Source organism: Mycolicibacter heraklionensis, assembly GCF_001021505.1.
In the GTDB taxonomy this organism is placed as follows: Bacteria; Actinomycetota; Actinomycetes; order Mycobacteriales; family Mycobacteriaceae; genus Mycobacterium; species Mycobacterium heraklionense.
Window position 1 is genome coordinate 56,856 of sequence record NZ_LDPO01000010.1, and the last position, 57,671, is coordinate 114,526.

The 57,671-nt window shown below is 68.7% G+C and carries 45 protein-coding genes (2 of these 45 cut by a window edge); 25 read left to right on the top strand and 20 right to left on the bottom strand.

The genetic code is table 11. The annotated features are described in order from the left end of the window. The 4 genes from ABW16_RS13235 to ABW16_RS13250 all read left to right on the top strand — a co-directional run. Nucleotides 1–4,164: the 3' portion of a type I polyketide synthase gene (locus tag ABW16_RS13235; protein WP_047319644.1), read on the top strand. The gene continues 2,961 nt to the left of window position 1, outside the view; only the last 4,164 of its 7,125 coding nucleotides appear in the window; its start codon lies beyond the left edge, outside the window; it ends in the stop codon at nucleotides 4,162–4,164. Beyond that, a complete protein-coding gene (locus ABW16_RS13240; RefSeq protein WP_047319645.1) occupies nucleotides 4,161–9,566 on the top strand; it encodes a non-ribosomal peptide synthetase in 5,406 nt (1,801 codons plus the stop codon). Before ABW16_RS13235 ends, ABW16_RS13240 begins: the two co-directional genes overlap by 4 nt. A 5-nt stretch (nucleotides 9,567–9,571) precedes the next feature. After that, nucleotides 9,572–10,561, top strand: coding sequence for an NAD-dependent epimerase/dehydratase family protein (locus tag ABW16_RS13245; RefSeq protein ID WP_047319646.1), 990 nt, complete (start codon nucleotides 9,572–9,574; stop codon nucleotides 10,559–10,561). 288 nt (nucleotides 10,562–10,849) lie between these two features. Beyond that, a complete protein-coding gene (locus tag ABW16_RS13250; protein WP_047319725.1) occupies nucleotides 10,850–11,233 on the top strand; it encodes a DUF2834 domain-containing protein in 384 nt (127 codons plus the stop codon). A 44-nt stretch (nucleotides 11,234–11,277) separates the two neighbouring features. Here the strand turns inward: ABW16_RS13250 and ABW16_RS13255 are convergent, their stop codons facing one another. The 5 genes from ABW16_RS13255 to ABW16_RS13275 all read right to left on the bottom strand — a co-directional run bounded on the left by ABW16_RS13255 (nucleotide 11,278) and on the right by ABW16_RS13275 (nucleotide 18,582). Beyond that, nucleotides 11,278–12,723, bottom strand: a complete 1,446-nt coding sequence (locus tag ABW16_RS13255) for an amidase family protein (RefSeq protein ID WP_047319647.1) — start codon at nucleotides 12,721–12,723, stop codon at nucleotides 11,278–11,280. Nucleotides 12,724–12,816: 93 nt separating this feature from the next. Continuing rightward, on the bottom strand, nucleotides 12,817–14,184 hold the full coding sequence (locus ABW16_RS13260) for an FAD-binding oxidoreductase (protein ID WP_047319648.1): 1,368 nt from the start codon (nucleotides 14,182–14,184) through the stop codon (nucleotides 12,817–12,819). 29 nt (nucleotides 14,185–14,213) lie between these two features. Further along, the gene (locus ABW16_RS13265; RefSeq protein WP_233424767.1) at nucleotides 14,214–16,745 is read right to left on the bottom strand and encodes an FtsX-like permease family protein; all 2,532 of its coding nucleotides are present in this window, start codon (nucleotides 16,743–16,745) and stop codon (nucleotides 14,214–14,216) included. Continuing rightward, a complete protein-coding gene (locus tag ABW16_RS13270) occupies nucleotides 16,727–17,494 on the bottom strand; it encodes an ABC transporter ATP-binding protein (RefSeq protein ID WP_047319727.1) in 768 nt (255 codons plus the stop codon). The genes ABW16_RS13265 and ABW16_RS13270 overlap by 19 nt, the downstream gene beginning before the upstream one ends. 293 nt (nucleotides 17,495–17,787) lie before the next feature. Continuing rightward, nucleotides 17,788–18,582, bottom strand: a complete 795-nt coding sequence (locus tag ABW16_RS13275; protein WP_047319649.1) for a hypothetical protein — start codon at nucleotides 18,580–18,582, stop codon at nucleotides 17,788–17,790. Between the two features lie 71 nt (nucleotides 18,583–18,653). Between ABW16_RS13275 and ABW16_RS13280 the strand changes: the two genes are divergently transcribed. The 9 genes from ABW16_RS13280 (at nucleotide 18,654) to ABW16_RS13315 (ending at nucleotide 26,187) form a co-directional block, all read left to right on the top strand. Then, a complete protein-coding gene (locus ABW16_RS13280; RefSeq protein WP_047319650.1) occupies nucleotides 18,654–19,649 on the top strand; it encodes a Ppx/GppA family phosphatase in 996 nt (331 codons plus the stop codon). Further along, complete coding sequence (locus ABW16_RS13285) at nucleotides 19,646–20,647, top strand: transmembrane protein (protein ID WP_047319651.1); 1,002 nt, start codon at nucleotides 19,646–19,648, stop codon at nucleotides 20,645–20,647. Before ABW16_RS13280 ends, ABW16_RS13285 begins: the two co-directional genes overlap by 4 nt. Nucleotides 20,648–20,664: 17 nt before the next feature. After that, nucleotides 20,665–21,507, top strand: a complete 843-nt coding sequence (locus ABW16_RS13290) for a sugar phosphate isomerase/epimerase family protein (protein ID WP_047319652.1) — start codon at nucleotides 20,665–20,667, stop codon at nucleotides 21,505–21,507. Nucleotides 21,508–21,532: 25 nt separating this feature from the next. Beyond that, entirely contained in the window at nucleotides 21,533–22,354 is an 822-nt protein-coding gene (locus ABW16_RS13295) for a thioesterase family protein (RefSeq protein WP_047319653.1), read from the top strand. Nucleotides 22,355–22,426: 72 nt separating this feature from the next. Continuing rightward, nucleotides 22,427–23,287, top strand: coding sequence for a pyrroline-5-carboxylate reductase (proC, locus tag ABW16_RS13300; protein WP_047319654.1), 861 nt, complete (start codon nucleotides 22,427–22,429; stop codon nucleotides 23,285–23,287). 139 nt (nucleotides 23,288–23,426) lie between these two features. After that, the gene (locus ABW16_RS13305; RefSeq protein ID WP_024442553.1) at nucleotides 23,427–23,636 is read left to right on the top strand and encodes a helix-turn-helix domain-containing protein; all 210 of its coding nucleotides are present in this window, start codon (nucleotides 23,427–23,429) and stop codon (nucleotides 23,634–23,636) included. Nucleotides 23,637–23,821: 185 nt separating this feature from the next. Next, entirely contained in the window at nucleotides 23,822–23,923 is a 102-nt protein-coding gene (locus tag ABW16_RS24375) for a 30S ribosomal protein bS22 (RefSeq protein ID WP_003402602.1), read from the top strand. 115 nt (nucleotides 23,924–24,038) lie between these two features. Beyond that, a complete protein-coding gene (locus ABW16_RS13310) occupies nucleotides 24,039–25,154 on the top strand; it encodes an SDR family oxidoreductase (protein ID WP_047319655.1) in 1,116 nt (371 codons plus the stop codon). Nucleotides 25,155–25,158: 4 nt separating this feature from the next. Further along, nucleotides 25,159–26,187, top strand: a complete 1,029-nt coding sequence (locus ABW16_RS13315; protein ID WP_047319656.1) for a lysophospholipid acyltransferase family protein — start codon at nucleotides 25,159–25,161, stop codon at nucleotides 26,185–26,187. Between the two features lie 115 nt (nucleotides 26,188–26,302). Here ABW16_RS13315 and ABW16_RS13320 read toward each other — a convergent pair whose 3' ends face one another. From ABW16_RS13320 to ABW16_RS13330, 3 genes are all read right to left on the bottom strand, one after another. Next, complete coding sequence (locus tag ABW16_RS13320) at nucleotides 26,303–26,830, bottom strand: FAS1-like dehydratase domain-containing protein (RefSeq protein WP_047319657.1); 528 nt, start codon at nucleotides 26,828–26,830, stop codon at nucleotides 26,303–26,305. A 128-nt stretch (nucleotides 26,831–26,958) separates the two neighbouring features. Further along, nucleotides 26,959–27,849: an HAD family hydrolase gene (locus ABW16_RS13325; protein WP_047319658.1), complete on the bottom strand. Its 891-nt coding sequence runs from the start codon at nucleotides 27,847–27,849 to the stop codon at nucleotides 26,959–26,961. Between the two features lie 56 nt (nucleotides 27,850–27,905). Further along, a complete protein-coding gene (locus ABW16_RS13330; RefSeq protein ID WP_047319728.1) occupies nucleotides 27,906–28,364 on the bottom strand; it encodes a nuclear transport factor 2 family protein in 459 nt (152 codons plus the stop codon). A gap of 36 nt (nucleotides 28,365–28,400) precedes the next feature. Between ABW16_RS13330 and ABW16_RS24380 the strand changes: the two genes are divergently transcribed. The 6 genes from ABW16_RS24380 (at nucleotide 28,401) to ABW16_RS13355 (ending at nucleotide 34,483) form a co-directional block, all read left to right on the top strand. Further along, nucleotides 28,401–28,661: a glutaredoxin family protein gene (locus ABW16_RS24380; RefSeq protein WP_082134101.1), complete on the top strand. Its 261-nt coding sequence runs from the start codon at nucleotides 28,401–28,403 to the stop codon at nucleotides 28,659–28,661. A 248-nt stretch (nucleotides 28,662–28,909) separates the two neighbouring features. Further along, the gene (locus tag ABW16_RS13335) at nucleotides 28,910–30,301 is read left to right on the top strand and encodes a glutamyl-tRNA reductase (protein WP_047319659.1); all 1,392 of its coding nucleotides are present in this window, start codon (nucleotides 28,910–28,912) and stop codon (nucleotides 30,299–30,301) included. A 5-nt stretch (nucleotides 30,302–30,306) separates the two neighbouring features. Next, nucleotides 30,307–31,242 (top strand): hydroxymethylbilane synthase, encoded by a 936-nt coding sequence (gene hemC / locus ABW16_RS13340; RefSeq protein WP_047319660.1) that lies wholly within the window; start codon nucleotides 30,307–30,309, stop codon nucleotides 31,240–31,242. A gap of 43 nt (nucleotides 31,243–31,285) precedes the next feature. Next, complete coding sequence (locus tag ABW16_RS13345; protein WP_047319661.1) at nucleotides 31,286–33,001, top strand: bifunctional uroporphyrinogen-III C-methyltransferase/uroporphyrinogen-III synthase; 1,716 nt, start codon at nucleotides 31,286–31,288, stop codon at nucleotides 32,999–33,001. A 73-nt stretch (nucleotides 33,002–33,074) separates the two neighbouring features. Then, a complete protein-coding gene (hemB, locus tag ABW16_RS13350; RefSeq protein ID WP_047319662.1) occupies nucleotides 33,075–34,046 on the top strand; it encodes a porphobilinogen synthase in 972 nt (323 codons plus the stop codon). Then, the gene (locus ABW16_RS13355; protein WP_047319663.1) at nucleotides 34,043–34,483 is read left to right on the top strand and encodes a hypothetical protein; all 441 of its coding nucleotides are present in this window, start codon (nucleotides 34,043–34,045) and stop codon (nucleotides 34,481–34,483) included. The genes hemB and ABW16_RS13355 overlap by 4 nt, the downstream gene beginning before the upstream one ends. On the opposite strand, the gene ABW16_RS27765 is transcribed toward ABW16_RS13355, so the two are convergent. The 5 genes from ABW16_RS27765 to ABW16_RS13380 form a co-directional block, all read right to left on the bottom strand. After that, nucleotides 34,480–36,837, bottom strand: a complete 2,358-nt coding sequence (locus ABW16_RS27765) for a cellulase family glycosylhydrolase (RefSeq protein WP_082134107.1) — start codon at nucleotides 36,835–36,837, stop codon at nucleotides 34,480–34,482. The two genes, ABW16_RS13355 and ABW16_RS27765, sit on opposite strands and share 4 nt — an antisense overlap. 15 nt (nucleotides 36,838–36,852) lie before the next feature. Continuing rightward, nucleotides 36,853–39,108, bottom strand: a complete 2,256-nt coding sequence (locus ABW16_RS13365) for a cellulase family glycosylhydrolase (RefSeq protein ID WP_047319664.1) — start codon at nucleotides 39,106–39,108, stop codon at nucleotides 36,853–36,855. A 166-nt stretch (nucleotides 39,109–39,274) separates the two neighbouring features. Further along, nucleotides 39,275–40,219 (bottom strand): LysR family transcriptional regulator, encoded by a 945-nt coding sequence (locus ABW16_RS13370; RefSeq protein WP_047319730.1) that lies wholly within the window; start codon nucleotides 40,217–40,219, stop codon nucleotides 39,275–39,277. 70 nt (nucleotides 40,220–40,289) lie between these two features. Then, complete coding sequence (locus tag ABW16_RS13375) at nucleotides 40,290–42,446, bottom strand: cellulase family glycosylhydrolase (protein ID WP_268768036.1); 2,157 nt, start codon at nucleotides 42,444–42,446, stop codon at nucleotides 40,290–40,292. A gap of 15 nt (nucleotides 42,447–42,461) precedes the next feature. Next, nucleotides 42,462–44,627, bottom strand: a complete 2,166-nt coding sequence (locus ABW16_RS13380; protein ID WP_047319665.1) for a cellulase family glycosylhydrolase — start codon at nucleotides 44,625–44,627, stop codon at nucleotides 42,462–42,464. A 195-nt stretch (nucleotides 44,628–44,822) separates the two neighbouring features. Here ABW16_RS13380 and ABW16_RS13385 point away from each other — a divergent pair, with 195 nt between their 5' ends. Genes ABW16_RS13385 through ABW16_RS13395 form a run of 3 tightly spaced genes read left to right on the top strand, consistent with a single transcriptional unit; the run spans nucleotide 44,823 to nucleotide 47,757 of the window. Continuing rightward, nucleotides 44,823–45,362 (top strand): hypothetical protein, encoded by a 540-nt coding sequence (locus ABW16_RS13385; protein WP_047319666.1) that lies wholly within the window; start codon nucleotides 44,823–44,825, stop codon nucleotides 45,360–45,362. After that, complete coding sequence (locus ABW16_RS13390; protein ID WP_047319667.1) at nucleotides 45,359–45,649, top strand: hypothetical protein; 291 nt, start codon at nucleotides 45,359–45,361, stop codon at nucleotides 45,647–45,649. The genes ABW16_RS13385 and ABW16_RS13390 overlap by 4 nt, the downstream gene beginning before the upstream one ends. 26 nt (nucleotides 45,650–45,675) lie before the next feature. After that, a complete protein-coding gene (locus ABW16_RS13395; RefSeq protein WP_047319732.1) occupies nucleotides 45,676–47,757 on the top strand; it encodes a heavy metal translocating P-type ATPase in 2,082 nt (693 codons plus the stop codon). Between the two features lie 104 nt (nucleotides 47,758–47,861). On the opposite strand, the gene ABW16_RS13400 is transcribed toward ABW16_RS13395, so the two are convergent. Genes ABW16_RS13400 through ABW16_RS13410 form a run of 3 tightly spaced genes read right to left on the bottom strand, consistent with a single transcriptional unit; the run spans nucleotide 47,862 to nucleotide 50,776 of the window. Further along, nucleotides 47,862–48,695: an alpha/beta hydrolase gene (locus ABW16_RS13400; RefSeq protein WP_109519596.1), complete on the bottom strand. Its 834-nt coding sequence runs from the start codon at nucleotides 48,693–48,695 to the stop codon at nucleotides 47,862–47,864. Nucleotides 48,696–48,739: 44 nt separating this feature from the next. Beyond that, complete coding sequence (locus tag ABW16_RS13405; RefSeq protein WP_047319669.1) at nucleotides 48,740–49,729, bottom strand: ABC transporter ATP-binding protein; 990 nt, start codon at nucleotides 49,727–49,729, stop codon at nucleotides 48,740–48,742. A 3-nt stretch (nucleotides 49,730–49,732) separates the two neighbouring features. Further along, nucleotides 49,733–50,776, bottom strand: a complete 1,044-nt coding sequence (locus tag ABW16_RS13410) for an ABC transporter permease (RefSeq protein WP_047319670.1) — start codon at nucleotides 50,774–50,776, stop codon at nucleotides 49,733–49,735. A gap of 159 nt (nucleotides 50,777–50,935) precedes the next feature. Here ABW16_RS13410 and ABW16_RS28000 point away from each other — a divergent pair, with 159 nt between their 5' ends. Next, entirely contained in the window at nucleotides 50,936–52,312 is a 1,377-nt protein-coding gene (locus tag ABW16_RS28000; RefSeq protein ID WP_047319671.1) for a PPE family protein, SVP subgroup, read from the top strand. A gap of 122 nt (nucleotides 52,313–52,434) precedes the next feature. After that, nucleotides 52,435–53,997, top strand: coding sequence for a PGRS repeat-containing protein (locus ABW16_RS27770; RefSeq protein WP_157864242.1), 1,563 nt, complete (start codon nucleotides 52,435–52,437; stop codon nucleotides 53,995–53,997). 29 nt (nucleotides 53,998–54,026) lie between these two features. Here ABW16_RS27770 and ABW16_RS13425 read toward each other — a convergent pair whose 3' ends face one another. The 4 genes from ABW16_RS13425 to ABW16_RS13440 form a co-directional block, all read right to left on the bottom strand. Further along, nucleotides 54,027–55,478, bottom strand: coding sequence for a PPE family protein (locus tag ABW16_RS13425; protein ID WP_047319672.1), 1,452 nt, complete (start codon nucleotides 55,476–55,478; stop codon nucleotides 54,027–54,029). 133 nt (nucleotides 55,479–55,611) lie between these two features. Further along, nucleotides 55,612–56,805, bottom strand: a complete 1,194-nt coding sequence (locus ABW16_RS13430; RefSeq protein ID WP_233424768.1) for a cupin domain-containing protein — start codon at nucleotides 56,803–56,805, stop codon at nucleotides 55,612–55,614. A gap of 5 nt (nucleotides 56,806–56,810) precedes the next feature. Beyond that, on the bottom strand, nucleotides 56,811–57,191 hold the full coding sequence (locus ABW16_RS13435; protein ID WP_047319673.1) for a nitroreductase family deazaflavin-dependent oxidoreductase: 381 nt from the start codon (nucleotides 57,189–57,191) through the stop codon (nucleotides 56,811–56,813). Between the two features lie 3 nt (nucleotides 57,192–57,194). Continuing rightward, the gene (locus ABW16_RS13440; RefSeq protein ID WP_047319735.1) at nucleotides 57,195–57,578 is read right to left on the bottom strand and encodes a nitroreductase family deazaflavin-dependent oxidoreductase; all 384 of its coding nucleotides are present in this window, start codon (nucleotides 57,576–57,578) and stop codon (nucleotides 57,195–57,197) included. A 92-nt stretch (nucleotides 57,579–57,670) separates the two neighbouring features. On the opposite strand from ABW16_RS13440, the gene hemL reads away from it, so the two are divergent. Beyond that, a protein-coding gene (gene hemL, locus ABW16_RS13445) for a glutamate-1-semialdehyde 2,1-aminomutase (RefSeq protein ID WP_047319674.1) crosses the window boundary here: on the top strand, nucleotide 57,671 shows a 1-nt sliver of it. The gene runs 1,319 nt beyond the window's last position; only 1 of the gene's 1,320 nt is visible here; its start codon straddles the right edge of the window (only 1 of its three bases is visible, at nucleotide 57,671); its stop codon lies off the right edge, out of view.

The window sequence follows — 57,671 nt, forward strand, 5'->3', positions numbered from 1 at the left end:
AGCGGGCGAGCCCAGGAACGCGTCGTCTCCGAGGCGTTCCGCCGGGCGGGTCTGCCGGCCGGCGCGGTCCAGTACGTGGAGGCGCACGGCACCGGCACCTCGATCGGCGACGCCATCGAGGCCAACGCTTTGGGCACCGTGCTGGCCGAAGGCCGTCCGGAGGGCAGTCGCTGCCTGGTCGGCTCGGTCAAGACCAACATCGGCCACCTGGAGGCGGCGGCCGGTATCGCCGGCTTGATCAAGGTGGCGCTGTCGTTGCAGCACCGGGAGATCCCGGCCAGCCTGAACTATCACGAGCCCAACCCGCACATCCTGTTCGACAGCCTGCCGCTGGAGGTGGTCCAGAAGCTGACCCCGTGGCCGGCGAGCAGCCGGGCGGTCGCCGGGGTCAGCTCGTTCGGGTTCGGTGGCACCAACGCCCACGTCGTGCTCACCGAGGCTCCGCAGGCCCGCAGCAGCTACCACGACGACACCGCGGCACCGCGCGCCGAGTTGCTGGCGCTGTCCGCACGATCGCCGGAGGCGCTGACCGCGCTGGTCGGCGAGTACGAGATGGCTTTATTTTCTGGCGGGCTGATGGGCGGCAGCGCGTTGACCGACCTCTGCTACACCGCCGGTGCCCGCCGTGGCCACCACGACTACCGGCTCTCGGTGGTCGGCGACACCCCGGCGGCGATGTTCGAGTCGCTGTCGGCCTACCGTCTGGGCGAGTCGCGGCCGGGATTGTCGGTCGGGCACTGTTCGCCGAGCCGACCCGGCCCGGGCGTGACGTTCGTGTTCTCCGGCCAGGGCTCGCAGTGGCACGGCATGGCGCAGCGACTGCAGGCCGACGAGCCGGTGTTCGCCGATGCCCTGGCCGCCTGCGACAACGCGCTGTTCCCGCATCTGGGGCACTCGATCCTCAAGGTACTGGCCGCCCAGGACGGACCCGAGGACAAATCCAAGCTCAAAGACATCGGCATCCTGCAGCCGACGATCTTCGCGATTCAGGTGGCGCTGGCGGCGCTGTGGCGCTCCTGGGGTGTCGAGCCCGCCGCGGTGGTCGGGCACAGCCTCGGCGAGGCCGCCGCCGCCCACGTCGCGGGCGCGCTGAGCCTCGACGACGCCGCGCGGGTGATCTGCGCCCGTGCCCGGATGCTGCGCGGCGTGCGTGGCCGCGGGGCGATGATGGTCACCGAGACCACCATGGCCGAGGCGCAGGAGCTCATCGCCGGCCACGAACGCGAGGTGGCCGTCGCCGCGAGCAACAGCTACCGGTCGACGGTGCTCGCCGGTGAGCGCAAGGTGCTCGAGCAGCTGATGGAAAAACTGCAGCAGCGGGACCGGTTCTGCCGCTGGATCGGCGTCGACGTCGCCTCGCACAGCCCGCAGATGGAGGCGCTCGGCGCCGGCCTGCGCGGCAGCCTGGTGAAGCTGAAGCCGACCGTGCCGACGGTGCCGATGTACTCGACCGTCACCGGGGAACTGGTGGGCGAGCGGCTGCTGGACGCCGACTACTGGGTGGCGAACCTGTGCTCGCCGGTGCGGTTCTCGCCGGCGCTGCGGCGGCTGCTCGAGACCGGACACGACACGTTCGTCGAACTCAGCCCGCACCCCATCCTGCTGACGGCGGCTCGCGAGGACGCCGAGCATCTGCATCGCAGCGCCACCCTGCTGCCGTCGATGCGCCGCGACGACGGGGTTTTCAGTGGCCGCTCCACCATGCTCGGCTCGCTGGGCACCCTCTACACCCTGGGGCATCGGGTGGCCTGGGAGCAGATCTACCCCGAAGGCAGCCGCTGCGTCCCCGCCCCCACCTATCCCTGGCAGCGGGTGCACTCCTGGCTCAACGCCGGCTCCATCGCCGCGCCGCGGCACTCCGGCGCGGGCGCACCCGGCGGCTGGCGCGGACCGATCCGCTCGGCCGCCCAGCCTGAAACGGTGCTGGCTGAAATCGATGTGACCACCGCGACGCTGTCGGCCGAGCAGCTGGCCGAGTTGGCCCTGGCCGCGGCCGAGGTCGCGTTCGGTCCCGGCACGCGGTCGGTCGCCGAGCTGAGCCTGCGTGACGGTCTGGACCAGGCGCGCACCGTGCAGTTCGCCCTCACCGGAGATGCCTTCGAGTGCTATGGCAGCGCCGGTGCGGACTGGTCGCTGCTGGCCACCGGCACGCTGTCCGCCGAGCAGACTCACGCGCCGACCGTCATCACCGCCCCGGTGGACCCGCGGGACCGTAGCTACCGGATGCGTTGGCAGCCGGCGTCTTTGGCGGCCGAGGGTGAGGGCCGGCCCGCCGAGCCCGGCAGCTGGCTGATCCTGTCCGACGGCCCGGTCGCCGACACCCTGCGGGACCACCTCGAGGCGCAGTCTCAGTCCTGTGTGCTGGTGGAACCGGTCGTCGGGCTCGCCGAGATCGAACGGGTGAGCGCCGACAGTTACCGGATCGACCCGGCCCGGCCGGAACACTTCGCCGAGCTGCTGCGCGCGGCGTTCGGCGGCGACCGGCCGCACTGCCGGGGAGTGGTGCACCTGTGGAACCTGCTGGCCGCGCCGCCGGCTGACACGACCGAAGAGTCGCTGGCGACGGCCACCGACGTCGGATCGCTGAGTGTGGTCCACCTGATCCAGGCGCTGACGCTGGCCGGTTGGCCGGAATCGCCACGGCTGTGGCTGGTGACGCGCGGGGCGCAGCCGGCCGGCCAGGAAGATGGAGCAGACTCGGGCGCGGTGGCGATCGGCCAGGCGCCGGTCTGGGGCCTGGGCCGCTCCATCGACCACGAGTACCCCGAGCTGCACGCCACCGGCGTCGACCTGTCCGCCGACGGAGGCCCCGAAGAACTGCGGGGCCTGTTCAGCGAGATCTGGTCGGACAACCCCGAGACGGACGTGGCCCTGCGCGGCCACCGCCGCTACGTCGCCCGGCTGGAGCCCTATACGGCACCGTCGGCGCCGGCGGGCGAGTTCACGCTGCGTGATGACGCGACCTACCTGGTCGCCGGCGGGCTCGGCGCTGTCGGCGGCAAGGTGGCCGGCTGGCTGGTCGAGCGTGGTGCCCGCCACCTGGTCCTGATGGGCCGCAGCGCGCCCTCGGCGGCGGTGCAGGCGACCCTGGACGGCCTGCGCGCCGCCGGCGCCGAGGTGACCGTCGCCCAAGGCGATGTCACCAAGTCCTCCGACGTGGCCGCGGCACTTGCCACCATCGGTGCGTCGATGCCGCCGCTGCGCGGTGTGGTGCACGCGGCCGGCACCGTCGACGACGCGATCCTGGCCCGCCTGGACGCGGCCAAGCTGCGTTCGGTGATGGCGCCCAAGGTTCAGGGCGCCTGGAACCTGCACACCCTGACCGCCGACGCGGAGCTGGACTTCTTCGTGCTGTTCTCCTCGGCGGCCTCGGTGCTGGGTTCGCCCGGCGCCGCCAACTACGGGGCCGCGAACGCCTTCCTGGACGCGCTGGCCTGGCATCGGCGGGCGGCGGGCCGGCCGGCGTTGAGCGTCAACTTCGGCCCCTGGGCCGGGCTGGGCATGTTCACCAACTCCGAGCTGCACCGGCACTTCTCCCACTACGGCGTGGAAGGGCTGTCGGCGGAGAACTACTTAGCAGCGCTGGCGGCGCTGCTGGCCGACGGCGCAACCGAAGCGATGGTGCTCGACATCGACTGGTCGAGGTGGCGTCCGAGCGCCCAGTCGCCACTGCTGCGTGACCTGCAGGCCACCGTCACCGACGGCCTTGGCGCGTCCGGCAGCGGTCTGTTCGAGGCGGTGCAGGCCGCCGAGCCGCAGGAGCGTCAGCAGCTGTTGGCGACCTACCTGCGTGATCTGGTCGCCGGCAAGCTGGGCCTGGCTCCGGCCAGCCTGGACGTGCATGCACCGCTGAACAGCCTCGGGGTGGACTCGCTGATCACCCTGGAACTTCGCATCCAGGTCGAGCGGGAGCTGGGTATCGTGGTTCCCGTTGCCCGGCTGTTGGACGGGCCGAGCGTCGTCAGTCTGTCCAGCTGGCTCGGCGAGCAGTTGGCTGCCGCGCCGGACCGGGCCGTGGCGGAAGAAGGGGCCGCAGCTCCAGACGTCGCCGAGGCGGCCCCCGCACCGGAGATGGAGCTGCTGGCGCAGGTCACCGAGCTCTCCGACGACGCGGTGGACGCCCTGCTCGCGAAAATGATGGCCGAAGATGGGGGTAGCGCGTGACGGATCGTCCGGACGTGCCCACCGACATCTCCAGCCTGTCGCCGGAGAAAAAGCGTGAGCTGCTCGCCCAGTTGCTGATGGCCAAGGCGCAGGACGCGGCATCCGAACACGAGCTGTCCTACGGGCAGCGCTCGATGTGGTTCATGCACCGGCTCGCACCCGACAGCGCGGCGTACACCGTCGCCTACGCGGGACGCATCGACGGTGGCCTGGATGTGCCGGCCCTGGAGCGGGCCGCGCAGGCGCTGGTGGACCGGCACCCGATGCTGCGGACCACCTACACCGAACGGGACGGCCAGCCGGTCGCCCTGGTCCACGCGCACTGGCCGGTGCGTATCGCCACGCAGCGCATCGGTGCGGACGCGGCGGAACTCGACCAGCGGGTCCAGGCCGAGATCGACCGACCCTTCGACCTGCGGACCGGCCCGGTGCTGCGGCTGACATTACTGGCGCGCCCGGACGACCACGTACTGCTGCTGACGGTGCACCACATCGCGGTCGACTTCTGGTCCATCGACATCATCCTCGACGAGCTGCGTGCGCTCTACGCCGCCGAACACGGCGGGACCCCGCCGGAAGCGACCGCAGACCGCTACGTCGACTACGCCGCGCAGCAGGCCCGGATGCTGGCCGGGCCCGAGGGCGAGCGGCTTTGGGAGTACTGGCACCAGACGCTCGGCGGCGAACTGCCGACCCTGGCGCTGCCCACCGATCGGCCGCGGCCCGCGATCCAGACCTACGACGGTGCGCTGCACCGGTTCAGCATCGACGCCCAGGTCACGGCCGGGCTCAAGCAGGTGGCGCGGACCGTCGGAGCGACGCCCTACATGACGCTGCTGGCGGCCTATGCGGTGCTGCTGCACCGCTACAGCGGCCAGGACGACCTGGTCATCGGTTCGCCGTTCGCCTGCCGCGACCGCGCCGGGCTGATGGGCATGGTCGGCTACGTCACCAACCCGCTGCCGCTGCGCGTCGACGTCGGTGATGACCCGAGCTTCGCTGCGCTGCTGGGTCAGGTCAAAGACACCGTGCTGGGTGCGATCGGCCACCAGGAGTACCCGCTGCCGCTGCTCGTCGAGCGGCTGCGGCCGGTGCGGGACGCCGGGCGCACCCCGCTGTTCCAGGTGTCGTTCGCCTGGCAGCAGGTCCGGTTGTTCGAAGACGGTGCGGAATCGGGCTCGGGCCTGCTGCCGCTGGAGACCCTCTACATCGGTCAGGGCGGCTCGCCGTTCGACATCACCATGCAGGTCGGCGAGCAGGGCCCCGAGCTTCAGGTCGCGCTGCAGTACAACACCGACCTGTTCGACGCCACGACCATCGAGGCCCTTGGGCAGCACTTCACGTTGCTGCTGACCCAGCTGGCCCAGCCCGGGGCGGCCGAGGCCCCGGTCTCGCAGCTGACGCTGCTCACCGACGCCGAGCGCGCCGCGCTGGAGGCCTGGAACGACACTGCGGTCGACTACTCGGCGGCCCCTGCGTCTCTGCACGACATGGTCGCCGCCAGCGCCGCGCGCACGCCGGACGCCGTCGCGGTCAGCTACGACGGCCGGGACATCAGCTACGGCGAACTGGACCGGCGGGCCAACGGCTTGGCACACCGGTTGCGCCAGTTCGGTGTCGGCGCCGGCCCGGGTCCCGCCGTGGTTCCGGTGCTGCTGGAACGCTCCGAGGATCTGGTGATCGCGCTGCTGGGCGTGCTCAAGGCCGGCGGCGTGTTCCTGCCGCTGGATCCCGCCCAGCCCACCGGCCGGATGGAGGCGATGCTCGCCGACGTTCCCGACGCGCCGGTCTGTGTCACGCACCGTGAGCATTTGTCGCACGTGCCAACGGGTTTCACCGGGGCCCGACTGTGTCTGGACCAGCCGTCGACGGCGCCCAGTGAGGAGGACTCGGCTCCCGAGGCTCCCGAGACCGGCACCACTGGGTCTTCCGGGGCCGGCCTGGCCTACCTGATGTACACCTCGGGTTCCACCGGAGCACCGAAGGGCGCGCTGAACAGCCACGCCGGTATCCGCAACCGGCTGTTGTGGATGCAGGACGCCTACCAGCTGACCGCCGAAGACCGGGTGCTGCACAAGACCCCGATCAACTTCGACCCGTTCGTCTGGGAGATCTTCTGGCCGTTGACGGTCGGCGCCCGGGTGGTGATCGCCAAACCCGAGGGCCACAAAGACGCCGCCTACCTGGCGCGCACCATCGTTGAACAGCGCATCACCACAATGCATTTCGTTCCGTCGATGCTGCGCCGATTCCTTGCGGAGCCGGAATCGGTCTCCTGTACCGGCCTGCGCAAGGTGTTCTGCAGCGGTGAAGCGCTCACCGCGGACCTGCGCGACGCCTTCTTCGCTGCGCTGCCCGCCGAGCTGTACAACCTCTATGGCCCGACCGAAGCCGCCATCGACGTCACCCACTTCCATTGTGCGCGCGGGAATTCCGATCCGATCATTCCGATCGGCAAGCCGATCGCCAACATTGCGATTCACCTACTGGACGCCGCGGGCAACCCGGTTCCGGTCGGGGTCCCCGGGGAACTGCACATCGGCGGTGTGGGCGTGGCCCGCGGCTACCTGAACCGGCCCGAGGCCACCGCTGCCGCATTCCTGCCCGACCCGTTCAGTTCCGTTCCGCGTGCACTGCTGTACCGCACCGGCGACCTGGCCCGCTACCGGGCCGACGGCAACATCGAGTACCTGGGCCGTCGCGACGACCAGGTGAAGATCAACGGCTTCCGGATCGAGCTCGGCGAGGTGGAGGCCGCGTTGGCCAAGCATCCTGGCATCGCCGAGAACGCCGTGGTGGCACGCAAGGACGCCGCCGGCAATACGCAGCTGATCGCGCATATCGTGCCGGTCGCGGCGGCTCCCGGCACCGCCGAGCTGCGTCGCTTCCTGCTGGACCTGGTGCCGGCGGCGATGGTTCCCGCGGTGTTCCGCACCGGCGATCTGCTGCCGTTGTCGGCCAGCGGCAAGGTGGATCGCCGGGCACTGCTTGCCCTCGACAAGGATCTCGACGCCGCACCCACAGAATTTGTCGCGCCCCGCGATGCCACCGAAGAGGCACTGGCCCAGATCTGGCGCGACGTGCTCGACCTGGATCGGGTCGGCGTCACCGACGACTTCTTCGCCCTCGGCGGTGCCTCCACCCAGGCGCTGGAAGTTGCGGTGCGCGTGGGCGAGCTCGGGCTGGAACTGCGGCCGGAGTCGCTGTTCGTCTACGGCACCATCGCCGAGCTGGCCGCCGAGTTCGGCCCGATCGGCGGCGCCAAGGCCGAGGAGCCCGCCGAAAAGCCCACGGCGCAGCCCGAGCCTGCGGTGCTCGCGCCCCAACCAGCTCCAGCGCCCAAACCCGTTGCGGCGCCGGTGATCAAACCCGTGCAGAACGGTCCGGCGCGCAACGTCGTGATCGAGAGCCTGGGCGTGTACCTGCCGCCGCGGGCGGTCTCCACCGAGCAGGTGCTGGCCGACTGCGTCAACGAGGTGAAGATCCCGCTGGAGCGCCTCACCGGCATCAAGAGCCGGCGGATGGCCGGCCAGGACGAGTTCTCGATCGACTTGGGCCGCAAGGCGATTGCCGACTGCTTGTCGCGGTCGAGCTACGCGCCCGAAGAGATCGACCTGCTCATCGCGTGCAACATCTCGCGCTGCGACGGCCCCGAGCACATGTTCACCTTCGAGCCCAGTACGGCTTCGCAGCTGCGCGACCAGCTGGGCTTGAGCAACGCGGTCTGCTTCGACATCAACAACGCCTGCGCCGGCATGTTCACCGGCGTCAGTATTGCCCAGGACTTCCTCAAGACCGGCCTGGTGCGCAACGCGCTGGTGTTCAGTGGCGAATACATCAGCCACATCACCGAAACCGCGCAGCAGGAGATCGAGGGTGCGATGGACCCACGGCTGGCCTGCTTGACCGTCGGCGACGCCGGCGCGGCGGCGGTGCTCGAACTCGGGCCCAACGACCGGGTCGGCTTCCACGACCTGGACCTGGCCACCTACAGCGAATTCGCCAAGCTGTGCATCGCCAAGGCCACCGAAGGCCCACACGGCGGTGCCATCATGGTCACCGACTCGGTCACCCAGACCGCGATCGCGGTGAAGCACTCGGTGCCGTATGTGGCGGCGGTCATGCAGCGGCACGGCTGGCGGCCCGAGACCGCCGATCAGCTGCTGATGCACCAGACCTCCGAGGCATCGATCAACGACGCCATCTTGACCATCAACCGGGTCTTCGGTGCCGGCGCCGCCAGCCGGGCCAACACCATCTGCAACCTGGCTGAGCGCGGGAACACCGCCACCACCACGCATTTCGTCGCGCTGTATGACTACATCAACGCGGGACGGATCAACTCCGGTGACAACGTCGTGCTGTCCATCACCGGCTCCGGGCAGACCATCGGCACCGGGCTGTACACGTTCGACGACCTGCCCGACCGGATGCGCCGGGCCGCGAGCGGCCAGACCGGATCCTCCGCCCGCGGAAACCGGTCCGGTGCCCGCCGGGAGCTGCCGGCCACGCCGCGGGTGCGTATCGAGGGCATCGGCATGGCCCCCGAGGGTCAGACGCCGCCCAGCTCGATCCAGTTCGCCATCGACGCCGCCAACGCCTGCCTGGCCGACAGCGGTGTCGAGCGCACCGACGTCGGACTGGTGATTCACGCCGGCATCTACCGCGACGACTTCCTGAGCGAGCCGGCGGTCGCCACCCTGGTTGCCGGAGAGGTCGGGATCAATGCCGAGCCGGAGTCCGCGGACGCCCCCAAGACCTTCGCGTTCGACGTCCTCAACGGGGCGGTCGGCTTCCTCAACGGTTGCCATGTCGCCGCGGGCATGATCGGCGCGGGCCGGACCGGACATGCCATGGTGCTTGCCTCCGAAGTGGAGAACAACACCCCGGAGAGCGGCTACCCGCGCAACGGCATCTCCGAGACCGGGTCGGCGATCATGCTGAGTCCGAGCCACGGGCCAGAAGGCTTCGGCCGCTTCGTCTTCGGCCACCACCCGGAGTACAGGGGCGCGCTGAAGACCTACACCCAGGAGCGCGACGGCCGGATGTGGCTGCGGATCGACCGCGACCCCAACCTGGCGGCGATCTACGTGAGCTGCCTGCCGTCGTCGGTCAAGGAACTGCTGACGCTGGAGGGGCTGGCGCCCGAGGACATCGCTCTCGTTCTCCCGCCGTACCTGCCCGGTGCCGCTCTCGACGAGCTGGCCGCGCACATCGGCGTGGACCGGTCACGGTTCGTCGACCTCGAAGCGCAGGGCTGGACTGCCGACCCGTTCACCTCGGCGCTGCCCTACCAGATCGCCGACGCCCGCCGGCGCGGGTTGGTCAAGCCTGGCGATGTCGCGCTGATCATGGCGGTCGGCTCGGGCGTCGAGGTCGGTTGCACGACCTACCGGTTCTGACCGGCATGCGCGCATTCGTCACCGGGGGAACCGGATTCGTCGGCTCGAACCTGGTCGCCGCGCTGCTGAGCCGCGGCATGCAGGTGCGGGTGTTGCGTCGCTCGACCTCGCCGATGGTGGCGCTGGAGGGGTTGGACTGCGAGACCCGGATCGGCGACGTCAACGACGGCGTTGACGCACTGACCGACGCGATGGCCGACTGCGACTGGGTGTTTCACACCGCGGCGATCTCGGACTACTGGCGCTACCGGACTCAGACCCGGCTGTATCGCACCAACGTCGACGGCACCCGCGACATGGCCACCGCCGCAGCCCGTGCCGGGGTACAGCGTTTCGTCTACACCAGCTCGCTTGCCGCACTGGGCGTCCCGGAGCGCGGTCATGAGCTGGTCGAGACCGACGAGTTCAACATCCGCCCGCGGCAGTTCCCCTACGGGCACAGCAAGCACCTCGCCGAAGCCGAACTTCAGAAGGCCGCCGCGGCCGGTCTGCCGGTCGTGATCGTCAACCCGTCGGTGGTCATCGGGCCCCGCGACGTCAACCGCATCGCCAGCGCGATGCTGGTCGAAGCGCAGCAGGGCCGGCTGTGGTTCGCCGCGCCCGGTGGCACCAACTTCGTCTCGGTCGACGACGTGGTGGCCGGGCACATCGCCGCCGCCGAGCGAGGCCGGATCGGGCAGCGCTATATCCTCGGCGGTGAAAATCTGCTGTTCCGTGAGGTATTCGCTGCCGCCAACGCGCTCTTTGGCCGGCGTCCGCCCTCCGTCGTTTTGCCGCGCTGGGTCATTCCGGTGGCCGCAGCCGGCGTCAGTGTCGCCCGCACCGTGGTGGGACCGCGGCTGCCGATCGATGCCCGCCAGATGCGACTGTCGACCGCCGAGATCTTCGCCGATGCCAGCAAGTCTCGCCAGGAGTTGGGTGTGCCGTTCACTCCGTTCGCGACCGCGCTGCGTGCCGGCTGCGAGTGGTACCGCGACAACGGCTATCTGGACTAGCCGAGCCGCCACGGGCACCTAGTGCCCATCGTCATCATCGTCGCCGGAGTCCTTGTCGCTCAGGAGTTTTTCTGGGTGGTGGTGGTTGATCCGCGTTCGGCTCGCTCCCGGAACCCGACGCTGACTGGGGCGGGGTCTTGGCGAGGGCTTTGCGGCCCCCTCGGCCGGACATTCACCTTCGCCGATCCTGATGGTTACGAGATGGCGCTCTTGGGGGTGAACCTTCGGGGGCATCGAAGTTCCTCGAGCGAGAACTACCGCTGCGCAGTTCGCCTTAGAGTGCGGGTTATGACAACAGCCGACCAGGCCGGCGAGGCATCATCCATCCCTACGTCCCGCAAAGTGCTCTGCGTCGTCTACGGCGCCATCGCCTTTGCTGCGCTCATCGCGACGTGGACACTGGCGGGGCCATACCTGCACTCACCGGTCGATATCTTTGTCACGTTCTGGCGTGATACCCAGGTCAACTCGGCCTCCAAATACATCACTGCCGACGCCCTGTTAGTCGGCCTTTCGGCCGCGATTCTGATGGTGATCGAGGCACGGAAGCACAACGTGCGCTTCGTCTGGGCGTATCTCGTTGGAGCCTTCTTCGTCGGAATAAGCGTCGCCTTCCCGCTCTTTCTGATCGCTCGCGAATTGCGCATGGGCGCATCTCGCCGCATTGAATGACCGAGGGCGCTGAGCATTCCGGCTGACCTGCTGCGGCGGTTCGGTCAACCCACCTGCGACACCAGCGCTTCGGTCGGAGGCCGCCGGTGTGCCCAGGGCTGTACCGACTCGATCTGTGCCGCCAGTGAAATCAGGGTGGCTTCGTCGTTGGCCCGCGACACCAGGTGCACGGCCTCGGGCAGGCCGTCGGAACCGAGCCCGACCGGGACCGAGATGGCCGGCTGACCGCTGTAGCACTGCGGGAAGGTGAACGGGATGAACTTGAGCATCCGCAGCATGGCCCGGGTCGGCCCGAGGCCCTCGAAATAGCCCACCCGCACCGGCGGGATCGCCAGCACCGGGGTCATCAGGATGTCGAAGTCGGCGATCCTGCGCTGCGAGCGGGCGGTGATCCGGGGCTCCGCGGCGACAGCCCGGTGAGCCAGCCAATCCGGGACCAACCGGCTGGTTCGGGCCTCAGCCTGCATACGCCGTTCCAGCAGTTCGGTTTTCGGGAGCCGCTCGATCTCGTGGGCGAACCCGTTCATGAACAGTGCGAGCACCGCGGCGATACCTGTCACCGGATAGACCGGGTCGCGCTCGATGACCTCGTGGCCCAGTGAGCGCAACAACTCCGCGGTCTCAAGGACCGGGCGGCGCACCTCGTCGCTGACGTGCACCGGCACAACGGGTTTGAACGACATCGCGATCCGCAGCCGCCGCGGTGACGCGAGCAGTGCGTCCATCAGCGGCGGTGCCGGTGGCGGCGACGGAATCTCGTCGTCGGGTTCGGGTCCGGTCATCGCGTCGTGCAGCAACGCCGCGTCGATAACGCTGCGAGCCAGCGGCCCGATGTGGTTGAGCCCGTGGAACCGGTATGCCCGCTCCGGCGACTCCTTCGTGCTGACCCGGCCACGCTGGCCTTTCAACCCGACCAGCCCACAGCAGGCGGCCGGAATGCGAACCGAGCCGCCGCTGTCACTACCGGTGGCGCCCGGAACCATGCCGGCGGCAACGGCAGCGGCCGAGCCGCCGCTGGAGCCACCCGGGGTCCGGTACAGATCCCACGGGTTGCGGGTCACCCCCCAGGTCGCCGATTCGCTCACCGGGTAGGCGCCGAATTCCGAGAGATGGGTCTTGCCGATGATCACCGCGCCGGCGGCCCGCAGCCGGCGTACCGCGGCGCTGTCGGTGCTCGCCGGGCCGACGTCAATTCCGGTGCCACACATCGAGGAAACGCCTGCCACGTCGGTGTCGTCCTTGACCGCGATCGGCACACCGGCCAGCGGTAGTGCTTCTCCGGCGGCCAGTCGCCGCTCGACGTCTGCCGCCTCGGCCATGGCTCGGTCGCCCATGACGGTACGGAATACGTTCAAAACCGGGTCCAGCCGGGCGATCCGATCCAGATACAGGGTCACCAGCTCGCGCGGCGACACCTCGCGCGCACGCACCAACTGCGCCAAGCGCGCGACGCCGGCGAAGGCCAAGTCATCATCGTGCGCGGCAGACATCCCTGCGTCCTTTCCCCCGCGGACAACAATACCTACCGTGCGTCGGCGTAAACGTGTGTCGGCGTTGGCGACACACTGAGAACTGCGGAGCGGTCAGCTCCCCGTCGCGGGCTCGATGTTGTGGTTGAGGGTGAACCGGTTGGTCGGGTCCAGGCGTGCCTTGAGTTCGGCGAGGCGTTGGTATCCGGCGTCGCCGAATGTCGCGCGGATGCGGTCCTGCCCCTCGTCGCCGACGAAGTTCAGGTAGGCGCTGTTCGGGCCCAGCGGCCGCAGGATCTCGAAGGCCTGCCGGGCCCACGCCGTGCAGCGCGCGCTGTCGGCGGGGTCGGTCCATGTCGCCATCAAATGAATGATGTAGGGGTGGTGGCGGGCGACGATGGCCGTCGACTCCTCCGGAACCCGGCTGGCGTACCCGCCGAGCCGGATCAGGTGCAGTCGGGTCTGCGCCGAGGGCCGCGACCGTCCCAGTAGGGCGATGCGCCGGATGGCCTCGTCGGTGAGCTCGGTGACGAACAGCGACTTCCAGTAGTTCAGCCAGCCGTACGGCGCCGTGTAATCGAGAGCTTGCTGCCAGGTCGAGTAGTCCAGCTTGTGCTGCACGGCCACCACCGGCTTGGTCGCCACGCCGCGAACATTGAGCAGCGCGCTGACGTCGTCGCTGCCGGTCTGGTCGGTCCGCGTCGAGCAGGCCAGCACATTGACCAGCGACTGGCCCGTCGTGAAGTCGGTGGAGAAGTCGAGGATGGACGCCAGACTGTCGGGTGCGTTGTCCATCTGGGCGCGGAAGTGCTTGAGGGCTGCCTCCGCGTCGGTGTCGGGGTAGGACTGCACGCCGGCCACCACACCGTTGATCGGGTGCAGGCGCAGCACGAACTGCGTCACGACGCCGAAGTTGCCGCCTCCGCCGCGCAGGCCCCACAGCACGTCGGCGTTCTCGGTCTCGCTGACCGTCAGCACCTCGCCGGATGCCGTCACCAGGGTGGCTCCGATCAGGTTGTCGCAGGTCATGCCGTGGGCGCGGGAGAGCCAGCCGATGCCGCCGCCGAGCCCGAATCCACCCAAGCCCGTGGTCGACACCACCCCACCGGGGGTCGCCAGGCCGTACTTGCTGGTCACCGGGTCCACATCGCCCCAGGTGGCGCCGGCGTCGGCGTAGGCGATCCGCTTCTCGGCGTCGACTCGCACCCCGCGCATCTGCGTCAGGTCGATCACGATGCCGCCTTCGGTGGCCGAGTGGCCGGCGACGCTGTGACCGCCGCTGCGCACCGCGATTTCGGCACCGGAGTCCACGGCATAACGCACAGCGGCGACGACGTCGTCCTGCGAGCGGCACTGCAGGATGACCCGCGGCCGCTTGTCGATCATCCCGTTGAAGACCTGGCGCGCCTCGTCGTAGCGGGCGTCGCCCGGGTAGACGGCATCGCCGGTGAAACCCGGAACGGTGGGGGTGGTGGCTGTCATCGCATCCTTAACGGGTCAGCGCGGCGAGCTCACTCGTCGCGCAGTTCGGTCGCCGGGGTGGACCGGGTGCTCTTCCAGGCGGGAATGATGGCCGCGAAGATCGCGGCGACGGTGGCCAGCACGGCATAGACCACCGCGTCGGTCCAGGGGAACACCAGCGGGGTCACCAGCCCGACGTTGACGACGGCCGCCCGCCGCACCGCCTCGGAGATGGCGATCGCGAGCACCGCGCCGAACAGTCCGCCGGCGGCGCCGGCGACGACGGCCTCGATGGTGGTGATGCTGAACACGCGCAGGCGGGTGGCGCCCAGCGCCTGGATCAGTGCCACCTCGCGCCTGCGGCGGATACCGACCAACAGCAGCGTCGACAGCACCGAGATGAAGGCGATCGCGAGCAGGCCGTACTTCAGGGTGTTCAGCGGCGTGAGGTAGCGGCCGATGGAGGCCGCGATGTCGGAGGCGTAACCGTCGGTGTCCACCGCGGTCACCGGCTGGTCGAACTGCGCGGCCTTGATGTTCTCGATGACCTGACCGGCGGTGAACCCGGACGCCGGGGTGGCGAAGATCAGGCCGGCGGGCTGGGGGCCGTAGATCTGCTCGGCGACCGCGTAGGGCATGTAGATGCGACGGCCGCCGTATTCCGGCGTAGCCACGATGGTGCCGATGCTCATTGCCTGCGCGTCGAGTCCACTTCCAAAAACAAGAGTGTCACCGATGTGGAGATTTTTCTCGCGCGCGAGGACGCTGCCGATGACGACCTGATTGGCTTTCTGGCTTGCCTCCGGGGATTGCCCCGCGAGTAATCCGAACGGAAATGTCGGCCGGTCTTGCGCCTGAATATGCGCTAACGACCCGTCCTTGAGGCTGATCTCGATTTCCGCCATCCGCTCGGTCTTTTCCACCCCGGCCACCGAGTTCAGTTTGTTGACCGTCTGCGGAGCGAATCGGGCATCAATGGGCCCGTAATCGGCGAACTGCGTCGTAGTGATGGCAATGCGGCCGTCCGCCTGCGATTCGGCGACCTTGGTGGCGCCGATGTGGATCGCCACCAGGAACCCGGACAGCAAGATGGCGACCACGACGGGCACCGCGATGGCTCCGGAGATGGCCGCGGTGCGTGACCGGTCCGAGCGCAGCGCGTTGAGCGCGATGGTCAGCGTCGCCCCGCTGGACTTGTCCGGCCGGGGGCGCAGGCTGGTGATCGCCTGCGCGCTCAGGTACGCCGTAGCCAGCAGGAGCCCGACGAGGGCGACGACCGCTCCCACGTCGGCGATGATGGCCTGCCACGCGACCAGCGCGCCGGACAGCGTGGCCAGCCGTGCCGCGATCACGCCGCTCAGGCCGATCGCCAGCAGCAGCAGCGCCTTGAACCAGATCTTGCGCTGCGTGGTCTGTTCCTGCGCCGCTCGCCCCGACAGCTCGGCCGCGATGGGAGTGTTGGACGCCGACAGGGCGGGGCCGATCGCGGCGCCCACCGCCAACAGGATGCCGGCCAGGACGCCGACGACCAGGATCGCAGGCTTGAGGATCACCGGAACGGTGACGCCGACGAAGCGTTCGGTCAGCTCGCTGGCGCTGGCCACGATGGGTTCGGAGATCACGATGCCGGTCAGCACACCCATCGCCGAGCCCACCGCGCCCAACAGTGCGGCCTCGCTGAGGAATCCGGTCATGATCGACGCGGGCGAGGCCCCCAACGCGGAGGCGATCGCGATCTCGCGCCGGCGCTCCTCCACCGAGAGCCGGGTGATCTGGGTGATCAGGATGACCCCGACACCGATCGAGATCAGGGCGAAGATCCCCAGCAGGGGCAGCAGCACGTCGTTGACGTTGTAGCCCTTCGCCGGCTCGCTGCGGGGCTGCACGGTGTACGTGGGGCCAAGGGTGGTCTTCAGCCGCTGCTGGACCTCGTCGGGGTTGGCGTCCTTGGCCAGGGTCACATACAGCAAGTCCACCCGGTCGCCGCGGGCGAACTGCACTTTCGCCATGCTCAGCGGCAGCACCGCGACCAGGCCGTTGTTGACGTCGTCGAGGTCAGCTACCCGCTGGAACTTCTCCACCGACAGCTGCCCGACATCGGTGACCAGGGTCGCCGAAGAGTTCAGCGAGTCGCCCAGCGACTTCGAGATCGCCGGCGGGGGTTCGGCCTGCCCGGTCTGGCAGACCTTCGGGTCGACGATCCACTGTGCCGAGCAGTCCACGCCCAGCCCCAGCCCGAAGCTCTCCTTGCCGTCGTTGTGGATCATCGTCACGCCGCGGATGACCGGCACCACGGCCGCCACCCCGGGCACCGCCCGGGAGTCTTCGACGACGGCGGGACTGATGCCGCCACGGGTGGCCGCACCGACCACGCGCAGGGGGGCGGGCCCGGCGATCTGGTAGCCGACGTCTTCGACGGCCTTGGAGACGCTGGTGACCTCGATCATGACGGCCACCACGACGGCTACGCCGCCGCCGAGCGAGAATGCGGCCAGTGCGGCCCGGAATGCGTGTTTACGGACGGCCCGGAAGTTGATTATCCGCAGCAGGCCGAATGTCGCGGCTAATGTTCCGCGAGCCATGTCACATTATTTGCCGCGTGAGCCATTCCGCTGTCGGTCTCAATTTCACCGTCGAGCAATGAAATCAGACGAGGAGCGTCGTCAGCTATTTTCCGGTCGTGGGTCACCAGAACAATTGTCTGGCCTGCTGCATTCAAGTTATACAGCGCATCGATAACCCGCTGGCCATTTACGGTGTCCAGGTTGCCGGTGGGCTCATCGGCGAGAATCACGTCCGGTTTCATGAACAGCGCCCGGGCAACCGCGACGCGCTGTTGTTCGCCGCCGGACAATTCCGACGGGACGCGCTTGGACTTGGCGGCCAGGCCGACCTGGTCGAGCAGGCTCATCGCATGGGCGTGCTGGGCGCGGCCGGATTTACCGGCCAGCAGGCCCGGGAGCATCACGTTCTCGACCACTGACAGGCCTGCCAGAAGGTTGAAGGCTTGGAAGACGTAACCGAGCGTCTGACATCGCACGGCAGCCAACTGCTTGCGCGAGAGCTGCGAGACGCTCTGGCCGTTGATGAGGACATCGCCGCTGGTCGGCATGTCCAGCAGGCCGAGGATGCTCAGCAGGGTGGACTTGCCCGAACCGGACGGCCCGACCATGGCGACGAATTCGCCACGGGTTATCTGGATATCGATGTTGCGCAAAATCGGCGTGGCGGTATCGCCCTCGCCGAACTGTTTGTTGAGTTTGCGCGCTTCCAGGACCACGGGAGGCCTAAGAACGACCGGCGGCGTGTGTCCGTTCCGGTCGAGCTCCATATCCACGGTATGCATCTTGGTCCTGATCATGAATCTCCGGCGGGCGTCGTAATATAGGCGATCATGCCCGCGTTGGGCGCGTTTCTCAATTCAGTACGCACTCCGCGAAGTTGGTGCGCTACGCGGCGCTCTTGGCCGATCATACCGGCGCTGGTCGCCTGCCGAAAATCGTTCGGTGGTGACAACGACCACCCGCATCCTGGCGCCACGCTCGCGCTACGGCGAGAAAGTGCTGGCTGACCTGCGGCTATTCAGTCATGAATTTGCGGCCACCCAAGTGCACCATGCTCCGCTCAGGTGCGCCGGGCCGCCCGGGTCGCGGGGTGGACAGCCACCAGGCCGAGCTCGTTGCGTCGCTCACAGATCGCCGCCAGCTCGGCGTAGGCCTTGGCGCCCAGCAACTCGGTCAGTTCGGGGGCCAGACTCTGCCAGACCTGCCGGGTGCCGACGTGGGTCCGGGGGTCGCCGGTGCAGTACCAGTGCAGGTCTTCGCCGCCCGGGCCCCAGCCACGCCGATCGAATTCGGTGATCGTGGTCTTGAGGATCTCGGTGTCGTCGGGGCGGGTGACCCAATCCTGGGTGCGCCGGATCGGCAGCTGCCAGCACACCTCGGGCTTCATCGTCAGGGGTTCCACGCCGAGGCGAACGGCCTTGATGTGCAGTGCGCAGCCCGCACCGCCGGCGAATCCCGGCCGGTTCAGGAAGATGCAGGCGCCCTTGACGGTGCGGGTGCGCAGTTGTTGCTCACCGTCGTTCTCGTCGTATTCCAGGTAACCCTTTTTGCCCAGGCCTTTGTCCCGCAGCTGCCAGTCGGCGTCGGTGAGCTGGGCGACCGCGTCATCGAGGGTGGCGCGGTCGTCGTCGTCACACAGGAAGGCGCCGTGCGAACAGCACCCGTCGTCGGGGCGGCCGGCCACGATGCCCTGGCAGGCCGGGGTGCCGAAAACACAGGTCCAGCGGGACAGCAGCCACGTGAGGTCGGCGGCGATCAGGTGTTCGGGATTGTCGGGGTCGTAGAACTCCACCCATTCGCGGGGGAAGTCCAGATCGACCTCACCGGGATGGGAGCGGCGCTGCGCGGGGGTCACAAAACTCCACGCTAGACCAGAAATTCACGTTGCCTCACCTCGTCTGGACTTCGCCCCACTAAGTTGGGTGCGTGCGATTAGGGGTGCTCGACGTCGGCAGCAACACCGTCCACCTATTGGTGGTCGATGCCCACCGGGGTGGTCACCCGACTCCCATGAGCTCGACCAAGGCCACGCTGCGGCTGGCCGAGGCGACCGACAGCTCCGGCAAGATCACCCGGCGCGGAGCCGACAAGCTGGTGTCCACGGTCGGCGAATTCGCCACGATCGCAGCGAGTTCGGGCTGTGCGGAGCTGGTGGCGTTCGCCACCTCGGCGGTGCGCGACGCGTCCAACTCCGAAGATGTGCTGGCCCGGGTGCGTTCGGAGGCCGGTGTCGAATTGCAGGTGCTCGCCGGCGAAGACGAATCCCGGCTGACGTTCCTGGCGGTGCGGCGCTGGTTCGGCTGGAGCGCCGGACGGATCAACAACCTCGACATCGGTGGCGGGTCGCTGGAGATGTCCAGCGGTGTCGACGAGGAACCGGACGTCGCGCTGTCGCTGCCGTTGGGGGCCGGACGGCTCACCCGGGAGTGGCTGACCGAAGACCCGCCCGGCCGGCGCCGGGTGGCCATGCTGCGGGACTGGCTGGACACCGAGCTCGCAGGTGCCGCTGCGGCCGTGCTGGACGCCGGGCCGCCCGATCTCGCGGTCGCGAGCTCGAAGACGTTTCGTTCGCTGGCGCGGCTCACCGGTGCGGCTCCGTCGGCCGCCGGGCCGCGCGTCCGGCGCACATTGACCGCCACCGGCCTTAGGCAGCTCATATCATTCATCTCTAGGATGACCACGGCTGATCGGGCCGAATTGGAAGGGGTGAGCGCCGAGCGAGCGCCACAGATCGTGGCGGGTGCTCTGGTGGCGGAAGCGAGCATGCGAGCGCTGTCGATCGAAACGGTGGAGATTTGCCCGTGGGCGCTGCGGGAGGGCTTGATCCTGCGCCGACTCGACAGCGAAGCCGACGGTGTCACCCTGTTCGGATCCCCAGCGGTGAACATGGCCGGGGCGCGGCCAAAGGGAGCGGACCGATGAGTGGACCCAAGCCCGACCCTCGCGACGTCGAGACGCGACCGATCTCGGTTGCCGAACTGCTCGCCAAGAACGGCAACATCGGTTCTCCGCCGGTCACCGGCCGCCGCCGGCGCAGGCGCGGCAATGCCGACGCCGTCACGGTCGCCGAACTGACCGGGGAGATCCCGATCATCCGTGACGAGGCTCCGCCCGAGCCCGAGGTCTCGGCCCCGTCCTCGGCAAGCACCGACAGCGAGCCGAGCGGCGCGCTGCCCATCGGCCCGGCACCCGGGTTCGTCGACGAGGACCGGCCCGTGACCGGGCCGCGTCCCGCGCAGCGGGTGGAATCCGGCAAGCGGCCGGCAGCCGAGCCGCGCTGGCCCAAGTCCCCGCCGCAAGCCGCGCCACGTGGCTCCGGGCCGGAGCAGAGTGCTTACCCCCGGCCGATGCGTCGCTCCGACCCGCCCGTCGCGGAGAACGGCCAACCGGCCGAAACCCGGCCGGCGGGCTCCGGCGCCGAACGGATGCGTCCGGATCCGGTTGACACCTACACCGATCTCGCCGTCGACGTGATGGCCGGCGATGTCCGCGACGCCGACCTGCCCACCGGGGATTCCGCATTCGTGCGGTCGTTCCTGACCAAGGCCCGCTCCACCGACCGTGCGGGCGGGGCCCTGGTTGCTGACGCCGACGCCGAGGACGCCGGTGCCGACAGCGCCGCGGCCGCTGAAGCCGAGACGGCTGACCAGTACCTCGGCCGGCCGGGCGTGGTGGGCGGCGCGTTGGTGGTGCTGCAGTCGATCCTGGCGGTGGCGTTCGGCGGCGGCCTGTTCATCGCTTTCGACCAGCTGTGGCGGTGGAACAGCATCGTGGCCCTGGTGCTCACGGTCCTGGTCACGCTCGGTCTGGTGGCTGCGGTGCAGGCCGTCCGCAAGACCGTCGACATCGTCAGCACGTTGATCGCCGTCGCGGTCGGTTTGCTGGTTACGTTGGGGCCGCTGGCGTTGCACGCCAATTAGCCGTTCACTATTAGTCCGTGCGCCCAGCCATCAAGGTCGGATTGTCGACGGCTTCGGTTTACCCCATGCGGGCCGAGGCCGCCTTCGAATACGCGGCCCGGCTCGGCTACGACGGTGTCGAACTGATGGTGTGGGGGGAGTCGGTCAGCCAGGACATCGGTGCCGTCCGGCGGCTGTCGCGCAAGTACCGGATACCGGTGCTATCGGTGCACGCACCGTGTCTGTTGATCTCACAACGGGTATGGGGTTCCAACCCGATCGCCAAGCTGGAACGCAGCGTCCGGGCCGCAGAGCAGCTCGACGCCCAAACCGTGGTGGTGCATCCGCCGTTTCGCTGGCAGCGGCGCTACGCCGAGGGCTTCAGCGATCAGGTCGCCGAATTGGAGTCCACCAGCGATGTGGCGGTCGCGGTGGAGAACATGTTCCCGTTCCGGGCCGACCGGTTCTTCGGCGCCGATCAGTCCCGCGAGCGGATGCGTCGCCGCGGAGGTGGTCCGGGAGCGGGGATTTCGGCGTTCGCGCCGTCCCACGATCCACTCGACGGCAACCATGCGCACTACACCTTGGACCTGTCACACACCGCGACCGCCGGCGCCGACGGCTTGGAGATGGCCCGTCGGATGGGCTCGGGGCTGACGCACCTGCACCTGTGTGACGGCACCGGGCTGCCGGCCGATGAGCATTTGGTGCCCGGCCGTGGCGACCAGCCCACCGCCGAAGTGTGTCAGCTGCTGGCCGCCAGTGACTTCACCGGCCACGTGGTGCTGGAAGTGACCACCTCGCAAGCGCGCTCGCCACACGAGCGCGAGGCACTGCTGACCGAATCGCTGCAGTTCGCCCGGACGCATCTGCTGCGCTGATCGCTGACTCGTAAGGAGCCCGTGCGTGACTTCATCCACGCTGTTCACCGATGCCATGACGTTGGTGCGGATCGATGGTGACGACGATGTCGCGTCCTTCGCCGGTGAGCTCAACGAGCACTGGACCATCGGCCCGAAGGTGCACGGCGGCGCGATGCTGGCGTTGTGCGCCAACGCCGCACGCACCGCCCACGGTGGGGGATTGCAGCCGGTCGCGGTGTCGGCCAGCTATCTGTGGGCACCCGACCCCGGCCCCATGCAACTGGTGACCACGATCCGCAAGCGCGGCCGCCGGGTCAGCCTCGTCGACGTCGAACTCAACCAGGGCGAGCGCACCGCGGTGCGCGCCGTCATCACCCTCAGCGAGCCCGAGCATCAGGCGCCGCCACTGCTGTCGTTCAACCCGGTGGTGCCGTTGATGACGCCGGAGCCGCCACCCGGCTTGGAGCCGATCGGCCCGGGCCATCCGATGGAACACATCGTGCACTTGGCACACGGCTGCGATATCCGGCCGGCGCTGACCACGCTCGGCCCACGCTCGGACGGCGGCCCGCCGGTGATCGAGATGTGGGTGCGGCCCAAAGACGCCGAACCCGACGTGCTGTTCGCGCTGCTGTGCGGCGATGTGTCGGCGCCGGTGACCTACGCCGTCGATCGCAACGGCTGGGCGCCCACCGTGCAGCTCACCGCCTATCTGCGGGCCATCCCGGCGAACGGCTGGCTGCGGGTGATCTGCAGCTGCGTACAGATCGGGCAGGACTGGTTCGACGAGGACCACACCGTCGTCGACTGCCAGGGCCGAATCGTGGTGCAGACCCGCCAACTGGCGATGGTTCCGGCCCGGTAGCGGCCCGGTAGCGGGCGACCCGCTGCGCCCGGCTTCACCGCGCTGGCGGGCCGGGTCTGAAATGCTGTCGCCATGACCAGAATCGCGATCATCGGTGGCGGCAACATGGGCGAAGCGTTGCTGGCGGGGCTGCTGGCTGCCGGCCGCCCGGTCAAGGACCTGGTGGTCGCCGAGCGGTACGGCGACCGGGCTCGGCAGCTGTCGGAGAAGTACTCCGTACTGGTGACTTCGGTCGCCGACGCGGTCGAGAACGCTTCCATCGTGATCGTCGCGGTGAAGCCGCAGGATGTGGACGCCGTGGTCGACGAGTTCGCCAAGAGCGTCACCGCCGCCGCCGGGGACAGCGCCGAGCAGGTGCTGGTCACGATCGTGGCCGGTCTCACCACCGGGTACGTGGAGTCCAAGCTCCCGGCCGGCGCCGCGGTGGTGCGGGTGATGCCCAATACCCCGGTCAAGGTCGGCGCCGGTGCCAGCGCGCTGGCAAAGGGCCGGTTCGCCACCAACGAACAGGTCAGTGAGGTCGCTGCGCTGTTCGAGTGCGTCGGGACGGTGGCGATCGTTCCGGAGGAGCAAATGGACGCCGTCACCGCGGTATCGGGCTCGGGGCCGGCCTACTTCTTCTTGGTGGTCGAGGCGCTGGTAGATGCCGGGGTTGCGGCGGGGTTGAGCCGGCAGGCGGCCACCGACTTGGCGGTGCAGACGATGGCCGGTTCGGCGCAGATGCTGCTGGAGGGGCGCGGCGAGGGCGACGGGGCGCCGAATGCGGGCATCGACACCGCCCCGGCCCACCTGAGAGCGATGGTGACTTCGCCCGGGGGGACTACCGCGGCCGCACTGCGTGAATTGGAGGCCGGTGGCCTGCGGACCTCGATCGATCGGGCGGTGCAGGCCGCAAAAACCCGCTCTGAGCAGCTAAGAATCACATCAGAGTAATTCACTTATTTTTCACATATTGGCTCTCACTAGTCGCAGGAACCCCATCCGTCCCGCTATTCTCCTCTATGTCTGTGCGTGTGGGCGCAGCGGAGGGGAAGCCGCTGAGACTGCACGTGCCTGATTGAAATGGGTAACGATGACGTCTGCGAACGGGCCTTCGGCACGTGACACGACACAATTTCTCACCGTGGCCGAGGTGGCCGCGTTGATGCGGGTCAGCAAGATGACGGTGTACCGCCTGGTGCACAACGGCGAGCTGCCCGCGGTACGGGTGGGACGGTCTTTCCGAGTGCACGCCAAGGCGGTGCACGATCTGCTGGAGACGTCCTTCTTCGACGCGGGCTAAAGAGCCGGTCGACAGGTAAGCGCCCCCCGGGCGTCGCCGCACGGCGACGCCCGGGGTCGGCTGTCTGAGTGGCCGCGGTCAGGTGCGGTTTTCCGGTCCGTGCCTGCCTACGGGTAAAGTAACCGGGTCGATCAAGTTCAGCAGCGCCCATTCGTCGGCGCGGGCAGAAGCAGATAGCGGAGTTCATGGGTTCAGTCATCAAGAAGCGGCGCAAGCGCATGTCGAAGAAGAAGCACCGCAAGCTGCTTCGCCGTACCCGCGTGCAGCGCAGAAAACTCGGTAAGTAACTCCGCCCAGGTCCGTCCAGGCCCCCGAGCCGTGCCGGGTGTGACGTTGGCTTCACGCTCGACAACGAGCCGCTCGCCGGTATTGCTTTTCCGGCGTGGCCGTTAGGCTGACGGGGTGGACGACGCCGGACCCCCGAGCGACGGCACGCGAAGTGACTCCCGGCATTACCCCAAGGTTGTGTTGGTCACCGGTGCGTGCCGGTTCCTGGGTGGGTTTCTCACCGCAAGGCTCACGCAGAACCCGTTGATCAACCGGGTGATCGCCGTGGATGCGGTCATGCCGAGCAAGGACATGCTGCGCCGGATGGGGCGCGCTGAGTTTGTCCGCGCCGACATCCGTAACCCCTTTATCGCCAAGGTGATTCGAAACAGCGACGTCGACACCGTGGTGCACGCGGCAGCGGCGTCGTACGTGCCGCGGTCCGGCGGTGGGGCGGCGCTCAAAGAGTTCAACGTGATGGGCGCGATGCAGCTGTTCGCGGCCTGCCAGAAGGCGCCTTCGGTGCGCCGGGTGGTGCTCAAGTCGACCTCGGAGGTCTACGGGTCGTGCTCGCGTGACCCGGTGTTGTTCTCCGAGGACAGCACCAGTCGCCGGCCTCCGACTCAGGGGTTCCCCCGCGACAGCATCGACATCGAGGGCTATGCGCGCGGACTGGGCCGGCGCCGGCCCGACATCGCGGTCACGATCCTGCGGATGGCCAACATGATCGGCCCGGCCATGGACACCGCGCTGTCGCGCTACCTGGCCGGCCCGCTGGTTCCGATGGTGCTGGGCCGAGACGCGCGGCTGCAGCTGCTACACGAGCAAGACGCGCTGGGCGCCTTGGAGCGAGCCACCACGGCCGGCAAGGCCGGCACCTTCAACATCGGCGCCGACGGGATCATCATGATGTCGCAGGCCATCCGCCGGTCGGGCCGCGTTCCGGTTCCGCTGCCCGGTGTCGGCCTGTGGGTCATGGATTCGCTGCGGCGGGCCAACAATTACACCGAGATCAACCGGGAACAGCTGGACTATCTGAGCTTTGGCCGGGTGATGGACACGACTAGAATGCGAACCGAACTCGGGTACAGCACCAAGTGGACCACCGCCGAAGCTTTCGATGACTACGTGCGGGGCCGGGGACTGAACCCGATCGTCGATCCCAAGTGGGTCCGTTCGGTGGAACGGCGAACAGTGAGCGCAGCGCAGCGCCTGGGGGATATCAGCGTCAACAGGGTGCGGGGAGGTTAACACCATGGCTGATGATTCGAAGGCAAAAGTCATTCCGCTGCACAAACATTCAAGTTCTGTGCGCCGACACCCGTCGACGCTGGCCGGCCCGGCCGAACAGGCCTCGGTCAATCAGGTCGCCGCCGTCGTCCGCGAGCTCGGCGAGCGCCGCGGCGCCGCGGGAACCACCGGCGCCTCAACGCCCACCCCGAGTGAACTCACTCGCCGGGTGGCCGCGGTCGCCGCGTTCCTGCGGGAGCGGATCACCGGGGACTATCAGGTCGACGAATTCGGCTTCGACCCGCACTTCAACGAGGCGGTTGTGCTGCCGTTGCTGCGGGTGTTCTTCAACGACTGGTTCCGGGTCGAGGTCAGCGGCATCGAGAACCTGCCGGTCGATGGGCCCGCGCTGTTGGTGGCCAACCACGCCGGGGTGTTGCCGATGGACGCGCTGATGCTCTCGGTGGCGGTGCACGACCATCACCCCGACCATCGGAACCTGCGGATGCTCGCCGCCGACCTGGTATTCGACCTGCCGATGATCGGCCCGACCGCCCGCAAGGCGGGCCACACCATGGCCTGCACCGCCGACGCCAACCGGTTGCTGGAGGCCGGCGAGCTGACCGCGGTGTTCCCGGAGGGCTACAAGGGCCTGGGTAAGCGGTTCAAGGACCGCTACAAGCTGCAGCGCTTCGGTCGCGGCGGCTTCGTCTCGGCGGCGCTGCGCACCAAGGCGCCGATCGTGCCGTGCTCGATCGTCGGCTCCGAGGAGATCTACCCGATGATCGCCGATGTCAAGCTGTTGGCCCGGTTGCTCGGCGTGCCCTATTTCCCGATCACGCCGCTGTTTCCGTTGGCCGGTCCCGCCGGCCTGGTGCCGATGCCGTCGAAGTGGCACATCGCCTTCGGCGAGCCGATTGCGACCACCGACTACGAGGCCGGTGCCGCCGACGACCCGATGGTCACCTTCGAGCTGACCGACCAGGTGCGCGAGACCATTCAGCAGACGCTGTACCGGCTGCTGGCCGGCCGCCGCAACATGTTCTTCGGCTGACTTCTTGCGCTTCTTGCGCTCCTTGCGCGAGCGCGCGTGTTTGTGCGCAACACGCCGCGTGCATGCGTACAACTAAGCACCCTCGCCGGGGTGGCGGGACTACTTCTTGGCTGGGCTACTTCTTGCCCAGCGCCCGATCGCGCATCGCCTCGAGGGCGGCGATCGTCGCCGCTTCGGTCTCGGCGTCCTGGTTGACTGACTCGCCGAGCATGGTGACCACACTGGTCACCACCGGCTCGCCGTTGGCGTCGGTGACCTCGCTGCGGACCTCACTGACGACCGTGCCGTGCGACTCGATCACCGAGTCCAGGTAGGTGTCGAAGAACAACTTGTCACCGGCCACGATCGGCCGGTGGAAGGTGAACTTCTGGTCGCGGTGCAGCACCCGAGAGATGTTGATCGGTATGTCGAATTTTTCGAAGATTTCCAGCTGCACCTGACGCCCGGCGACCGCCAGAAACGTCAGCGATGCCACCAGCCCCGGATGCCCGGCTTCGGTGGCCGCAGCCTCGTCGAAATGGGCCGGATGGTCGTCTTTGACCGAGCGGGCGAACTCCCGAATTTTCTCCCGGCCTACCTCGAAGTAGTCCGGGAACCGGTAGTGGGTACCGATGACTCCCTGCGATTCGGTGTGTACTGACATGCCGGTTTACCCCTCCGCTCGCCGTGGTGCTCGGCGGCGGAAGCCTATCAGCGAGCAGCTCAGCCGCGCTCGTTCCGGTGCGCCACAGTGCTTGATGCGGTCGACCGGTCCTCGCGCGCTTCGCAAGCTCAGCCGCGCTCGTTCCGGTGCGCCACGGCCGCAGCCAGGGCCCCGCCGACCGCCCCCAGCGCCAGCGCCGAGGGCACACCGATCCGCGCCGCCCGCCGTGCGGTACGGAAGTCGCGGATCTCCCATCCCCGCTTGCGTGCCATCTCCCGCAACGCGGCGTCGGGGTTGATCGCCACCGCCGTGCCGACCAGCGAGAGCATCGGCACGTCGTTGAAGCTGTCGGAGTAGGCCGTGCAACGCCGCAGGTTCAGCCCCTCCCGGATCGCCAGTGACCGCACCGCGTGCGCTTTGCCCGGCCCGTGCAGGATCTCGCCGACCAGCCGGCCGGTGAACACCCCGTCGACCGACTCCGCGACGGTGCCCAGCGCGCCGGTCAATCCGAGCCGACGGGCGATGGTCTCGGCCAGCTCATAAGGGGTCGCGGTGACCAGCCACACCTGCTGGCCGGCGTCGAGGTGCATCTGGGCCAACTCACGGGTGCCGGGCCAGATCTTGTCGGCGATGATCTCGTCGTAGATCTCCTCGCCCAGATCGACCAGCTCCGACACCGGCCGGCCCTCGATGAACGCCAGCGCTTTGCGCCGGCCGGCCGCGACGTCGTCGCTGTTCTCCTTGCCGGTGAGCTGAAATTTGGCCTGGGCGTAGACGAACCCGATGACATCGCGATACGTGAAGTAGTTGCGGGCGGCCAGTCCACGACCGAAGTGCACCATCGAGGAGCCCTGGACCAGGGTGTTGTCGACGTCGAAGAACGCCGCGGCGGTCAGGTCAACCGGTGCGGGCGTGTCGGTGTCGGCCACATCGGCGAGCGCCCGCTCTGCGCTGGCGTCGTTGATCAGCGATGTCACATCGGCTGCGGATGCCCGTTCGGCCGGGCCCGGTGATGCCATCACCCGACTCCTTCCGCGTCTGGGCTGTAGGGCCGGGGCTCCGGCCGTCATCAACCCTATCCGGCGGTAGGGCCGATGACCCCCAGGTGATCGCGTAGATCACCTTTGAGGTCGAACATCGAGTAATCGCGGAAACTGAACCGCCAAACGTCGTCGACCCGCTCGAACGTGTCGTGGTAGCGGCCGGCGGCGATCACCTGGAGCGCCACGGCGTCGGTCTGCTGCAGCACCGTGTAGTAGGACCGGCAGGATGCCGTGCCAGCGGCCTCGTCGATGTCGAGGATCGGGTTGGTGATCACGTGCTTGGTGCGCGGCGTGCCGTCCGCGTGGATGGTGACGAGCCCGCGCCACAGCTGCAGGATCCCGGCACTGTCGAGGATGACCGTGCCGTCGGGGTCGGCTTTGATCCGGGCATGGGTGAACAGCGCCGCAGCGCCGTCCAGGTCACCGGAGTCCATCAACTCCGCATAGCGATACAGCAGATTCGTGATCGATACCGCACTTCCGCTGGTCATAGCGAAAACATAGCCACCCTGCGCCACACTGAAGCCATGACCCGCCACCAGGTACAGCTGCTCACCCGCGACGGTTGCCCGGTCTGCGTGCAGGTGCAGGCCCAGCTGGCCGAGTTGGCGGCCGAACTCGGGTTCGACCTGCACGTCGTCGACGTCGACGCCGCCGCGGGGGCCGGTGACACCGGCCCGCGAGCGGAATTCGGCGACCGGCTGCCGGTGGTGCTGCTCGACGGACGAGAGCACAGTTACTGGGAAGTCGACGAGCCCCGGCTACGTGCCGATTTGGCGGGTTCATGAGGCGGTTCCAGCTTCGCCTCTCCTCCGTCGGGCCTCGCTAAACCGCGGCGCTCAAGTCGCGGTTCCAGCTGCGCCTCTCCTCCGTCGAGCCTCGCTAAACCGCCGGGTTCATGCGGCGGTTCCAGCTTCGCCTCTCCTCCGTCGAGCCTCGCTAAACCGCCGAATTTGGTGGGCCAGCGCTTTAGCCTCTACCGTGGAGTGAAGTTTGTTCACGGGTGACAGCAAGGAGCGGACCAGGTGATATTGCCGTGAGCGTCCTGCTCTTCGGGGTCTCGCACCGCAGCGCCCCCGTCTCCGTACTCGAGCAGCTCAGCACCGCTGAATCCGATCAGGTCAAGATCGTCGAGCAGGTGCTGCAATCGCCGCTCGTCACCGAGGCGATGATCCTGTCGACCTGCAACCGGGTGGAGATCTACGCCGTCGTCGACGCCTTCCACGCCGGGTTGTCGGCGATCGGGCAGGTGCTCTCCGAACACTCCGGCATGTCGATGGCCGACCTGACCAAATACGCCTACGTCCGCTACAGCGAGGCCGCCGTCGAGCACCTGTTCTCGGTGGCCAGCGGCCTGGACTCCGCGGTCGTGGGCGAGCAGCAGGTGCTGGGCCAGGTGCGTCGCGCCTACGCCTCCGCCGAGTCCAACAGCAGCGTCGGCCGGGTGCTGCATGAGCTGGCCCAGCGCGCACTGTCGGTGGGCAAGCGGGTGCACTCCGAAACCGGGATCGACGCCGCCGGCGCGTCGGTGGTCTCGGTCGCCCTGGGCATCGCGGCCAAGCAGTTGGGCTCGAAGTCTGGCGAAGACGCGTTGCGGGGACGGACCGCGGTGGTGATCGGCGCCGGGTCGATGGGCGCGCTGTCCGCGGCCCACCTGGTGCGCGCCGGGGTCGAACACATCCACGTCGTCAACCGCTCGCTGCCGCGCGCTCAGCGCTTGGCCCGCAAGGTCCGCGAGAGCGGCGTCACGGCCGACGCCGTCGCGCTGGACCGGATGGCCGCAACCCTGATCAGCGCGGACATCGTGGTGTCCTCCACCGGCGCGGTGAGCCCAGTCGTGTCGCTGGCCGACGTGCACCACGCGCTGGCCGGGGGCGACCGTGACGAGGCGACCCAGCCGCTGGTGATCTGCGACCTGGGCATGCCGCGTGACGTGGACGCCGCGGTCGCCGGCTTGCCCGGCGTGCGGGTCATCGACATGGACCGGATCCAGCGCGAGCCGTCGGCGCAGGTCGCCACCTCCGACACCGAGGCCGCGCGCAACATCGTGGCCCGCGAGGTCGCCACCTATCTGGCCGGGCAACGGATGGCCGAGGTCACCCCGACCGTGACCGCGCTGCGGCAGCGTGCCGCCGATGTGGTCACTGCCGAGTTGATGCGGCTGGATCACCGGCTGCCGGACCTGGAGGCCGCCCAGCGCGAGGAGGTGGCGCGCACCGTGCGTCGCGTCGTCGACAAGCTGCTGCACGCCCCCACCGTTCGGGTCAAACAGCTGGCCAGCTCGCCCGGCGGTGACAGCTACGCCGAGGCGCTGCGCGAACTGTTCGAGCTCGACCCGACCGCCGTGGACGCGGTCGCGACCGCCGGTGAGCTGCCGGTAGTGCCGGGCGGACTGGATGTCGGCGCCGAAACCGGGTCGGCCGGGTAGACGTTTTGGGTGAAGTAATCCGCATCGGTACCCGGGGCAGCTTGTTGGCCACCACCCAGGCCGGGACCATTCGCGATGCCTTGGTGGCCGCCGGACACCCCGCTGAACTGGTCGTGATCAGCACGGCAGGGGATGTCACGTCCGGGCCGATCGCCGACATCGGGGTGGGAGTGTTCACCGCCGCGTTGCGCGAGGCCATTCTCGACGGCCGGGTCGATGCCGCCGTGCACTCGCACAAGGACCTGCCGACCGCTGCCGACTCCCGGTTCCTGCTCGCCGCGAATCCGCCTCGTGAGGACGCCCGGGACGCGCTGGTGGCGCGGGACGGATTGGTGCTGGGAGAGTTGCCGGCGGGTGCCGTGGTGGGCACTTCGTCGCCGCGGCGGGCGGCACAGCTTAGAGCACTGGGTCTCGGTTTGGAAATTCGCCCCCTACGAGGCAACCTAGATAGCAGGTTGAACAGGGTAAGCAGCGGCGAACTCGACGCCATCGTGGTAGCCCGGGCGGGTCTGGCCCGGCTGGGACGCCTCGACGCGGTCACCGAGACGTTGGAACCGGTACAGATGTTGCCGGCTCCGGCCCAAGGGGCACTGGCGGTGGAGTGCCGCGCCGGTGATACGGCACTGGCGGCGCTGCTGGCGGAGTTGGACGACGCCGACACCCGCCTGGCGGTTACCGCCGAGCGGACCCTGCTCGCCGAACTGGAGGCGGGTTGTTCCGCACCGGTGGGCGCGATCGCTGAGGTGGTCGAGTCCATCGATGAGGACGGCCGGGTCTTCGAGGAGCTGTCGCTGCGCGGTTGCGTAGCGGCGCTGGACGGATCCGACGTGATCCGCGCGTCCGGCATCGGCAGTCCGGACCGAGCCCGGGAACTGGGCGTGTCGGTCGCGGCGGAACTGTTCGAGTTGGGTGCGCGCGAGCTGATGGCGGACGCACGGTGAAGACGTGCGTCGGAAGTGAGTGAGAAGTGACGGGGAGTACGGAATGGCTCGCCAAGTGAGCGTGCGAGGGCAGAAGCCCAAGCCGGGCCGCATTGTTTTCGTCGGCTCGGGTCCTGGCGACCCGGGCCTGCTGACGACGCGGGCACGGACGGCGCTGACGAACGCCGCGCTGGTGTTCATCGACCCCGACGTGCCCGAGGCGGTGCTGGCGCTGGTCGGCACGGACCTGCCTCCGATCGCTGGTCCCGTGCCCCCGGCCCCCAAGGCGGACAAGGCCGACGACGACGCGGCCCACGACGCCGACGGCACCGACGCTGACGCTGCCGACGATGCCGCGACCGTACCGGGCGGGCCCGACATCCGCCCGGCGCTGGGCGAGCCGGCCGAGGTGGCGAAGATCCTGGCGGCCGAGGCTCGCGCAGGCGCCGACGTGGTGCGGCTGGTCGCCGGTGACCCGCTGTCCATCGACGCGGTCATCACCGAGGTCAACGCGGTGGCTCGCACCAACGTTGCGTTCGAGATCGTGCCGGGACTGCCCGCCACGAGTGCGGTGCCCACCTACGCCGGTCTGCCGCTCGGCTCGTCGCACACGGTGGCCGATGTCCGCGACCCGAACGTGGACTGGGGCGCGCTGGCCGCCGCTCCGGGGCCGCTGATCTTGCAGGCCACCACCTCGCACCTGCCGGAGGCGGCCCGCACCCTGATCGAGTACGGCCTGTCGGACAACACGCCGTGCGTGGTCACCACCTCGGGTACCACCTGCGCGCAGCGCTCGATCGAGTCCAGCCTCGGCGGTCTGACGGAGGCGTCGGCGCTGGTGAGCATCGACCCGGTCATCCTGCCCAACGGTCAGGAGACCTCGGCCGGGCCGCTGGTGGTGACCATCGGCAAGACGGTCAGCAACCGGGCCAAGCTGAACTGGTGGGAGAGCCGCGCGCTGTACGGCTGGACGGTTCTGGTGCCGCGCACCAAGGACCAGGCCGGCGAGATGAGCGACCGGCTGATCGGGCACGGCGCCTCGCCGATCGAAGTTCCGACCATCGCCGTGGAGCCGCCCCGCAGCCCCGCTCAGATGGAAAGGGCCGTCAAGGGTTTGGTGGACGGCCGCTACCAGTGGGTGGTGTTCACCTCGACCAACGCGGTGCGCGCTGTGTGGGAGAAGTTCGCCGAGTTCGGTCTGGACGCTCGGGCGTTCTCCGGGGTGAAGATCGCCTGCGTCGGCGAGGCCACCGCAGAGCGGGTCCGGGCGTTCGGGATCAGCCCCGAGCTGGTGCCCTCGGGTGAGCAGTCCTCGCTCGGCCTGCTGGACGAATTCCCGCCCTACGACGATGTTTTCGACCCGGTGAACCGAGTGCTGTTGCCGCGGGCGGACATCGCCACCGAGACGCTGGCCGAAGGGCTGCGCGAGCGGGGCTGGGAGATCGAGGATGTCACCGCCTACCGCACCGTGCGGGCCGCTCCGCCGCCGGCGACCATCCGCGAGATGATCAAGACCGGCGGGTTCGACGCGGTGTGCTTCACCTCGAGCTCGACGGTGCGCAACCTGGTCGGCATCGCCGGCAAGCCGCACGCCCGGACCCTGGTGGCCTGCATCGGCCCCAAGACCGCCGAGACGGCAGCCGAATTCGGGCTGCGGGTGGACGTGCAGCCGGAGACCGCGGCCGTGGGTCCGCTGGTCGACGCGCTGGCCGAGCACGCCGCGCGACTGCGGGCCGAGGGTGCGTTGCCGCCGCCGCGTAAGAAGAGCCGCAGGCGATGATTCATCCCGCGTTGACTCTGCGCCTACGGCGAAGAAGTGCGAGTAGCCTTCGCCCTCACCGCAGAGTCAACGCGTGAGAGAGCGTCCCCGTCGGCTGCGTTCCACTCCGGCGCTGCGCCGGCTGGTGGCTCAAACGTCGCTGGAGCCCAGGCATCTGGTGTTGCCGATGTTCGTCGCCGACGGCATCGACGAGCCGAGGCCGATCCCTTCTATGCCCGGGGTGTATCAGCACACGCGTGACTCGCTGCGCGCCGCGGCCGCCGAGGCGGTAGCGGCCGGCGTGGGCGGGCTGATGCTGTTCGGGGTTCCGGCAGCGGCGGACAAAGACAGCACCGGATCGGCCGGCGCGGCTCCCGACGGCGTGCTCAACACCGCGCTGCGTGATCTGGCCACCGACCTCGGTGATTCCACCGTGCTGATGGCCGACACCTGCCTGGACGAGTTCACCGATCACGGCCACTGCGGGGTTTTGGACCGGTTCGGCCGTGTTGATAATGACGCTACGCTGTCATGCTACGTGGAACTGGCTGTCGCCCAAGCGGATTCAGGCGCTCACGTGGTGAGTCCGAGCGGCATGATGGACGGCCAGGTCGCCGCCATCCGCGACGGGCTGGACGCTGCCGGGCATCACGACACGGTGATCCTGGCCTACGCGGCGAAGTTCGCCTCGGCGTTCTACGGCCCGTTCCGGGATGCGGTCGCCTCGACCCTGGCCGGGGACCGTCGCACCTACCAGCAGGAACCCGGCAACGCCCGCGAGGCGCTGCGAGAGGTCACCCTCGACCTCGCCGAAGGCGCCGACATCGTGATGGTCAAACCCGCGATGGGCTACCTGGACGTCATCGCGGCGACCGCCGCGGTGTCCTCGGTCCCCGTCGCCGCATACCAAGTCTCCGGTGAGTACGCGATGATCGCCGCGGCCGCCGCCAACGGCTGGATCGACGGACGGTCCGCGGCGCTGGAGTCCCTCATCGGTATCCGGCGGGCCGGCGCCGACATCGTGCTGAGTTACTGGGCGGCCGAAGCGGCCGGTTGGCTGGCGTGACGGGCCTACCGGACGGGCCGGAGCCAACGGTGGACGCCCAGCCGGCCCGCCCGGCGGACGTCGACACCGGGTTCTGGCTGTGGCTGACCGCCCTGCCGTTGATGACGTGCGGCTACGTGGTGAGCCTGCTGACCGCCCCGGACGTCCACGCGACCGCGGTCACCTATCCGATCACCGCACTGATGGCGCTCGTGGTGGTCGTGGTGGTGACGACGTTTTTGATGCTGATGCGTTCCGGGTACCGCTGGGCGCGCACGGTGTTGACCGGCGGGGGAATCGCGGCGATAGTCAACGCGGTCAGCACGCTGTCGCACGCCGATGCGCGGCCGGCGGTCGCGCTGGTCGTTGCGGCCACCGGCATTGTCGGATCGGTACTGATCGCCGCGGGGACTTTTCTGTTGCACCGATCCGACGCCCAGCGGTACTTCACGCGTTAGCCGGCTGCCGGGCTCACCACGACGTTGACGGTGCCCGCACCGCTGTCGGAGGCGATGATCAGCACCGGAGCGTTGGGGGCTGAGACGACGTGTCCGCCGGTGACGGTGACCTGGTAGCCGTCCGGATAGACGATGTTCGGCACCGAGATCTCGGTGTGTGCGCCGGCAGCGAAGTGGCCGGTGCCGCTGGCCATCTCGGTGGAGTAGCTGAGCTCGAAGGTGCCGGAGTCGAACGACCAGGCGTCCGGGGTGCCGGCCACGGCGAGCGGATACGGCTCCGACAGTTGCGTCAGCAGGTCCATGTTGATGTTGTCTTCGGTCATGGGCTGGTTCAGGTCCCAGTACCGGAGCATGGTGTAGTCCCAGAACATCCAGTTGTAGCCATAGCTATTGGCCGCGTTGAGGGTGTCGGCTATCGAGCCGGCGTTGGTGGTTCCGCCGAACTCGGTGATCGCTGACGGGATGTCGTACTGCGATGCGTACGCATCGGCGTTGCCGTGGACGATCGTCTCCCACAATGAGCAGCCAAAGTTGCTGTCCATGAAAGCCGTTGTGGTGCAGTAGTCATGGAACGCGAAGACGACGCGTGGATCGTCCACCTCGCCCAGATAGGTCGGGATGGGGAGGTTTCCGGACAGCACGCTTGGTTCGATGTACAGCGGCGTGGCCGGATCAACCGAGCGGACCGCCGAAGCCAGCTGGTTGTAGAACGGGGTCAGCTGCTGTCCTTCGAAGAACGAGCCGCCGAAGATGGTCGACAGCCACGTTGAGCCCGGCCACGGCTCGTTCATCAGCTCGTAGCCGATCACGTTGGGGTCGTCTTTGAAGTAGTTCGCAACCACTTGCCACATCAGCGCGTAGTGGTTCTGCAGTCCGATCCCGTCGGGCGCGTCGGCGTTCGTCCAGAACGAATCCCAGGCGTAGTTCTCCGCCGGGCTCATGACGTAGCGGAACGGGAAAGGCGTGTGGGGATTGGCCAGGCCGCCGGTCTGCGCCGCCCACGCCGGTGCGCCATCGCCCCAGAATGTGGTGCCGTAGTTGTCCTGGTGCATGTCGAGGACGACGCGGATGCCGTGGTTGGACAGTGTCTGTGCGGTCTGGTTGATCAAGTCCAGGTACTCGTAGTCGTAGACGCCGGGTTCGGGCTCGACTCCGGCCCAGATGATGCCGAGCCGCACCACATTGAAACCGTTGGCGGCCAGCAGCGCCGCGTCGGCGTCGCCGAACCCCTCGGAGGCTGGGTAGAACGGCGGGTCTTTGACCACCTCGCCGAATCCGTGCAGGACGACGACTCGTCCGTCACCGTCGACCAGCCAGCTGCCGGCGGTACTGATGTCGGAGACGCCACCCGGCGGGGCGCCGTCGAGGGTGCCGAAGTGGCCGTGGTCGCCGTGGCTGCCGAGCAGGCCGCCGTTGCCGCCGGCCCCGCCGAGGGCGGGCAGATCGCGTGGGCCGCTGTAGACGCCGTCGCCGGCATCGCCGCCGTGGCCGCCGCTGCTGAACGGTCCGGTGGCGCTACCACCGTCGCCCCCGTGACCTCCTGCGACGCCGGTGCCGCCGGCGGCGCCGTCGCCGCCGTTTCCGCCGTTTCCGCCGAGGCCGAAGAACCAGCCGGTCGCGTCACCACCTGCGCCGCCGGCCCCGCCGGCACCGCCGTTGAAGCCGAGGTCGCCGTCGCCGCCGTCGCCGCCGTTTCCGCCGATGCCCATCAGCACCCCACCCGCGCCTCCGGCACCACCGGAAGCACCGAGGCCGCCATGGCCGCCGTCCCCGCCGATGCCGAACAGTCCGCCGTGTCCGCCGTTGCCACCGGGCGTGTGGTCTACGGTGCTGTCCCAGCCCTTGCCGCCGTCGCCGAACAGCCAACCACCGTCGGTGCCGTTGACATGCAAGTAGTCCCCATCGACGCCGTCGCCGATCAGCGCGCGTCCGGTCAGGTCGATGAACGGCTGGTTGATGAAGTTGTTGATCAGTTGGCCAAGGTCGCTGTTGATCCAGGCTTCGATGCCGTCGTGGATCGGCATGTAGAAGTACTGCTCCAGCCAACCGGTCAGGTCCGCCGGATCGTATGCGGCCGGTCCGGCAGCTTCACCCGGGATACTGAGTTCACCGAAGATGGTGTTCCAGTGCGCGGGGGCGAAGAAGGTATCCCAGGCGGTGGGGGAGAACACCGCATCCCAGTCGAGATCGTTGGTGGTGGCGTCCACGAAGGGTGCTATGGCTGCTTCGATCGCGTCGTCTAAGTCTGCCTGGGCTGCCGGCGCGACAGCCAGTGGCGCCAGTCCGAAGGTCAGGAATGCGCCTGTGGCAGTGGCAAATCCGACGGTCTTTCGGATGCGGATGCGGTCCGTCATGGTCACGCGAATCTCCTAGATTGCCGGGGTAACGGTGACGGTGATGGTGTTCGCGCCGCCGTCTGAGGCGATCACCAGCACAGGGGCGTTCGGCGCGGAGACAACGTGTCCTCCGGTGACGCTGACCTGGTAGCCGTCGGGGTATTGCAGGGTCGGTACCGAGATCTCGGTTTGGGTGCCGGCGTCGAAGTGTCCTGAGCCGCTGGCCATCTCGGTCGAGTAGCTGAAGTTGAAGGTGCCGTCCGCGAACGACCAGGCGCCAGGGGTGCCGCCCACCGCCAGTGGGTAGGGCTGGGCCAGCGTGGTCAAGGTCGCATAGTCGACGGTCTCGTCGGTTATGGGCGTGTGCAGGTCGTGGTTGCGGATCAGGGTGTAGTCCCAGAACATCCAGCTGTAGCCATAGCGGTTGGCCTCGGTCATGGTGTCGGTGATCGAGCCGGTGTTGGTGGAGGCGCCGAACTCGGTGATCGCCACCGGGAGATCGTATTTCGACGCGTAGGCGTCGGCGTTGCCGTGAACGATCGTCTCCCACAGTGAGCAGCCGAAGTCGGTGCCGAACAGGGCGGTCATGGTGCAGTAGTCGTGGAACGCGAAGACGGTGTTCGGGTCGTCCACCTCGCCCAGGTAGGTCGGGATCGGGAGATTGCCGGACAGCGTGCTCGGTTCGAAGTACAACGTGGTGGTCGAGTCGACGGACCGGATTGCCGAGGCCACCTGGTCGTAGAACGAGGTGAGCTGCTGGCCTTCGAAGAACGAGTTGCCGAAGATGGTCGACAACCACGTCGAGCCCGGCCACGGTTCATTCATCAGCTCATAGCCGACAACGTGGGGGTCGTCTTTGAAGTAATGCGCAACGGCTTGCCACATCTGCGCGTAGTGGTTCTGCAGCCCGATGCCGTCGGGTGCGTCGGCGTTCGTCCAGAACTTGTCCCAGGCGTGGTTCTCGGCCGGATTGAGCGCGTAGGTCCACGGCCAGCCGGTGTCGGGGTCGGGAAGCCCACCGGTCTGTACGGCCCAGTCCGGTGCGCCGTCGCCGTAGCCCATCGGGCCGCCCAGCCCGGCGGCGTAGAGGTCCTGATGCATGTCGAGAACGGTGTAGATGCCGTGGTTGGACAGTGTCTGAATGGTCTGGTTGATCGCGGCGAGGTAGTCGTAGTCGATGACGCCAGGTCTGGGCTCCACGCCTTCCCACAGGATTCCCACCCGCACCACGTTGAAGCCGTTGGCGGCCAGTAGTGCCGCGTCGGCGTCGCTGAACCCTTCGTTCTCAGCGGCGGGATAGAACGGTGCTCGTTTGTTCACCTCGCCGAATCCGTGCAGGACGACGACCCGTCCGTCGTTGTCGGTGATCCAGGCGCCGCTGGTGCCGAGATCCGAGACACCTCCGGGCGGGGCGCCGTCGAGGGTGCCGAATTGCCCGTGGACACCGTGGGTGCCGAGTAGCGAGCTGCCGTTGCCGCCGGCTCCGCCGAGGGCGGGCAGCTCGCGGCCACCGGTGTACACACCAGCGCCGGCGTCGCCACCGTCGCCACCGCTGCCGAACCATCCCGTTGCGCTACCGCCGTCACCGCCATAGCCACCGACACCGCCGTCGCTGCTGCCGCCGTCGCCACCGTCACCGCCGATGCCGATCAACCATCCGCCATTGCCGCCGTGCCCACCGATGGCTCCCGTGCCGCCGTCACCGCCGGCCCCTCCGGTGCCGAAGAGCCCGGCCGTGCCGCCGTCACCGCCGGCGACGCCGGGCTCGGTGCTGTCCCAACCTGCGCCGCCGTCGCCGAACAGCCATCCACCCGCGGTGCCGTTGGGGATCGCTTCCGTTCCGTCGACGCCGTTGCCGATCACCAGCGAGCCGAACACCGTGTTGATCACGTCGTTGACCGATTTGCCGAAGTCGCTGGTGATCCAGGCTTGCATACCGGCGTGGATCGGGGTGTAGAGGTACTGCTGCACCCATTCAGCGAGGTCTGTCTGGTCGAAGCCGGCCGTTCCGGGCACCGCGAGGGCGCCCAGTTCGGCCAGCACGCCGTCCCAGTGAGTGGGTGCCAGGAAGGTGTCCCAGGCGGTGGGGGAGAGCACCGCGTCCCAGTCGAGGGTGTTGGTGGTGGCGTTGACGAAAGGTGCGATGGCGGCGTCGATCGCGTCGTCGAAGTCGGCCTGGGCCACCGGCGCAACGGCCAATGGCCCCAACCCGACGGTCACGAACGCGCCGGCACTGACACTGAGACCGATCAGGCGACGTCGTGCCGTGCACAACCGGTGGGGACGCATGGCAGAACGCTGATGAGTCATAACCGAAACCCCTGGCGACGTAATTTCTCAGATAGTCATGGCTCTGAGCAGGAATTCTAATAATTCCTGCGTCAATCCTGACAATCGGCAGCCGCGAACGGAAACACCAAACCGCCGGCTCATTGACAACGGCAGTGTGCTGAATTCAGGCGGTGGTCGGCCTGTTCTCCATGGTGTGGACGAGCTCGGACTCGCGGTCCCGCACTGACAGCGCGACCTCGAGAAACTGGGCAACCAAAGGGGAGCGTTCGCCGCGGTGCCAGCCGAGGGCGATCGCCGAGCCGGGCCAGTCGTTGATCGCCAGGAATCGCACGCCCGGCAACGGCATGAAGTTCATGACCACTGCGCTGGTGACGGCGATAGCCGCTCCGGCCGCGACCACTTGTGCTTCCTCGGTGATCGAGGTGATGGGAACGAGGCGGGCCTTGGTTGACTCGTCGCGTGCCGCCTCCAGACACCAGAATGCGCGATAGGCCTCGTCAACGGTGTCCCCGTTGGTGATCGGGTCACTGACGAGATCCTTCGCAGACACCGAACCCCGTCCGACGAGGTGGTGCGAGTTCGGCACCATCGCCACCACCGGGTCGACGAACAGGACCTCCGTCTCGATGTTGGGTATGCCCTTCGGCAGCCGCACGAACGCCACGTCAGCGGCCCCAGATGCCAGGCCCGCCGATGAGTCGTGGACCGGAAACTCTTGCATCTCAACGACGACGGCGGGGTGGCGTTCGGCGAACTCGGCCAGGATCAACGGTGTCAGTTCGAGGGCGGCACCGGGGACGTAGCCCAGCCGCAGCGTGCCGGCCAGCCCGCGCGCGGCTCGTCGTGCGGCGGATGCAGCTTCGTCAAGAGCGGCGAGCGCGGTGCGAGCTCCCGCCAGGAAGGCCTCACCAGCGGGCGTCAACGTCACCTTGCGGGTGGTGCGCTCCAGCAGCTTGGCGCCAACCAGGTTCTCGAGTTCCTTGATCTGGCGACTGAGGGCCTGCTGGGCCAGGTGAACACGTTCCGCGGCCTTGCTGAAGTGCAACTCTTCGGCAACGGCCACGAAGTAACCCAATTTGCGGGTGTTGATCTCGATGGGATTAAGCATAGCCCGGTCGCTCAAGCTGTCCGTGTTCAGCGGTTCAGCGAACATCTGATGGTGCCTGAGGTCACGCCGCTCAGGCCGGACCGACGGCGGCCGTGACGGTGACGGTGACGGTGGTGGCGCCGCTGTCCGAGGCGATGATCAGCACCGGCGCGCCAGGGGCCGAGACCACATGCCCGCCGGTGACCGTGACTTGATAGCCGTCCGGGTACTGGATGGGCGGCACCGAGATCTCGGTCTGGGAGCCGGCGGCGAAGTGGCCGGCGCCGCCGGCCATCTCGGTGGAGTAGCTCAGCTGGAAAGTGCCGGAGTCGAACGACCAGGAGGTCGGGGTGCCGGCAACGGCCTGCGGGTACGGTTCAGCGAGCGTTGCCAAGACCGAGGTGTCGACGTTGGCACCCGACGGCGCTTCGCTGAGGTCGTGGACCAATCGGCTGCCGTAGTGCCAATACAGCCAGCTGTACTCCTGCTGGCTGGCCTGGTTCAGGGTGTCGGTCAGCACGGCGGTGTCGTTGGTGGCACCGAACTCGGTGATCGTTGCGGGTATGTGCTGCGCTGCCGCATAGTCCTCGGCGTAGCCCTGGACGATCGATTCCCACAGCGAGCAGCCGAAGTCGCTGCCGGCGATGAACGTTGTCGTGAGGCAGTAGTCGTGGAACGCGAACACTCGGTTCGGGTCGTCCACCGTGCCCAGGTGGGTTGGGATCGGAAGGTTGCCGGACAGGGTGTTCGGTTCGAAGTACACCGGCGTGGTCGGGTCGACCGCCCTGATCGCGGCGTCCACCTGGTTGTAGAACGGGGTCAGCTGTTGCGCCTCAAAATAGGAGTTGCCGAATATCGTTGACAGCCATGATGATCCGGCCCACGGCTCGTTCATGAGTTCGTAGCCGACCACGGAGGGGTCGTCTTTGAAGTAGTTCGCGACGTGTTCCCACATCTGCGCGTAGTGGTTCTGGAGACCAATGCCGTCGGGTGCTTTGGCGTTAGACCAGAACGCATCCCAAGCGTGGTTCTCTGCCGCATTGAGCGCGTAGGTCCACGGGAAGCCGTAGTTTTCATTGGGCAGTCCGCCGGTCAGCACTGCCCATTCCGGTGCGCCGTCGGCACCGAGTGAGGCGCTGTAGAGGTCTTGGTGCATGTCGAGGATGGCGTAGATGCCGTGGTTGGCCAGGATCTGCACCGTCTCTCGGATCGAGGCGAGATAGTCGTAGTCGATGACGCCGGGCTGGGGCTCCACCCCGGCCCAGATGACTCCGACCCGCACCGAGTTGAAGCCGTTGGCTGCCAGGAACGCTGCGTCGTCGTCGCTGAAACCCGCCGCAGACAACGTGAACGGCGCCTCCTTGTTCACCTCGTTGACTCCATGCAGGAGGACCACTCGTCCGTCGTTGTCGGTGATCCAGGTGCCGGTGGTGCCGAGGTCGGAGACGCCACCGGGTGGGGCGCCGTCGAGGGTGCCGTAGTGGCCGTGGTCGCCGTGGGCGCCGAGCAGCGTGCTGGCGTTGCCGCCGGCGCCGCCGAGGGCGGGGAGGTCGCCGGGGCCGGTGTAGGTGCCGTCACCGGCGTCGCCGCCGGTGCCGCCGTTGCCCATCAGCCAGCCGCCGTTGCCGCCGTCTCCGCCGTTGCCGCCGAGGCCGCCGTCTGCACCGTTGCCACCGGTGCCGCCGTTGCCGAACATGCCGGCGTTGCCGCCGGCTCCGCCTATGCCGCCGGATTCGGTGCTATTCCAGCCGTTTCCGCCGTCGCCGAACAGCCAGCCGCCGTCGGTGCCGTCGTGGTGTTCGGCGGTGCCGTCGATGCCGTCGCCGATCAGGGGCCTACCGGTCAGGTCCTGGAAGGGTTGGTTGATGAGGTAGTTGATTTGTTGGCCGAGGTCGCTGTGGATCCAGGCTTCGATGCCGGTGTGGAGGGGGGTGTAGACGTACTGCAGCAGCCAGGTGTTGGGGTCGGCGGCGGCGGGGCCGGGGGCGGTCAAACCGCCCAGTTCGGTCAGGACGGTGTCCCAGTGCGCCGGGGCCAGGAAGGTGTCCCACGCCGAGGGTGAGAGCACCGCGTCCCAGTCGAGGGTGTTGGTGGTGGTGTCGAGGAAGGGTGCGAAGGCGGCGTCGAGCGCGTCATCGAAATCGGCCTGGGCCCCCGGAGCGGCAACCAGCGGCGCCACCCCGAACGCCAGAAACGCGCCCGCGGTCGCGGCAAAACCGACAACTCGACTGCTGATTTGGGCTTTCATGCTGAGGCGTACCTCCTAGCTTGCCGGAGTCACCACGACGCTGACGGTGCTCGCGCCGCTGTCTGATGCGATGACCAGCACCGGCGCGCCAGGGGCCGAGACCACATGTCCGCCGGTGACGGAGACTTGATAGCCGTCCGGGTACTGGATGGGTGGTACCGAGATCTCGGTCTGGGAGCCGGCGGCGAAGTGGCCTGTGCCGCCGGCCATCTCGGTGGAGTAGCTCAGCTGGAAAGTGCCGGAGTCGAACGACCAGGAGGTCGGGGTGCCGGCAACGGCCTGCGCGTACGGCGCCGACGTCGCTTCCAGCCTGGACCAATCGACATTGTCGCCGACGGGCGGCTTGCTGGGGTCGAAGACCAGCGCATTGCCCGGGGCGGTGCCGGTGATGGCGGGAACCCCGTTGTAGGCCCATTGCGACCAGCCCCACATGCGCTGGTCCGCAGCGTTCATCACCATGACGGCTTCCGCGGCGCCGTTTCCGGATCCGAACTCCGAGATGAGCCCCGGCACGTCGTACTTGCTCGTGTATGCCTCGCCGTTCTCGGCCAGTAGCTCGATGTACCCCGGGCACAGTGGTGAGAAGGCCGCGCTGATGCTGGTCAACATGCAGTAGTCGTGGAATGCGAAGACGCCGTGCGGGTCGTCCACCGCACCCAGCTGGGTCGGCACTGCCTCGTTGAACAGGGTGTTCGGCTCGTAGATCATCGGTGTGGTGGGGTCGACGGACCGGATCGCCGCGCTCACCTGGTTGTAGAACGGGGTCAGCTGCTGAGCTTCGTAGAAGGAATTGCCGAATATCGTTGACAGCCAAGTCGAGCCGGCCCAGGGCTCGTTGATGATCTCGTAGCCGGCGATGTTGGGGTCGTCTTTGAAGTAGTCCGCAACGGCTTGGGTCATCCGCGCGTAGTGATTCAAAAGACCCACCCCGTCGGGCCCTTTGGCGTTGGACCACAACATGTCCCAGGCGTGGTTCTGTGCGGGGTTGAGTGCGTAGTTGAGTCCGAAGCCAATGTCGGGGTTGGGCAGCCCACCGGTTTGGGTGGCCCACTCCGGTGCGCCTTCGCCGCCGAAGACGGGGCTGAAGTCGTCCTGGTGGAAGTCGATGATGCTGACGATGCCGTGGTTGGCCAGGATCTGCACGGTCTGGTTGATCGAGGCGAGGTAGTTGTAGTCGATGACGCCGGGCTGTGGTTCCACGCCCGCCCAGATGACGCCCAGCCGGACCGAGTTGAAGCCGTTGGCGGCCAGGAACGCCGCGTCATCGTCGCTGAACCCGCCGGCGGACGGCTCATAGGGCGGGATCTTGTAGACCTCGTTGAACCCGTGCAGCACGAGGACCCGACCGTCGGCGTCGGTGATCCACGTGCCGGCGGTGGTGATCCCGGCGACGGCGGCCGGGGCGCCGTCGAGGGTGCCGTAGTGGCCGTGGTCGCCGTGGGCGCCGAGCAGCGTGCTGGCGTTGCCGCCGGCGCCGCCGAGGGCGGGGAGGTCGCCGGGGCCGGTGTAGGTGCCGTCACCGGCGTCGCCGCCGGTGCCGCCGTTGCCCATCAGCCAGCCGCCGTTGCCGCCGTCTCCGCCGTTGCCGCCGAGGCCGCCGTCTGCACCGTTGCCACCGGTGCCGCCGTTGCCGAACATGCCGGCGTTGCCGCCGGCTCCGCCTATGCCGCCGGATTCGGTGCTATTCCAGCCGTTTCCGCCGTCGCCGAACAGCCAGCCGCCGTCGGTGCCGTCGTGGTGTTCGGCGGTGCCGTCGATGCCGTCGCCGATCAGGGGCCTACCGGTCAGGTCCTGGAAGGGTTGGTTGATGAGGTAGTTGATTTGTTGGCCGAGGTCGCTGTGGATCCAGGCTTCGATGCCGGTGTGGATGGGGGTGTAGACGTACTGCAGCAGCCAAGTGTTGGGGTCGGCGGCGGCGGCGGGGCCGGGGGCGGTCAAACCGGCCAGTTCGGTCAGGACGGTGTCCCAGTGCGCCGGGGCCAGGAAGGTGTCCCACGCCGAGGGTGAGAGCACCGCGTTCCAGTCGAGGGTGTTGGTGGTGGCGTCCAGGAAGGGCGCGAAGGCGGCGTCGAGCGCGTCATCGAAATCGGCCTGGGCCGCCGGAGCGGCAGCCAGCGGCGCCACCCCGAACGCCAGAAACGCGCCCGCGGTCGCGGTAAACCCGACGATCTGGCTGCTCATGTGGCGCCTTGTGGCGGAGTTGTTGCGGCGCATCATCCTGCTGTTTCATCTCCAAGTCGCGGCAAACCTGTGTAAAACATGTACGCAAGCAGAAATCTAACTCCGCCTACTTGCGCGTAACATAAGAATCAATAAACCGGCCGGATGTTGCGGTCAGGTGCTGTGAACCTCGAGGCCGCGTTAGGCTGACCCGACATGTCTGAACCCCAGCCGCAACCCGCACCGCTGTTCTTCGAGCACGGTGCCAGCTGGTATTGGGTGCTGTTCGGCCCGATCTCGGCGGGACTGCTGGTGCTGATCCAGAACTCCGGCGGCTACGGCTTTCAGCCCCTGGTTCCCGGCGTGTTGTTGGTGCTGGTCTCGGCGATGCTCGCCATCCAGGTGAAGGCGGCGCGTATCCACACCTCCGTCGAGCTCACGCCAGTCACTCTGCGGCAGGGCACCGAAACCATCCGGGTCGCCGATATTCAGGCGATCTACCCCGAGGCGGAGCGCCCCACCGGCTGGGGCAAGCAGCAACCGCAGAAGTGGCAGGAATCCCGGGCGTTGGGCGAGCTGAGCGGGGTGCCCCGACGCCGGGTGGGCATCGGTCTGAGGCTGTCCGGGCGGCGCACGGTGCAGGCCTGGGCGCGTGACCATCGCAGGCTTCGTGCCGCGCTCAGCGAGCTGATTCCAGAGACGGTCGCACCCGGCGGTCCAGCCGAAACCGACGTCGAGGACGGATCGTCCTGGTGAGGACCGCCCCGGTTCTCCGTGCTCTTGTCGAGCTGGCCTTAGCTGCCGCCGCGGCGGCGGGCTGCGCGATGAGCTGGTTGCAGGTGCGTTATTTGGTATTGGTCGCGCCGGTCATCGACAGCGAACCGGCCACCACCTCGGTGACCTACCAGCCACGGATGCTGCTGCTGGCATGGGCGTTGGCCACGGCCGCAGGGGTGCTGGCGGTGGTGGGCACCGCGCGTCTGCGTCGGGCCCGCCGCGCCCCAGCGGTGGGATACCCCACGGGGGTATCATCGACGGGGTGATCACCACCGACCTCGAACTGCGGGGAATGACCTGTGCGTCGTGCGCGGCGCGGGTGGAGCGCGGCTTGAACGCGCTCGACGGGGTGCACGCCACAGTGAACTTCGCGGTCGAACGGGCCCACGTCGAACACGACTCGCACGTCACGCCGGCCGACCTGGTGCGCGCCGTTCAGGCATGCGGCTACCAGGCCGCGGTGATCGGTGCCGCGCACGAGCACTCCGGCGAGCACACCGACGTGCCTGTCGGACAACTGCGCTCCCGGCTGATCGGCTCGGCACTACTGGCCGTGCCCGTGGTGGCGCTGTCGATGGTGATGGCCTGGCAGTTCACCGGCTGGCAGTGGGTGGCGTTCGCGCTGACCACCCCGATCGTGGCGTGGGGCGGCTATCCGTTCCACCTCGCCGCACTGCGCACCGCCGTCCACCGCGCCGCCACCATGGACACCCTGGTTTCGCTGGGCACCCTGGCCGCCTACCTGTGGTCGGCGGTTGCGGTCTTCACCGGGGCGGGCCACCTGTATTTCGAGGTGGCGGCCGTCGTCACGGTCTTCCTGCTGGCCGGCCGCTACGCCGAATCGTATGCAAAACGGTCGGCGGGCGCGGCGCTGCGGGAACTGCTGGAACTCGGGGCCAAAGACGCCGCGGTCATGCGGCGCGAGGACGGTGTGCTGACCGAGGTCCGGGTGCCGATCGCCGACCTGCGGGTGGGTGACGTCATCGTGGTCCGGCCGGGGGAGCGGGTCGCCGCCGACGGCGTGGTCATCGACGGCGCCAGCGCGCTGGACACCTCGGCGATGACCGGCGAATCACTGCCGGTGGACGTCGCCGAAGGCGACTCGGTGCTGGGCGGCTCGCTCAACACCACCGGGCTGGTGCTGGTCCGCGCCACCAAGGTCGGCGCGGACACCCAGCTGGCGCGGATGGCCACGATGGTCGCCGACGCCCAAGCCGGCAAGGCGTCGGTCCAGCGGCTCGCCGATCGGGTGTCGGCGGTGTTCGTGCCCGCGGTGCTGGGGATCGCCGCGCTCACCCTAGCCGGCTGGCTGCTGACCGGTGCATCCGTCGCGGCGGCGTTCACCGCGGCCGTCGCCGTGCTGATCATCGCCTGCCCGTGTGCGCTTGGGCTGGCCACGCCGACCGCAATCCTGGTCGGCACCGGCCGCGGCGCGCAGCTCGGCATTCTGATCAAGAACCCGCAGGTCCTAGAGGCCGTCAAGGACATCGACACCGTCGTGCTGGACAAGACCGGCACCGTCACCACCGGCGTCATGGCGGTCGGCGGTCTCGCGGTCACCCGTGGCGAGGACCCCAACACCGTGCTGGGCCGAGCCGCCGCCGTCGAATCGGCGTCCGAGCACCCGATCGCCGCGGCCATCGTCGCCGGGGCCACCGCCGCCGGCCTTGAGATCGGCCGGGTGAGCGAGTTCGCCAGCCGTCCCGGCCAGGGTGTGACCGGGGTGGTCGACGGTGTGCGAGTCGAGGTCGCTCGGTCAGCTGCCGCGCACGAAACCGGCACCGCGGTCGAGGTTTCCTGGGACGGTCGGGCGCGCGGGACGATCACCCTGACCGACACCGTGCGGCCCACCAGCGCGGCCGCGGTGGCCGAGCTCAAGGCCATGGGCATCACCCCGATGCTGCTCACCGGTGACGGCGCAGCGGTGGCGCGGATGGTGGCCCGCGAGGTCGGGATCGATCCGGCCAACGTCATCGCCGACGTGTTGCCCGCGGACAAGGCCGAGGCGGTCAAGCGGTTGCAGGCGCAGGGCCGGCGGGTGGCCATGGTCGGCGACGGCGTCAACGACTCGGTGGCGCTGGCCACCGCCGATATCGGGATGGCGATGGGCACCGGCACCGACGCCGCCATCGAGGCCGGTGACGTGACGCTGGTGCGCGGTGACCTCGGCACGGTTCCGACCGCGCTGCGGCTGTCCGCACGCACCCTGCGAATCATCCGGCAGAACCTCGTCTGGGCGTTCGGCTACAACATCGCGGCGATCCCGCTCGCGGCGGCCGGATTGCTCAACCCGATGATCGCGGGCGCGGCGATGGCGGCCTCGTCGGTTTTGGTGGTGACGAATAGCCTGCGGCTTCGGCGTTTCGCGCGGTAGCGCCGGAGAAGTCGGACACCGGTGCCGAGTGTGCGTTCTGCGCGGGGCTTTTCGCGTGATGCCACCCAAAACGCACATTCGGCGGTGGCGGGCGTCTTCTTAGATCACGAATCCAGCCAAGCCAACTCCGCGGGCAGCTGCTCCTGCCAATAGGACACGTCGTGACCGCCGGGGGAGAACCCACCTGCCGGCGGCGGATTCAGTTGGCCGATGAAACTCTTGGTCGCGTAGGCGAAGCTGTCTCCGGTCCCGCAGTCGACCCGCAACGGGATCCGGGCCAGCCGCGGCACCAGGTTGAAAACCGAGTTCGTCCGCCAGTCGTCGACGCTGTCGAATGCCCCGGCGGGCGCGCCGAAATAGGTCATGTAGATCGCCGGGCTGATGGCACAGATCCCCGCGGTGCGCGCCGGACCGAGCTGGCTGCCCAGCAGCAGCGCGCCGTAGGCGCCCATCGACCAGCCCATGAACCCGACTCGGGTGGTGTCGAGGCCCTTCTCCGCCAGCATCGGGATCAGCTCCCCCAGCACCATCGCACCGGAGTCCTCACCGGAGCTGTGCCGGCGCCAGTAGGTGTTGCCGCCGTCGACGGCCACCACCGCGAACGGCGGCCGGCCCGAAGCGGTCAGCTTCGCCAGCTCTTCTTCCACCCCCAGATCCATCACCCAGGCCGCGTCGCCGTCCTTACAGTGCAACGCGATCACCGGCCGCAGCGGAGCGGTCTGCCCGGGCGGCCGCGCGATGATCCAGTTGGTCTCCACCCCGCCGCGGGCCGCCGACACGAACGAGCCGGATTCCCGGGTCGGATAGGTACTGCCGGTCGCCCGCGACTCGGCCGGGTGCCGCCCCACACCCACGCCGAATAGGCCTACAGCCCCCGCGGCACCGACCCCGAGGCGCAAAGCAGCCCGGCGGGTCAAATCTGCCATGTACAGCATCATCGCGTGGCGCATGCTCGGTTCGGCCCGCCGCGACGCGGTATTGATCAGGTTGATGCCGGTTCGTTAGGAACGTCGGGAAGCGGTGGGCGGCCGAACTGCCGGCGAAACGCGTCCACGGTGTAACTCACGACGGTTGCCTCGCGTGGGGCACGCACCGTCGCCGAGCGGGGGATCCGCACCATGGGTCCGAGCTGGCCGGCGTAGTGGTCCGGTTTGCCGATCTTGAGCAGCCCGTCGCCGGCGCCGGCCGAGTCGGGAGCGATCTCCACCTCGCCCTCGGTGACGACGTAGATCAGGTCCTCGACGGTGCCCTGCTCCAGCAGCACCGAGCCGGGACCCAACAGGACCGGTGCCTGCTGCGGGCGCGCCGGGGCGGCGGTCGGCGACAGCTGGATGACGATGTCGGCCAGCGGGACGATCCGGGTGTCGTGGGTCGCCACCACCACGACGCGATCGCCCGCCGCCAGCACCCGCAGCAGCTGCACCACTTCGCCGGCCCGCACGTAGTCCAGTTGCGCGGTGGGTTCGTCGGCCAGGATCAGCGGCGGATCCAGGGACAGGGCGCGCGCCACCGCCACCCGCTGCTGCTGGCCGCCGCTGAGCTGCCCGGGCCGGTGGTGAGTCCGGTCGGCCAGACCGACCCGCGACAGCAGATCCCGGGCACGTTCTTGAGCGGACCACTGGGTCCACCCGGCCGCCCACATCGGCACCATCACGTTCTCCAGCGCGGTCAGGCTCGGCACCAGATTGAACGCCTGAAAGACGATGCCGACGGTGCGCCGCCGGTAGGACGTGATGTCGCGCCGGCTCAGTGCGGTCACGTCGGTGGCGCCGAACTGGATCTGACCGCTCGTGGGACTCAAGATGCCGCCCAGGCACGACAGCAGCGTGGTCTTGCCGCAGCCGCTGGGACCGAGCACCACCACCAGTGAGCCGGCCGGAACGTCCAGGCTCAGGCCGTGGATGGGACGGATCGGTTCCCCGCCGCCGGTGGCGTATTCGATGACCAGATCACGGATCCGTAGGTCCCCCATGAGTTACGGACCCCCGAACGCCAGCACCGGGTCTACGGCCACCGCGTGCCGCAGTCCCGCCAGGCTGGCCAGCAGACCGATTCCCACCGCGGTCAGGACCAGCAGGGCGAACGACGACCCGGTCACCGCCACCAGCATCGGAAACAGCGGCCCGATCGACACCGCCAGGACGCCGCCGAGCACTGCCGCGGCCACCGCGACGACCACCGCCTGCAGCGCCAACCCGGCCAGCACCATCCACGTGGTGACGCCCAGCGCCTTGAACACCGCGAAGTCGCGGGTGCGTTCCAGCGCCGACAGGTAGATCAGGGAGCCCACGATCAGTGCGGCGACGCCCCACAGCAGCACCGACATGTACGACAGGGCCATCTGTGCACCCGCCAGCGGGCGAACCATGTCGTCGACGGCGGCGGCCCGGTCCACCACCCGGTAGCCCTCCGGGACGTGCGCGGGCGTGCCCCGAATGCCGATCGCGGAGGTCACCGGCTGGCCGGAATACATCAGTCGTTGCGCGCCCGCCACGGTCAGGAAGCCATTGGGCTGGCCGGCCAGCGTGGTGGACTTCTCCACCAGGCCGACGATCCGCAGCTTGTCCGCGCCCAGTTCGATCTCGTCGCCGACGGAGCGCTTGAGCGTCGTCGACATCGCGATCTCATTGGGTTCGGTCGGAGCTCGGCCGGCAGTGAGCGGCGGCATTGCGGCCTTGGGCACACCGTAGATATTCACGTTCAGCGGCGAGCGGCCGTCCTGCAGGATCGTGTTGCCGTAGACCACCGGCAACGCCGCCTGCACGCCGGAAATTCGGGCGACGTCGCCGGCTTCGGCCTGCGGGAATCGCGACGAGCCCATGAACGGGCCCACCGCAGCCGTCTGGATCAGGTAGCCGTCGATGCCCAGTGAATCGACCACATTCTCCGCCTCGACCCGGAACCCGTGGGTCAACCCGGCCAGCACCAGAGTCAGGGCGAACACCATCGCGGTGCCCACCGCGGCGACAATGAACCGGCGCAGTCGCCACTGCAGATCACGAAACGCGGTGATTAACATCCGCACGCGCGCATGTTATCGCAGCGTGCGGCTGTGATCGCCGTCTCGGCGCGCGGCCGCAACGGCCTCCGCAAATCCGGAATGCCCGGTCAACCGCTAGCTTTTGGGCTACAAATACACACACACGCCGCTTTCATGAGCCCGGGGAGGGGGTCAGTGATGAATTACGCTGCCCTGCCACCGGAGATCAACTCGCTGCGGATCTACACCGGGCCGGGCTCCGCGCCGATGCGCGCCGCTGCCGCCGCCTGGGGCGGACTCTCCGCCGAACTGCACTCGGCGGTCACGTCGTACGAATCGGTGATCGCTGAGCTGACCGCCCAGGCCTGGCTGGGGCCGGCGTCGGAATCGCTGACCCGGGCCGCCGCGCTCTACGTGGCCTGGATGACCGCCACGGCGGCGCAGATCGACCAGACGACCGCCCAGGCGAACGCGGCGGCGGCGGCCTACGAGGCGGCGCACAGCGCGACCGTGCCACCGTCGGTGGTGGCGGCCAACCGAGCTCAGTTGCTGCTGCTGATCGCCACCAATGTCTTGGGCACCAACACCGCCGCGATCGCCGCCAACGAGGCCGAATACAGCGAGATGTGGGCTCAGGATGCCGCCGCCATGTACGCCTACGCCGCGGCGTCGGCGGCCGCCACCGGGCTCACACCGTTCCAGAATCCGCCGCAGACCAGCAATCCCGCCGGGCCGGCCAGCCAGGCCGCCTCGGTCGGGACCGCCGAGGCCACCTCGTCGTCGTCGGACGTCCAGTCCCTGCTCGGCCAGCTGGCCTCGGGGATCGTGGGGTCGCCGAACAACTCGCTGCTGCAGGCAGGGGCCGCCGCCACGATTCCCGGGGCGGCGCAGGGGATCGAGGACATCTTCACGTTGCCGAGTCTTTCGGACCTGTTGGGCGTGAGCGCGGTGTCGGCGGTGGGGCTGATCATGTCTGCCGGCGCCTGGGCGGCCGGGGACGCCAGTACCCGGGAGATCCTCTACGAGCAGGACCAGCTGCGGATGGTGGAGTACGAGATCCTGCGCAACATCGATCTGTTCTCCCCGTTGACCCCGTCGCGGCCGATGGTGCCCGGTGTCTCGTCGATGTCGGCGGCGATGGGCGAGGCGATCACCTCCGGGAACCTGTCGGTGCCGATCAACTGGGCGGCCAACGCCCCGGAGATCCGGAGCCTGTCCTACACCAAGCCGTTGGCCGGCCCAAGCCTCGGCGGCGCCCCGGCGGCATCGCTCAGCGGTGCCGGCACCGCGTTCAGCCAGATGGCGCTGGCGGGCATGGGGGGCAGCGCCCTGGCCGGGTCGGTCAGCCGCGGCCGCGGCGGCGCCGACGCGGAATCACCGGCGCGGGTTCAGACGCCGCAGCGCGCGGCGGGCGACTCCACGGCTGACTCGCCGCCAGGTGACACCGAGGGCACCCCCGGCCCCTCGATGATGGGCATCGCAGCGGAGATCCGCGAATTCGCCGAGCTACGCGACCGCGGGCTGATCACTAACGACGAGTACAACGAGCAGAAGATGCGCCTGTTAGGCCGTTAAACGAATTCCGCACTTACGGCAGTTTTTCCGTTCAAATACCGCCCTTGTGGCTCCAAGTCTCGGTGGCTAAGCTCCGCCCACTCAGTAGTTGCTCAGGGGTGAGTCAGTCGGAGGGGCGGGAAATGGTCGATCGCGGCAGCAAGGGGCGTCTCAGCAGGAACCGCCATGCCTTCGCCTCGGCGAGTTCGGTGGGGGTCTGCTTAGCGCTGGGGTTGGCGCCTGCGGCACCGGCATACGCCGACTTCGACGACCTGTTCGACCAACTCCTCGACGCCGCGGGTATGGGGGCGTTGGCGGTGCCCGAACCGGCAGATGCCACCGATGCGCTGGATCTTTCGCAGGTGGTGGGCAACGACATCTACACCTGGGCATCGGTGGTCGAGGTCGTCTTCGCCGGGCTGTTCCAGAACCAGCTCTACGCGACCGTTCACGACCTCGGTGAGCTGTGGATCCAAGGTCCGGGGGTGCTGCTGGACCCGATCATCAACCCGCTGTTCGCCGTCGACGGTGCCTGCGGCCTGATCTGTAACGGCGTCGACGGCACGGTGGATCACCCCGACGGCGGCGACGGCGGATGGCTGTTCGGCGACGGTGGCAACGGCTACAACCCGGGCGCCTCCGAAGACACCGAACTCGGCGTCAACGGCGGGGACGGCGGCGACGCCAAGATGATCGGCAACGGCGGCTGGGGCGGCGACGGCGGGGCCAGTGCCGACGGCGGTGTCGGCGGTGTCGGCGGCTGGCTGATGGGCAACGGCGGCGACGGCGGTTGGGGTGGTGACGGACTGGACAGCGTGTCGGGCACCGCCGGCAACGGTGGTGACGGCGGACTCGGCGGCAACGCCATCTCGCTGTTCGGCGCGGGCGGACGCGGTGGTGACGGTGGTGACGGCGGCTGGGGCAACGACGGCGGTGACGGCGGCAACGGCGGCGCCGCCGGTGACGGTGGCAACGCGGTGGCCGGCTTCGGCGGCCCCGGTGGCTCCGGTGGCTACGGCGGTAACGGCGGCGCGGGCACCGCCGAGCACCCGAGCGGCGGTAACGGCGGGGACGGCGGCGCCTCCGGGAACGCCGGCAACCTGGTGTTCATGGGCAACGCCGGACCCGGCGGCTTCAGCGCTCCCGGCGGCAACGGCGGCGACGGCCTGGCCGGCTCAGCCCAGGGCGACGGCGGTAACGGCGGCCGCGGCGGCGACAGTGGCTCCGGCGGCTACGGCGGCGACCCGAGCCACGCTCGCGCCGGCGGTGCCGGCGGCAACGGCGGGGCTGCGGGATCGCCCACGGCCACCGCCGGCAATGGCGGTGACGGCGGCAATGGCGGTGACGGCATGCTCGGCCATCCCAACGGAGGTGAAGCCGGCGGAGGCGGCAAGGGCGGCACCGGCGGTGCCGGTGGTGCCGGGACGGCTGCTCATCCCGATGGCGGAGCCGGCGGGAAGGGCGGAAACGGGGGCAATGCCGGGGACGGCAACGCCGCGGCAGCCGGTGGGGACGGGGGCACCGGAGGCGCCGGTGGGACGGCGGCCGGGAGCGGATCGGTCGGGCCGGGCGGCCCGGGAGGCGACGGCGGTGACGGCGGGCAGGGGGTTCCGGGTGGAGCGGCCGGCAAGCCTGGCAGCGGTGGCGCCGGTGATCCGAACGGTGCTGCCGGCCAACCGGGCAGTCCCGGTGAGTCCTACGGTTAGCCGGTTGGCCGACTGTCACGCCGCCGGACTCAGCTGAGCTGGTCCGGGTCTTCGGGAGTCTCCCAGGTGTGCGGCAACATCGGGATGGTCGGGCCCGCGGCGCTCTCGGTCACGGTGGTCAATCCGGTTACCGCAGAACCGGTCTCATGACGAACGGTGCCGGAGAACCCGATCGGGCCCGCGCCGTGTTCGGCGGCCGCGACGTCGTTCGGGTCGAGGTATTCGTAGCGGTGGCCGGGATCGGTCAGGGCCTTGCGCTGCCGTCGGCGACGCGGCTGGCCCGCGAGAGCGGCGCTGGCCGCCACCGCCTCGGCCGCATCGCGGCGCTGGTCCTGTGCAGGAGTGCCCACGCGCACTTTCATGCGCGCCCCGCTGGCCGGGCCGCCGCCCACCAGGTAGGGGACGAACCCTGCCTCGGCGCCGGTGAACGGAGGCGGAACCGCCGGGGCGCCGCCGGCGACAGTGGCGGCCGGGGCCAGCGTCGGCGGAGCCATGGCCGGGGGAGCCGCCGGGGCGGGGGCCGGCGGGGCCGACAGAGCCGGTGGTGCGGCGGCGGCCGGAACGGGCATCGGCGTGCTCGGGGCCGGCAGCGCCGGTGCGGCGGGAGCGGTGATGCCCGCCAGGCCGGCCAGCCCGGCGAGACCGGCGAATCCGCCCACCGGTGAGACGGGTGCCACCAAGCCGAGCATCGTCTCGGTCAGCGACGTGACGGCCGGCGCTATCCCGAGGACGATCTCACCCGCGTAGTGCGGAGCGATCGTCATCAGCACCGGATCGCTGATCAAACTGGTAAGCGGGTTGTTGCTGGACAGGTCGGCTTGGATGGCCTCGTTGATCTCGGCGATCCGGGTGGTCCACCAGCTCTCCTGGTAGATGTTGCCGAAGTCCTGGGTGGGTGCCTGATCGGTCCGGTGCTGGTGGTCGCGGTGCTGGGGGGTATCGGGGTTGAGCACCGTCGGCGCGGTCGACGCCGCCGGCGACGACGCCACCGCGGCGCCGGCCACCGCCTGATACGTCGACATGGTGGCGGCCGCCTGGACCCACATCCGGGTGTAGTCGGCCTCGTTCAGGGCGATCGGAATCGCGTTGACCCCGAAGAAATTCGTCGCCACCAGTACCGCGTGAATGGCGTGGTTGGCCGCCAGCTCGGCCAGGGTGGGCATGGCGGCCAACGCGGAGGTGTAGGCGGTGGCGGCGGTCTGGTGCTGGGCGGCCAGCGCCAGACTGTCCGCGCCGGCCTTCGCCAGCCAGGCCAGATACGGAACATTGGCCGCCACATAGGATTCCGCGCTCGGCCCCTGCCACGATCCCGCTTGCACCGCCGAGAGCATCGCGGAAAGTTCCTGTGCCACTTCGGTGTATTCCGTACTCAACGCATCCCACATCGCGGCGGCAGCCAGTAACGGCCCGGCGCCCGGACCGCTGCTCAGCAAGGCTGAGTGCACCTCCGGTGGTGAGGCCATCCAGATCGGCTCCGTCATAGCCGCCTTTCGCGCGGTGAATAGCCGAAGCCTAAACCTCAAATCTTGGTTATTTCCTGGAAGTTTCCTCCGAATGCGGGGCCGGATTGGCGATTTCGTCCGCATTCATGGAGGTCCATGTACCTCAAGCGGTTTATCGGGCGGGCGGGCGCACCAGAAAGCCGCTCATGATCAGACTGCGGGCCAACTCTACCTGTTGCGCGGTCGCCAGTCCGGGAAGTTCGCCGACCCGGAACGGCTCGGTGCGCTCCGACAAAAACCGCATCGCGGCTTCGTGATCCGGGCGTGCCGTGACGATCAGCTGGGCGAACTGCAGGCCGACACCGTCGGGCGTCGTGGTCACTCGGGAGTACAGCGGCTGTTGCTTGCGCACCACCGTGTCGGCGTCGAGCCCGACGGTGTCGGCGACCTGGCCGACCACCGGGCAGCGGGCTCGCCGCACCAGCAGATCCTGCATGGCGCCAAGGCCTTCCGTGACGGTGTCGGGGGACTCGACGGCAGTCAGCCCGGCATGGATCAAGGTGGCCAGGCTCGCCCGCACCTGCGGGTCGTCCAGGTGTCTTGCGGGCAACCGGGTGTGCACCACGTCGTCGCGCAGACTCAGCATGTGCAGGGCGTGGGTCAGCAGCGTGAGCACGGTCGGCACATGGATCCCGACGGTCAGGTGCACCGACGGTCCCGCTCCGGTCTCGGCGGAGTGCACGCGGCCCCGCGGTAGGTACAGGGTGTCCCCGGCCGCCAGGTGCAAACGGGTCGGCTCCGGCAGGTCAGCCGGGTCGACTTCGTGCAGCTGTTGCATCAGGTGTGGTGGCACCGGGTCGTCACCGTAGAAATACCAGGTCTTGCTGCCCTGGATCTGCAGCACCAGCACGTCGTGGTGGTCGTAGTGCGGCAGGAAGCCCGTGGCGGCCGGCGGCGTGATGTAGGCGTTGACGTGGGTGGGGAAGTTCAGCTCGACCTCGACACCGTGGGTCAGCGTCGACATGGTGCGCAGGTACTTCTCGATGTTGTTGCAGATGATCGTGTAGCCGGCGTCGGCCGCGGCGCGAACGCGCGCCGCGTCCAGGGTGCCGTCGGGCAGCGTGTACTGCTCGGGCTTCAGGTGATCGGCGCCACGCACCAGGCGTACCGCGGACGGCTCGGTGCCTAACGCCGCCAGCAGATCCTCGGCCGCCGACGGCCCGGCCAGCAGGCGCTCGAAGTAGTCGGTGCGCCCACGTTGGATGTGGTGCGGGGCGGCGCCCCACAACTCGTCAAGGAAGTACTGCACCGTCACCGGCGCCAGCAGCCAGCCCAGCGGGGATTGCGGGCTCTCGATCTCCGACACCGGCCTCAAGCGCGGGTAAGCAACAGGGTGTGCGGCACCCCGGCCCGTCCAAGCAGCTGACGCCACGGCGGCTTCAGCAGCCCCACCGCCTCATCGGTCGGCACCACCTGCGGGTTCGTGACGGCGAACGTCTTCCCGCCGACTTTGACCCGTCCGCCGTCGGCAGCCTGCAGGTTCTTCACCCAGTCGCGGCCGGTGCCGTACGGAAGCAGCACCGCGACGCCGTCGTCGGTGTGGAACATCGAGACCGGGGTGCGGTAGGTGGTGCCGGAGCGCCGGCCGGTGTGCTCGACGATCGACCACATCGGCACCCAGCCGCAGATCGGGCGGAACAACGGATTCGTCACGACCCGGTTGAACCGGGCGCGCCGCTCGGAGAATTGCACCGCTCAGGCCTGCCGGGTGAGCAGCACCGCCTGCTCGAACGGCAGCCGGGCAAAGACCCTCCGCGCCCGCGGGCTGACGTGCTCGGCCGCCTCTGCCTTGCTGACCACCCGCGGCTCGCTAACGCCGAAGGTCTTGCCGTGCCGGCGCATGGTGCCACCACCGGCGGCCGTGATGTTCTTCAGCCAGTCACGGTCCGGGCCGTAGGTGAGCAGGATGGCCACCCCGTCATTGGTGCTGAACACGGTCAGCGGGGTGCGATAGGGCTTGCCGGAGCGCCGCCCGACGTGCTCGAGGATTCCGAACGTCGGAGCCCAGCCGGCCCACATTCGCTGGATTGGGTTGGTGACATGCCGGTTGAACCGGGCCAGCCGTTGCGGTAGTTGCATGATTGCCATCCAACTCCGGGCACCGACCCACTTCAACCCTCAACTACACCCTGTAGTCGAGCGAGGTCGCGCGAGCTGGGACACTGGTCGCCG

What these genes read in the sequence shown, in the direction of transcription:
- ABW16_RS13245 (WP_047319646.1), top strand. Translation starts at nt 9,572, where the DNA reads ATGCGCGCATTCGTCACCGGGGGAACCGGATTCGTCGGCTCGAACCTG.
- ABW16_RS13250 (WP_047319725.1), top strand. Translation starts at nt 10,850, where the DNA reads ATGACAACAGCCGACCAGGCCGGCGAGGCATCATCCATCCCTACGTCC.
- ABW16_RS13255 (WP_047319647.1), bottom strand. Translation starts at nt 12,723, where the DNA reads ATGTCTGCCGCGCACGATGATGACTTGGCCTTCGCCGGCGTCGCGCGC.
- ABW16_RS13260 (WP_047319648.1), bottom strand. Translation starts at nt 14,184, where the DNA reads ATGACAGCCACCACCCCCACCGTTCCGGGTTTCACCGGCGATGCCGTC.
- ABW16_RS13265 (WP_233424767.1), bottom strand. Translation starts at nt 16,745, where the DNA reads ATGGCTCGCGGAACATTAGCCGCGACATTCGGCCTGCTGCGGATAATC.
- ABW16_RS13270 (WP_047319727.1), bottom strand. Translation starts at nt 17,494, where the DNA reads ATGGAGCTCGACCGGAACGGACACACGCCGCCGGTCGTTCTTAGGCCT.
- ABW16_RS13285 (WP_047319651.1), top strand. Translation starts at nt 19,646, where the DNA reads ATGAGTGGACCCAAGCCCGACCCTCGCGACGTCGAGACGCGACCGATC.
- proC (WP_047319654.1), top strand. Translation starts at nt 22,427, where the DNA reads ATGACCAGAATCGCGATCATCGGTGGCGGCAACATGGGCGAAGCGTTG.
- ABW16_RS13305 (WP_024442553.1), top strand. Translation starts at nt 23,427, where the DNA reads ATGACGTCTGCGAACGGGCCTTCGGCACGTGACACGACACAATTTCTC.
- ABW16_RS24375 (WP_003402602.1), top strand. Translation starts at nt 23,822, where the DNA reads ATGGGTTCAGTCATCAAGAAGCGGCGCAAGCGCATGTCGAAGAAGAAG.
- ABW16_RS13315 (WP_047319656.1), top strand. Translation starts at nt 25,159, where the DNA reads ATGGCTGATGATTCGAAGGCAAAAGTCATTCCGCTGCACAAACATTCA.
- ABW16_RS13320 (WP_047319657.1), bottom strand. Translation starts at nt 26,830, where the DNA reads ATGTCAGTACACACCGAATCGCAGGGAGTCATCGGTACCCACTACCGG.
- ABW16_RS13325 (WP_047319658.1), bottom strand. Translation starts at nt 27,849, where the DNA reads ATGGCATCACCGGGCCCGGCCGAACGGGCATCCGCAGCCGATGTGACA.
- ABW16_RS13330 (WP_047319728.1), bottom strand. Translation starts at nt 28,364, where the DNA reads ATGACCAGCGGAAGTGCGGTATCGATCACGAATCTGCTGTATCGCTAT.
- ABW16_RS24380 (WP_082134101.1), top strand. Translation starts at nt 28,401, where the DNA reads ATGACCCGCCACCAGGTACAGCTGCTCACCCGCGACGGTTGCCCGGTC.
- ABW16_RS13345 (WP_047319661.1), top strand. Translation starts at nt 31,286, where the DNA reads ATGGCTCGCCAAGTGAGCGTGCGAGGGCAGAAGCCCAAGCCGGGCCGC.
- ABW16_RS27765 (WP_082134107.1), bottom strand. Translation starts at nt 36,837, where the DNA reads ATGACGGACCGCATCCGCATCCGAAAGACCGTCGGATTTGCCACTGCC.
- ABW16_RS13365 (WP_047319664.1), bottom strand. Translation starts at nt 39,108, where the DNA reads ATGCGTCCCCACCGGTTGTGCACGGCACGACGTCGCCTGATCGGTCTC.
- ABW16_RS13370 (WP_047319730.1), bottom strand. Translation starts at nt 40,219, where the DNA reads ATGCTTAATCCCATCGAGATCAACACCCGCAAATTGGGTTACTTCGTG.
- ABW16_RS13375 (WP_268768036.1), bottom strand. Translation starts at nt 42,446, where the DNA reads ATGAAAGCCCAAATCAGCAGTCGAGTTGTCGGTTTTGCCGCGACCGCG.
- ABW16_RS13380 (WP_047319665.1), bottom strand. Translation starts at nt 44,627, where the DNA reads ATGAGCAGCCAGATCGTCGGGTTTACCGCGACCGCGGGCGCGTTTCTG.
- ABW16_RS13385 (WP_047319666.1), top strand. Translation starts at nt 44,823, where the DNA reads ATGTCTGAACCCCAGCCGCAACCCGCACCGCTGTTCTTCGAGCACGGT.
- ABW16_RS13395 (WP_047319732.1), top strand. Translation starts at nt 45,676, where the DNA reads ATGACCTGTGCGTCGTGCGCGGCGCGGGTGGAGCGCGGCTTGAACGCG.
- ABW16_RS13400 (WP_109519596.1), bottom strand. Translation starts at nt 48,695, where the DNA reads ATGATGCTGTACATGGCAGATTTGACCCGCCGGGCTGCTTTGCGCCTC.
- ABW16_RS13405 (WP_047319669.1), bottom strand. Translation starts at nt 49,729, where the DNA reads ATGGGGGACCTACGGATCCGTGATCTGGTCATCGAATACGCCACCGGC.
- ABW16_RS13410 (WP_047319670.1), bottom strand. Translation starts at nt 50,776, where the DNA reads ATGTTAATCACCGCGTTTCGTGATCTGCAGTGGCGACTGCGCCGGTTC.
- ABW16_RS28000 (WP_047319671.1), top strand. Translation starts at nt 50,936, where the DNA reads ATGAATTACGCTGCCCTGCCACCGGAGATCAACTCGCTGCGGATCTAC.
- ABW16_RS27770 (WP_157864242.1), top strand. Translation starts at nt 52,435, where the DNA reads ATGGTCGATCGCGGCAGCAAGGGGCGTCTCAGCAGGAACCGCCATGCC.
- ABW16_RS13425 (WP_047319672.1), bottom strand. Translation starts at nt 55,478, where the DNA reads ATGACGGAGCCGATCTGGATGGCCTCACCACCGGAGGTGCACTCAGCC.
- ABW16_RS13440 (WP_047319735.1), bottom strand. Translation starts at nt 57,578, where the DNA reads ATGCAACTACCGCAACGGCTGGCCCGGTTCAACCGGCATGTCACCAAC.